This is a genomic window from Pseudomonas karstica (genome assembly GCF_009707515.1).
GTDB classification, from domain to species: Bacteria; Pseudomonadota; Gammaproteobacteria; order Pseudomonadales; family Pseudomonadaceae; genus Aquipseudomonas; species Aquipseudomonas karstica.
Window position 1 is genome coordinate 115,344 of record NZ_WLYI01000005.1, and the last position, 57,110, is coordinate 172,453.

General features: G+C 59.8%; 49 protein-coding genes, 1 pseudogene and 1 riboswitch (2 of these 51 cut by a window edge). Of the genes and pseudogenes, 35 read left to right on the forward strand and 15 right to left on the reverse strand.

Annotation, left to right across the window (positions count from 1 at the left end; translation table 11 throughout):
* Positions 1–36, reverse strand: partial view of a pyruvate dehydrogenase (acetyl-transferring), homodimeric type gene (gene aceE, locus GIR22_RS05580; protein WP_154742360.1) — the start only. It extends 2,610 nt beyond the left edge of the window; only the first 36 of its 2,646 coding nucleotides appear in the window; the start codon lies at positions 34–36; its stop codon lies beyond the left edge, outside the window.
* A 382-nt stretch (positions 37–418) separates the two neighbouring features.
* Here aceE and glnE point away from each other — a divergent pair, with 382 nt between their 5' ends.
* From glnE to GIR22_RS05620, 8 genes are read left to right on the forward strand one after another with little or no spacing between them, the layout of a single operon-like run.
* Positions 419–3,358: a bifunctional [glutamate--ammonia ligase]-adenylyl-L-tyrosine phosphorylase/[glutamate--ammonia-ligase] adenylyltransferase gene (glnE, locus tag GIR22_RS05585; protein ID WP_154742361.1), complete on the forward strand. Its 2,940-nt coding sequence runs from the start codon at positions 419–421 to the stop codon at positions 3,356–3,358.
* A 54-nt stretch (positions 3,359–3,412) separates the two neighbouring features.
* Positions 3,413–4,447: a lipopolysaccharide heptosyltransferase II gene (gene waaF / locus GIR22_RS05590; RefSeq protein WP_154742362.1), complete on the forward strand. Its 1,035-nt coding sequence runs from the start codon at positions 3,413–3,415 to the stop codon at positions 4,445–4,447.
* A gap of 1 nt (position 4,448) precedes the next feature.
* Positions 4,449–5,510 (forward strand): lipopolysaccharide heptosyltransferase I, encoded by a 1,062-nt coding sequence (waaC, locus tag GIR22_RS05595; RefSeq protein WP_154742363.1) that lies wholly within the window; start codon positions 4,449–4,451, stop codon positions 5,508–5,510.
* On the forward strand, positions 5,510–6,631 hold the full coding sequence (locus GIR22_RS05600; RefSeq protein WP_154742364.1) for a glycosyltransferase family 4 protein: 1,122 nt from the start codon (positions 5,510–5,512) through the stop codon (positions 6,629–6,631). Before waaC ends, GIR22_RS05600 begins: the two co-directional genes overlap by 1 nt.
* Positions 6,631–7,437, forward strand: a complete 807-nt coding sequence (rfaP, locus tag GIR22_RS05605) for a lipopolysaccharide core heptose(I) kinase RfaP (protein WP_154742365.1) — start codon at positions 6,631–6,633, stop codon at positions 7,435–7,437. Before GIR22_RS05600 ends, rfaP begins: the two co-directional genes overlap by 1 nt.
* Positions 7,437–8,171 (forward strand): lipopolysaccharide kinase InaA family protein, encoded by a 735-nt coding sequence (locus tag GIR22_RS05610; protein WP_154742366.1) that lies wholly within the window; start codon positions 7,437–7,439, stop codon positions 8,169–8,171. Before rfaP ends, GIR22_RS05610 begins: the two co-directional genes overlap by 1 nt.
* Positions 8,168–8,920, forward strand: a complete 753-nt coding sequence (locus GIR22_RS05615; RefSeq protein ID WP_154742367.1) for a lipopolysaccharide kinase InaA family protein — start codon at positions 8,168–8,170, stop codon at positions 8,918–8,920. The genes GIR22_RS05610 and GIR22_RS05615 overlap by 4 nt, the downstream gene beginning before the upstream one ends.
* Positions 8,920–10,371, forward strand: coding sequence for a lipopolysaccharide kinase InaA family protein (locus tag GIR22_RS05620; protein ID WP_154742368.1), 1,452 nt, complete (start codon positions 8,920–8,922; stop codon positions 10,369–10,371). Before GIR22_RS05615 ends, GIR22_RS05620 begins: the two co-directional genes overlap by 1 nt.
* Before the next feature lie 143 nt (positions 10,372–10,514).
* Here the strand turns inward: GIR22_RS05620 and GIR22_RS05625 are convergent, their stop codons facing one another.
* On the reverse strand, positions 10,515–10,733 hold the full coding sequence (locus GIR22_RS05625) for a hypothetical protein (RefSeq protein WP_154742369.1): 219 nt from the start codon (positions 10,731–10,733) through the stop codon (positions 10,515–10,517).
* Between the two features lie 452 nt (positions 10,734–11,185).
* On the opposite strand from GIR22_RS05625, the gene GIR22_RS05630 reads away from it, so the two are divergent.
* From GIR22_RS05630 to GIR22_RS05660, 7 genes are all read left to right on the forward strand, one after another.
* Complete coding sequence (locus GIR22_RS05630) at positions 11,186–12,943, forward strand: carbamoyltransferase C-terminal domain-containing protein (protein ID WP_178122106.1); 1,758 nt, start codon at positions 11,186–11,188, stop codon at positions 12,941–12,943.
* The gene (locus tag GIR22_RS05635) at positions 12,927–14,057 is read left to right on the forward strand and encodes a glycosyltransferase (RefSeq protein WP_154742370.1); all 1,131 of its coding nucleotides are present in this window, start codon (positions 12,927–12,929) and stop codon (positions 14,055–14,057) included. The genes GIR22_RS05630 and GIR22_RS05635 overlap by 17 nt, the downstream gene beginning before the upstream one ends.
* The gene (locus GIR22_RS05640) at positions 14,057–14,953 is read left to right on the forward strand and encodes an antimicrobial resistance protein Mig-14 (protein WP_154742371.1); all 897 of its coding nucleotides are present in this window, start codon (positions 14,057–14,059) and stop codon (positions 14,951–14,953) included. Before GIR22_RS05635 ends, GIR22_RS05640 begins: the two co-directional genes overlap by 1 nt.
* On the forward strand, positions 14,950–16,365 hold the full coding sequence (locus GIR22_RS05645) for a PIG-L deacetylase family protein (protein WP_154742372.1): 1,416 nt from the start codon (positions 14,950–14,952) through the stop codon (positions 16,363–16,365). Before GIR22_RS05640 ends, GIR22_RS05645 begins: the two co-directional genes overlap by 4 nt.
* 81 nt (positions 16,366–16,446) lie before the next feature.
* Entirely contained in the window at positions 16,447–17,403 is a 957-nt protein-coding gene (locus GIR22_RS05650; protein ID WP_154742373.1) for a glycosyltransferase family protein, read from the forward strand.
* Positions 17,404–17,456: 53 nt separating this feature from the next.
* A complete protein-coding gene (locus GIR22_RS05655) occupies positions 17,457–18,230 on the forward strand; it encodes a glycosyltransferase family protein (protein ID WP_178122107.1) in 774 nt (257 codons plus the stop codon).
* A gap of 39 nt (positions 18,231–18,269) precedes the next feature.
* On the forward strand, positions 18,270–19,367 hold the full coding sequence (locus GIR22_RS05660; RefSeq protein ID WP_154742374.1) for a glycosyltransferase family 4 protein: 1,098 nt from the start codon (positions 18,270–18,272) through the stop codon (positions 19,365–19,367).
* Here the strand turns inward: GIR22_RS05660 and GIR22_RS05665 are convergent.
* A complete protein-coding gene (locus GIR22_RS05665) occupies positions 19,353–19,958 on the reverse strand; it encodes a BUD32 family EKC/KEOPS complex subunit (protein WP_154742375.1) in 606 nt (201 codons plus the stop codon). The genes GIR22_RS05660 and GIR22_RS05665 overlap by 15 nt on opposite strands.
* 110 nt (positions 19,959–20,068) lie before the next feature.
* On the opposite strand from GIR22_RS05665, the gene GIR22_RS05670 reads away from it, so the two are divergent.
* From GIR22_RS05670 to GIR22_RS05685, 4 genes are all read left to right on the forward strand, one after another.
* Positions 20,069–21,241 carry an O-antigen ligase family protein gene (locus GIR22_RS05670; RefSeq protein ID WP_154742376.1) on the forward strand — a complete coding sequence of 391 codons (1,173 nt, stop codon included), beginning with the start codon at positions 20,069–20,071 and terminating at the stop codon, positions 21,239–21,241.
* A 15-nt stretch (positions 21,242–21,256) separates the two neighbouring features.
* Positions 21,257–23,065, forward strand: coding sequence for a lipid A export permease/ATP-binding protein MsbA (gene msbA, locus GIR22_RS05675; RefSeq protein WP_154742377.1), 1,809 nt, complete (start codon positions 21,257–21,259; stop codon positions 23,063–23,065).
* Between the two features lie 136 nt (positions 23,066–23,201).
* Positions 23,202–24,626, forward strand: coding sequence for a bifunctional D-glycero-beta-D-manno-heptose-7-phosphate kinase/D-glycero-beta-D-manno-heptose 1-phosphate adenylyltransferase HldE (hldE, locus tag GIR22_RS05680; protein ID WP_154742378.1), 1,425 nt, complete (start codon positions 23,202–23,204; stop codon positions 24,624–24,626).
* Between the two features lie 11 nt (positions 24,627–24,637).
* Positions 24,638–25,570, forward strand: a complete 933-nt coding sequence (locus GIR22_RS05685) for an NAD-dependent epimerase/dehydratase family protein (RefSeq protein ID WP_154742379.1) — start codon at positions 24,638–24,640, stop codon at positions 25,568–25,570.
* A gap of 8 nt (positions 25,571–25,578) precedes the next feature.
* Here the strand turns inward: GIR22_RS05685 and GIR22_RS05690 are convergent, their stop codons facing one another.
* The 4 genes from GIR22_RS05690 to GIR22_RS05705 all read right to left on the reverse strand — a co-directional run bounded on the left by GIR22_RS05690 (position 25,579) and on the right by GIR22_RS05705 (position 29,040).
* Positions 25,579–26,544, reverse strand: coding sequence for a metal ABC transporter ATPase (locus GIR22_RS05690; protein WP_154742380.1), 966 nt, complete (start codon positions 26,542–26,544; stop codon positions 25,579–25,581).
* Between the two features lie 41 nt (positions 26,545–26,585).
* Entirely contained in the window at positions 26,586–27,398 is an 813-nt protein-coding gene (locus GIR22_RS05695; protein ID WP_154742381.1) for an aldo/keto reductase, read from the reverse strand.
* The gene (locus tag GIR22_RS05700) at positions 27,395–28,570 is read right to left on the reverse strand and encodes an NAD(P)/FAD-dependent oxidoreductase (protein ID WP_154742382.1); all 1,176 of its coding nucleotides are present in this window, start codon (positions 28,568–28,570) and stop codon (positions 27,395–27,397) included. Before GIR22_RS05700 ends, GIR22_RS05695 begins: the two co-directional genes overlap by 4 nt.
* A 134-nt stretch (positions 28,571–28,704) precedes the next feature.
* Entirely contained in the window at positions 28,705–29,040 is a 336-nt protein-coding gene (locus tag GIR22_RS05705; protein WP_154742383.1) for a DMT family transporter, read from the reverse strand.
* A 214-nt stretch (positions 29,041–29,254) separates the two neighbouring features.
* On the opposite strand from GIR22_RS05705, the gene GIR22_RS05710 reads away from it, so the two are divergent.
* Together GIR22_RS05710 and waaA are read left to right on the forward strand one after the other, a co-directional pair.
* Entirely contained in the window at positions 29,255–30,145 is an 891-nt protein-coding gene (locus GIR22_RS05710) for a LysR family transcriptional regulator (RefSeq protein WP_154742384.1), read from the forward strand.
* 23 nt (positions 30,146–30,168) lie between these two features.
* On the forward strand, positions 30,169–31,443 hold the full coding sequence (gene waaA / locus GIR22_RS05715; protein WP_154742385.1) for a lipid IV(A) 3-deoxy-D-manno-octulosonic acid transferase: 1,275 nt from the start codon (positions 30,169–30,171) through the stop codon (positions 31,441–31,443).
* A 35-nt stretch (positions 31,444–31,478) separates the two neighbouring features.
* Here waaA and GIR22_RS05720 read toward each other — a convergent pair whose 3' ends face one another.
* The gene (locus tag GIR22_RS05720; RefSeq protein WP_154742386.1) at positions 31,479–32,918 is read right to left on the reverse strand and encodes a TolC family outer membrane protein; all 1,440 of its coding nucleotides are present in this window, start codon (positions 32,916–32,918) and stop codon (positions 31,479–31,481) included.
* A 197-nt stretch (positions 32,919–33,115) separates the two neighbouring features.
* Positions 33,116–33,221: riboswitch (TPP riboswitch) on the forward strand.
* 148 nt (positions 33,222–33,369) lie between these two features.
* On the opposite strand from GIR22_RS05720, the gene thiC reads away from it, so the two are divergent.
* Positions 33,370–35,274, forward strand: coding sequence for a phosphomethylpyrimidine synthase ThiC (gene thiC / locus GIR22_RS05725; RefSeq protein WP_154742387.1), 1,905 nt, complete (start codon positions 33,370–33,372; stop codon positions 35,272–35,274).
* 98 nt (positions 35,275–35,372) lie between these two features.
* Positions 35,373–36,650 (forward strand): putative hydroxymethylpyrimidine transporter CytX, encoded by a 1,278-nt coding sequence (gene cytX / locus GIR22_RS05730; protein ID WP_154742388.1) that lies wholly within the window; start codon positions 35,373–35,375, stop codon positions 36,648–36,650.
* Here the strand turns inward: cytX and GIR22_RS05735 are convergent.
* The gene (locus GIR22_RS05735) at positions 36,619–37,365 is read right to left on the reverse strand and encodes an RsiV family protein (protein ID WP_154742389.1); all 747 of its coding nucleotides are present in this window, start codon (positions 37,363–37,365) and stop codon (positions 36,619–36,621) included. The two genes, cytX and GIR22_RS05735, sit on opposite strands and share 32 nt — an antisense overlap.
* Before the next feature lie 223 nt (positions 37,366–37,588).
* Between GIR22_RS05735 and GIR22_RS05740 the strand changes: the two genes are divergently transcribed.
* From GIR22_RS05740 to GIR22_RS05780, 9 genes are all read left to right on the forward strand, one after another.
* Positions 37,589–38,206, forward strand: a complete 618-nt coding sequence (locus GIR22_RS05740; protein ID WP_154742390.1) for an NUDIX domain-containing protein — start codon at positions 37,589–37,591, stop codon at positions 38,204–38,206.
* The gene (locus GIR22_RS05745; protein ID WP_154742391.1) at positions 38,197–38,646 is read left to right on the forward strand and encodes a DUF1249 domain-containing protein; all 450 of its coding nucleotides are present in this window, start codon (positions 38,197–38,199) and stop codon (positions 38,644–38,646) included. Before GIR22_RS05740 ends, GIR22_RS05745 begins: the two co-directional genes overlap by 10 nt.
* 100 nt (positions 38,647–38,746) lie before the next feature.
* On the forward strand, positions 38,747–39,562 hold the full coding sequence (gene cpdA / locus GIR22_RS05750; RefSeq protein ID WP_154742392.1) for a 3',5'-cyclic-AMP phosphodiesterase: 816 nt from the start codon (positions 38,747–38,749) through the stop codon (positions 39,560–39,562).
* Between the two features lie 557 nt (positions 39,563–40,119).
* Positions 40,120–40,728, forward strand: a complete 609-nt coding sequence (locus tag GIR22_RS05755) for a YqiA/YcfP family alpha/beta fold hydrolase (protein ID WP_154742393.1) — start codon at positions 40,120–40,122, stop codon at positions 40,726–40,728.
* Between the two features lie 44 nt (positions 40,729–40,772).
* Positions 40,773–42,677: a DNA topoisomerase IV subunit B gene (gene parE, locus GIR22_RS05760; protein ID WP_154742394.1), complete on the forward strand. Its 1,905-nt coding sequence runs from the start codon at positions 40,773–40,775 to the stop codon at positions 42,675–42,677.
* Positions 42,677–43,681, forward strand: coding sequence for an esterase-like activity of phytase family protein (locus tag GIR22_RS05765; RefSeq protein ID WP_154742395.1), 1,005 nt, complete (start codon positions 42,677–42,679; stop codon positions 43,679–43,681). Before parE ends, GIR22_RS05765 begins: the two co-directional genes overlap by 1 nt.
* Positions 43,678–44,196, forward strand: coding sequence for a retropepsin-like aspartic protease family protein (locus GIR22_RS05770; protein ID WP_154742396.1), 519 nt, complete (start codon positions 43,678–43,680; stop codon positions 44,194–44,196). The genes GIR22_RS05765 and GIR22_RS05770 overlap by 4 nt, the downstream gene beginning before the upstream one ends.
* Before the next feature lie 10 nt (positions 44,197–44,206).
* Positions 44,207–46,471, forward strand: a complete 2,265-nt coding sequence (gene parC / locus GIR22_RS05775) for a DNA topoisomerase IV subunit A (RefSeq protein WP_154742397.1) — start codon at positions 44,207–44,209, stop codon at positions 46,469–46,471.
* A 178-nt stretch (positions 46,472–46,649) separates the two neighbouring features.
* Positions 46,650–47,354, forward strand: a complete 705-nt coding sequence (locus GIR22_RS05780) for a PqiC family protein (protein WP_154742398.1) — start codon at positions 46,650–46,652, stop codon at positions 47,352–47,354.
* A 106-nt stretch (positions 47,355–47,460) separates the two neighbouring features.
* Here GIR22_RS05780 and GIR22_RS05785 read toward each other — a convergent pair whose 3' ends face one another.
* The gene (locus tag GIR22_RS05785; protein WP_178122108.1) at positions 47,461–48,993 is read right to left on the reverse strand and encodes an AhpA/YtjB family protein; all 1,533 of its coding nucleotides are present in this window, start codon (positions 48,991–48,993) and stop codon (positions 47,461–47,463) included.
* Positions 48,994–49,127: 134 nt separating this feature from the next.
* Between GIR22_RS05785 and serB the strand changes: the two genes are divergently transcribed.
* Entirely contained in the window at positions 49,128–50,342 is a 1,215-nt protein-coding gene (gene serB, locus GIR22_RS05790) for a phosphoserine phosphatase SerB (protein ID WP_154742399.1), read from the forward strand.
* 68 nt (positions 50,343–50,410) lie between these two features.
* On the opposite strand, the gene asd is transcribed toward serB, so the two are convergent.
* Genes asd through GIR22_RS05805 form a run of 3 tightly spaced genes read right to left on the reverse strand, consistent with a single transcriptional unit; the run spans position 50,411 to position 53,696 of the window.
* Complete coding sequence (gene asd, locus GIR22_RS05795; RefSeq protein WP_154742400.1) at positions 50,411–51,271, reverse strand: archaetidylserine decarboxylase; 861 nt, start codon at positions 51,269–51,271, stop codon at positions 50,411–50,413.
* A 16-nt stretch (positions 51,272–51,287) separates the two neighbouring features.
* Positions 51,288–52,103, reverse strand: coding sequence for a rhodanese-like domain-containing protein (locus GIR22_RS05800; RefSeq protein ID WP_154742401.1), 816 nt, complete (start codon positions 52,101–52,103; stop codon positions 51,288–51,290).
* Positions 52,104–52,160: 57 nt separating this feature from the next.
* Entirely contained in the window at positions 52,161–53,696 is a 1,536-nt protein-coding gene (locus GIR22_RS05805) for an HDOD domain-containing protein (RefSeq protein WP_154742402.1), read from the reverse strand.
* A 166-nt stretch (positions 53,697–53,862) separates the two neighbouring features.
* Here GIR22_RS05805 and motA point away from each other — a divergent pair, with 166 nt between their 5' ends.
* Complete coding sequence (gene motA / locus GIR22_RS05810) at positions 53,863–54,714, forward strand: flagellar motor stator protein MotA (RefSeq protein ID WP_154742403.1); 852 nt, start codon at positions 53,863–53,865, stop codon at positions 54,712–54,714.
* 3 nt (positions 54,715–54,717) lie between these two features.
* On the forward strand, positions 54,718–55,734 hold the full coding sequence (motB, locus tag GIR22_RS05815; protein WP_154742404.1) for a flagellar motor protein MotB: 1,017 nt from the start codon (positions 54,718–54,720) through the stop codon (positions 55,732–55,734).
* Positions 55,735–55,786: 52 nt separating this feature from the next.
* Here the strand turns inward: motB and GIR22_RS05820 are convergent, their stop codons facing one another.
* Both GIR22_RS05820 and GIR22_RS05825 read right to left on the reverse strand, forming a co-directional pair.
* The gene (locus tag GIR22_RS05820) at positions 55,787–56,272 is read right to left on the reverse strand and encodes a toll/interleukin-1 receptor domain-containing protein (protein WP_154742405.1); all 486 of its coding nucleotides are present in this window, start codon (positions 56,270–56,272) and stop codon (positions 55,787–55,789) included.
* A pseudogene (locus tag GIR22_RS05825) lies at positions 56,272–57,110 on the reverse strand (caspase family protein); it runs 122 nt beyond the window's last position. Before GIR22_RS05825 ends, GIR22_RS05820 begins: the two are co-directional and overlap by 1 nt.

Here is a 57,110-nt window from a genome sequence, read left to right on the forward strand (position 1 = left end):
CCATTCCTGGGTTTCGACGGGATCGAGGTCTTGCATGGCTTGCTCCAGGGCGGAAAGGCTACCAGAATCGGTTGCCTGAGTTTGCGACTGGCCTTGTGGGCAGACGACATAAATTCTTGGATGGCCGGAGATTGTTCCGGCGTCCTGTAGTTTTACTACAAATCGTCGGCCATTTCAGCCTTTCGAATGTATATACGAGTAGTAAAACTACACAAGAGCGAGGTAGTTGCTCGGTCTGGCTGGTGAGCATAATCGTTATTGTTGATCTTTTGCGAACAAGAAAAGGTGGAGTTTTAATGTTTCCTGCCAAAAATTGTAATTTTTCAGCTATTTATAACTTTTGTTCGACAGTCCTTTACCGAGCATGGTTCTGGCGTTCACAGCAACAGGCCATTTACGCGCCGATTAAGGATAGACCATGAGCCTTCCAATACTGGCTGAACTGCCGGCCGTTCTCCTGCCATTTGCCAAGCGGGCCGAGCAGTCATTTCGTGACGCGGCGGCCAGATTGGAGGGTGATAATGGCCTTTCTGAGTGGACGCTGCAACGCTGGGCCGACTTCGCCCGGGTCTGCGCTGCCAGTGATTTCGTCATTGAACAGAGTGTTCGTGACCCTTTGATGTTGCTCGAGCTGGTGGCCTGGGGCGAACTGGATCGCAGCTTTGTGCCTGATGAGCTGTGCGGGCAGATTGCCGCCGCAGTGCAACAAGCAGAAACAGAAGATGAACTGGGCCGCGTCCTGCGCCGCCAGCGCACCCGGCTACAAGTGCGGATTATCTGGCGCGACCTGACCCGACAAGCGGACCTGGTCCAGACCTGTCGCGACCTGTCGGACATGGCCGATGCCTGCATCGACCAGGCCTATCAATGGCTGTACCAGCGCCATTGCGTGCAATTCGGCACGCCGACCGGGCGCCGCAGTGGCGAACCGCAGCAGATGGTCATCCTCGGCATGGGCAAGCTGGGCGCGGTGGAGTTGAACCTGTCCTCGGACATCGACCTGATCTTCGCCTACCCTGAAGGCGGCGAAACCGTGGGCGTCAAGCGTTCCCTGGATAACCAGGAGTTCTTCATTCGCCTGGGACAGCGGCTGATCAAGGCCCTGGATCCGATGACCGTCGACGGTTTTGTGTTCCGTGTCGACATGCGCCTGCGGCCTTATGGCTCGGCCGGTGCACTGGTACTCAGTTTTAATGCGCTGGAGCAGTACTATCAGGATCAGGGGCGCGACTGGGAACGCTACGCCATGATCAAGGCGCGAGTGGTGGCTGGCGATCAGTTGGCCGGCGCGCAATTGCTCGACATGCTCAGGCCGTTCGTCTACCGGCGTTACCTGGACTTTTCTGCCATCGAAGCGTTGCGCACGATGAAGCAACTGATTCAGCAGGAGGTGCGGCGCAAGGGCATGGCCGAGAACATCAAGCTGGGTTCTGGTGGCATTCGCGAGGTGGAGTTTATTGCCCAGGCATTCCAACTGATTCACGGCGGTCGCGATTTGAGCCTGCAGCAACGTTCGCTGCTAAAGGTGCTTGGCACGCTGGAAGGACAGGGCTATCTGCCGGCGGCGGTGATCGCCGAGCTACGCAGCGGCTACGAATTTTTGCGTTATACCGAACACGCGATCCAGGCGATTGCCGACCGCCAGACGCAAATGCTTCCACACAGCGCTGAAGATCAGGCACGGATTGCCTTCATGATGGGTTTTCCGGACTGGACGGCGTTCCATGAACGCCTGATGTACTGGCGTGGCCGGGTGGACTGGCACTTTCGCCAGGTGATTGCCGATCCTGATGAAGACGAGGGCGAAGAAAGCGAACTGGTGGTCGGCGGCGAGTGGTTGCCATTGTGGGAAGAGTCCCAGGATGAAGAAGCCGCTTGTCGACAACTGCAGGAAGGCGGCTTTATCGATGCCCCCAAAGCCTTGAAAACCCTGGCCGGCCTGCGTGGCAGTCCGCAATTACGGGCCATGCAGCGTCTGGGGCGTGAGCGGCTGGATGCGTTTATCCCGCGCTTGCTGGCCCAGGCGGTCGAGCATGCCAACCCCGATCTGGTGTTGGAGCGCGTATTGCCACTGGTGGAGGCTGTGGCGCGGCGCTCTGCCTACCTGGTGCTACTGACGGAGAACCCCGACGCCCTGCGCCGGTTGTTGACCCTGTGCGCCGCGAGCCCGTGGATAGCCGAGCAGATCACGCGTTTCCCGCTGTTGCTGGATGAATTGCTCAACGAAGGCCGCCTGTTCAAGCCGCCCCTGGCGCCGGAGCTGGCGGCCGAGTTGCGCGAGCGCCTGACGCGGATTCCCGAAGATGACCTTGAGCAGCAGATGGAGGCGCTGCGTCACTTCAAGCTGGCGCACCGACTGCGTGTCGCGGCCTCGGAAATTGCCGGCAGCCTGGCGCTGATGAAGGTCAGCGACTACCTGACCTGGCTCGCCGAGGCGATCCTCGAGCAAGTGCTGGCCCTGGCCTGGCGCCAGACCGTCGCGCGCCACGGTACGCCACAACGGGTCGACGGCACCCTGTGCAATCCAGGGTTCATCATTGTCGGTTATGGGAAAGTCGGCGGAATCGAGTTGGGTCATGGTTCTGACCTGGACCTGGTGTTTATCCATGACGGCGATCCGCAAGCCGAAACCGATGGCGCCAAACCTATCGACGGGGCGCAGTTTTTTACGCGCCTGGGCCAGCGGATCATTCACCTGCTGACCACCCAGACCAACTCCGGGCAGCTGTATGAAGTAGATATGCGCCTGCGGCCCTCGGGCGCATCCGGTTTGTTGGTGAGCTCCCTGGGGGCGTTTGCCCGTTATCAGGAAAACGAGGCCTGGACGTGGGAACATCAAGCTCTGGTGCGGGCGCGAGTACTGGTGGGCAGCCAAGAGGTGGGGCGCGCGTTCGAGCAAGTGCGGGCCAGCGTGCTGGGCCGCGAACAGGACCTGGCCAAGCTGCGCCAGGAGGTCAGCGAGATGCGCGCCAAGATGCGCGACAACCTGGGAACCAAGTCCACCACGGCCGGTACCGCGGCCAATGCCTTCGAAGCCACGGCCTCCTTCGATCTCAAGCAGGACGCCGGAGGTATCGTCGATATTGAATTTATGGTGCAATACGCGGCTTTGGCGTGGTCTGTGCACCATCCATCGTTGCTGCGCTACACCGATAATATCCGCATCCTGGAAGGCCTGGAGCAGGTCGGGCTGATGCCCACCGCCGATGCCCACCTGTTGCGCGAGGTGTATAAGGCCTACCGTTCCGCGGCTCACCGCCAGGCCTTGCAGAACGAGGCCGGGACGGTTGCCGGGGACCAGTTCGCTGACGAACGGCGCCAGGTGCAGCGAATCTGGCATGAACTGGGGTTAAGCTGAAACACTATTAAGGCGGGGAGGCATGAGCCTCCCCGTATCGTTTGTGGAAACTACATGAATATTCTGATCGTTGGGCCCAGTTGGGTCGGTGACATGGTGATGGCACAGACACTGTTCCAGTGCCTGAAACAGCGTCATCCCGACTGCCAAATCGACGTGCTCGCCCCCGAGTGGAGCCGGCCGATCCTCGAGCGCATGCCCCAAGTGCGCAAGGCACTGAGTTTTCCGCTCGGCCATGGGGCGCTGGAGCTGGCGACTCGTCGACGTATCGGCAAGTCCCTGGCCGGTCAGTACGATCAGGCGATCTTGTTGCCCAACTCGATGAAGTCGGCGCTGGTACCGTTTTTTGCCGGTATTGCCAAGCGTACCGGCTGGCGCGGCGAGTTCCGCTACGGTTTGCTCAACGACGTGCGCAAGCTGGACAAGGCTCGCTACCCGCTGATGATTGAGCGTTTCATGGCCTTGGCTTATGCGCCGGGTGCCGAATTGCCTACGCCTTATCCGCGCCCGAGCCTGCAAATCGACCCCGCCAGCCGTGACACGGCCCTGGCCAAGTTCGGCCTGGTCCTTGACCGACCGGTGTTGGCGCTGTGCCCGGGTGCCGAGTTTGGCGAGTCCAAGCGCTGGCCGTCGGAACATTACGCGGCGGTCGCGGAGATGAAGATCCGTGAAGGCTGGCAAGTCTGGTTGTTCGGCTCGAAAAACGATCACTCAGTGGGTGAAGACATTCGTCAGCGCCTGATCCCGGGGCTGCGCGAAGAAGCGGTCAACCTCAGCGGCGACACCTCCCTGGCCGAGGCCATTGACCTGCTGTCCTGTGCCGATTCGGTGGTATCCAACGACTCCGGCCTGATGCATGTGGCTGCTGCGCTGAATCGCCCGCTGGTGGCGGTGTATGGTTCGACCTCTCCAGGTTTTACTCCGCCATTGGCCGACAAAGTCGAAGTGGTGCGCCTGGGCCTGGATTGCAGCCCGTGCTTTGATCGCACTTGCCGTTTTGGCCATTACAACTGTTTGCGCCAATTGTTGCCCGCACCTGTGGCCGATGCCTTGCAGCGGTTGCAGGGCTCTGTGGTCGAGGTTCGTTAAGTTGCGGGTACTGGTAATCAAGACCTCATCCCTGGGCGACGTGATTCATGCCTTACCGGCCTTGACCGACGCGGCGCGGGCGATCCCCGGGATTCGCTTTGACTGGGTAGTGGAAGAAGGTTTTGCCGAAATTCCCACTTGGCACCCGGCGGTAGATAAAGTGATCCCGGTGGCCATCCGTCGCTGGCGCAAGAACCTCTGGCAGACCTTCAAGAGTGGCGAGTGGCGGCGCTTCAAACAGCGTATCCAGTCAACCAAGTACGATCTGGTGATCGATGCCCAAGGCCTGCTGAAAAGTGCTTGGCTGACCCGTTACGTTCGCGCTCCGGTGGCTGGTTTCGACAAGCAGTCGGCTCGCGAACCGCTGGCGGCGCGCTTTTATTCCCGGCGCTTGGCGGTGGCCCGCGGGCAACACGCGGTGGAGCGTTTGCGCCAACTGTTTGCCGTTGCCCTCGGTTATGACTTGCCCAAAGGCCTGGGGGATTATGGCCTGAACGTCGACAAGCTGCTGGGTTTGCCACCGAAAAAACCTTTTGTGTTGCTGCTCCACGGCACTACCTGGGACACCAAGCACTGGCCGGAAACCTACTGGCGTGACCTGGCCGAGCGCATGGACCGGCTGGGTGTCGACGTGAAGTTGCCTTGGGGCAATGCCGCTGAAAAAGCTCGTGCCGAACGGCTTGCCCAAGGCCTGGAAAACGCTGAAGTGCTGCCCAAGCTGAACCTGGCGGGTGTGGCGCGGGTGCTGGCCGGGGCCAAGGCTTGCGTGGCTGTGGACACGGGGCTCGGCCACCTGGCAGCCGCCTTGGACGTGCCGACGATTTCCTTGTTCGGCCCCACCAACCCCGGCCTGACGGGCGCCTATGGCAAGGCCCAGATTCACCTGGCCAGCGACTTTCCCTGCGCGCCGTGCCTGCAAAAGAAATGCACCTATCAACCGAGCGCTGACGACCTGCGCCGGTTTGATATCAAGCGCGAGTGGCCCCTGTGCTTCACTCGCCTGAACCCTGAGCGTGTCGCGAGCCGATTGAGCACGTTGTTACTGGCTGAGGAGCTGCGCTGATGCAATTGGCTTTTGTTCTCTACAAGTATTTCCCCTTTGGTGGCCTGCAGCGCGATTTCATGCGCATTGCCCTGGAATGCCAGCAGCGTGGCCATCAGATCCGGGTCTACACCCTGATCTGGGAAGGCGAGGTGCCGCCGGGGTTTGAAGTGCTGGTGGCGCCGGTGAAGGCGTTCTTCAATCATCGGCGCAATGAGAAGCTGACAGCGTGGATGGAAGCCGACCTGGCCAAGCGTCCGGTGGATCGCTTGATCGGTTTCAACAAGATGCCGGGCCTGGATGTGTACTATGCGGCGGACGGTTGCTTCGAAGACAAGGCGCAAAACCTGCGCCATTCGCTGTACCGCAGCTTTGGCCGCTACCGGCACTTTGCCGAATACGAGCGTGCGGTATTCGCCAGGAATGCCAAGACTGAAGTGTTGATGATTTCCGAAGTCCAGCAGCCGTTGTTTATCAAGCATTACGACACGCCGCTGGAGCGCTTCCACTTGTTGCCACCAGGTATCGCCCAGGACCGCCGGGCACCGCCCAACGCGGCACAGATTCGTGCCGGGTTTCGTGAGGAATTCAACCTCGGCGAGGACGACCTGCTGCTGGTGCAAATCGGTTCAGGCTTCAAGACCAAGGGCGTGGACCGCAGCATCAAGGCACTGGCGGCATTGCCATCGGAACTGAAAAAACGCACTCGACTGTTTGTAATTGGCCAGGATGACCCCAAGGTATTCCAATTGCAGAGTGCTACCCTGGGGCTCGGCGATAACGTGCAGTTCCTCAAGGGGCGCAGCGATATCCCGCGTTTCTTGCTGGGTGCCGACTTGCTGATTCACCCGGCCTACAACGAAAATACCGGGACTGTGCTGCTCGAAGCCTTGGTGGCCGGGCTGCCGGTGCTGGTTACAGCGGTGTGTGGTTACGCCCATTACATTGCCGAGGCCGACAGCGGCCTGGTGCTGGACGAACCTTTTGAGCAGGTCCAGCTCAATCAATACCTGGCACGGACGCTCAACGACACGCAACAGCGCGCGGCCTGGAGCCGTAATGGTCTGGCCTTCGCCGAGACGGCCGACCTCTATAGCATGCCGCAGCACGCTGCGGATGTGATTCTGGCGGAGCAGCACTGATGAAGTTGATTCTTGCCGAGCCGTTCAAGACTCTTTGGGCTGGACGCGATGCGTTCGCCGAAGTCGAGTTGTTGGACGGTGAGGTTTACCGTGAGCTGGAAGCCCGTCGCACCTTGCGCACCGAGGTGGGCGGCCACGGTTTCTTTGTGAAAATCCACCGTGGCATCGGTTGGGGCGAAATCTTCAAGAACCTGCTGACTGCCAAGCTGCCGGTATTGGGCGCGGGCCAGGAGTGGCAGGCCATTCAACGCCTGCAAGAAGTCGGTGTGCCGACCATGACCGCCGTTGCCTATGGCGAGCGTGGCAGCAATCCGGCCGACCAGCATTCCTTCATCGTTACCCAGGAACTGGCGCCGACGGTCAGCCTGGAAGACTTCAGCATCGATTGGCTCAAGCAGCCGCCAGAGCCACGCCTCAAGCGCGCGCTGATTGCCGAAGTGGCCCGCATGACCGGCATGATGCACCGCGCCGGGGTCAATCATCGCGACTGCTACATTTGTCATTTCCTGCTGCATACCGATAAGCCGGTGACAGCCGATGATTTCAAGCTGTCGGTGATCGACCTGCATCGCGCCCAGACCCGGCCAGCCATCAGCCAGCGCTGGCGTAACAAGGACTTGGCGGCGTTGTATTTTTCGGCGCTGGACATCGGGCTGACTCGCCGCGACAAATTGCGCTTCCTCAAGGGCTATTTCCAGCAGCCGTTGCGTCAGATCCTGGCGCAGGAAAGTGCCTTGATTGCATGGCTGCAGGGTAAGGCGCAAAAGTTGTATGAACGCAAGCAGCGCTACGGGGATGCGCTCTGATGGCAGGTTGGAATCTGGAGCCTGCCTATGCCGCGCTGGCGGACGATTTTGGTAGTCTCGAAGCCGTGTTTGCCCTGCAAGGCGAGCAGGTGACACAAGACCCACTGTCCGAAGTCATTCGTGTCGAGCGTGGTGGGGTCAATTATTACGTCAAGCGTTACGTCGGTGCCGGCAAAGGCTTGCGCCGTTACCTGGGCAGGCCCCGGGTCAAGTCCGAGTGGCAGAACCTCAAGCGCTTCGCCAAGTGGGGTATTCCTACAGCCGAAGTGGTTGCCTGGGGCCTGGAGCGCAAGGGCATGGCCTACGACCGCGGAGCGATGATTACCCGTGAGTTGCCCTGCACTGAAGATTTGAGTGCCTTGGCCGAACGCAATGATCCGTGCCTGTCCGATCCGGCCTGGGTCGACAAGATCAGCCGCCAGCTCGCCGAATACACCCGGACAATGCACGACCAGCGCTTCACCCATAACGACTTGAAGTGGCGCAACTTACTGGTCGACCGGCAGCGTGTCCTGTATCTGATCGACTGCCCCAACGGTGCTTTCTGGCGCGGGTTCTGGCTCAAGTATCGCATCACCAAGGACTTGGCCTGCCTGGACAAGGTCGCCAAATATCACTTGTCTGCTACCCAGCGCCTGCGGTTTTATTTGCAATATCGTCAGCGCCCGCGCTTGAGCGCATCGGATAAACAGCGAATTCGTCACGTGGTGAAGTTTTTTGAGGGGCGCGAATGAGTGACTTCCTGGCGGCCGAAGACCGCGCTCTGTTGGAACGCAACGGCCTCGCTACCTTTGACACTTTGTGGGCCAAGCAACTGGAGGCGGTGGACGAGCCGAACACCAGTGGTGATGGCTGGAGCAGCGTGTTTCGTTTGCAGATTGAAGGCCATGGCTACTACCTCAAGCGCCAGAGCAACTACCTGACGCGCACGTTGCATCGCCCGTTTGGCGAACCAACGTTTTCTCGCGAATTTCGCAATATCAGCCGTTATCGGCAACTGGCGATCCCGGCGTTGCAGGCGGCGTTTTTTGGTGAGCGCAAAGTGGGTGGTGAGCACCGCGCGATCCTGCTGACCCGCGCTCTGGACGGTTGGAGTGACCTGGATTCGCTGCTGGAGCAATGGTCGCTCCTGAGCGACGCCGAGCACCGGCAGATCCTGCGTGCCTGCGGTCAACTGGCACGTCAGGTGCACAGCGTAGGCCAGGTCCATGGCTGTTTTTATCCCAAGCATATTTTTCTCAAGGCTTCGGGCAATGGGTTTGTGGCGCAGTTGATCGACCTGGAAAAAACCCGTCCGCTGATATTCGGTTGGCGGGACCGGGTCAGGGACCTGGAGCCGTTGCTGCGTCGCGCCCCGCAATGGTCCGGCGAGCAGGTTCGGCAATTTTTGGCGGCGTATATCGACCAGCCTGAAGACAGTTCGTTGATCGCGGCCTGGAACCAGCGCCTGGTCGCCCGCCGCAATCACAAGGAGGCGCATTGATGCGTTTGTCCGAGCTGAAAAGTGCCGGTCGCACCCCCGGCCTGCCCTTGAATGTGGAGCTGGCCGATGCCGCCGGGCCTGCTCAACTGCAACTGCTGAGCCTATTGCGAGTATTGCCGGGGCAGCGCTATGTGGGGGCAGCGGTGTGGCGCGGGCGTCCGGTGCTGGCCAAGTTGTTGGTGGGTAGCAAGGCGGCTCGGCATTTTCAGCGTGAGTTGCAAGGCGTTCGGCTACTGGCTGAACAAGGTCTGAAGACCCCTCAGTTGCTGGCCGATGGCTTGAGCGAAGGTGAGGGCGGTTGGCTGTTGTTCGAGTTTCTGGACGCAGCGCACAGCCTGGCTGACGCCTGGCACGCCGTGGAGTCCTTGACACCGTTGGCGGATGAGCAGCAAGCAGTCCTGGCCCAGGCATTGACGGCCATTGGCCAAATGCACGCCAAAGGGTTGTGGCAGGAAGACTTGCACCTGGACAACCTGCTGCGTCAGGACGGCAAGCTGTATTTGATCGATGGTGCCGGGATTCATGCCGAACAGGCAGGTAAGCCGCTGTCACGCAACCGGGTGTTGGAAAACCTCGGGGTGTTTTTCGCTCAATTGCCGAAAAAATTCGAGCCGTACACTGAAGAGTTGCTGGTGCATTACCTGCTCAGCAACGGCGAACATGCCTTGCCGCTGGAAGCCCTGCAAAAGCAGGTGCGAAAAGTCAGCGCCTGGCGCCTGAGAGATTTCCTCGGCAAGGTGGGGCGTGAATGCACGCTGTTCAGTGTGCTGCGTGGTCCCTTCGCCTTGCGCGCGATTCGTCGCGAGGAAGAGGCGGCGATGCTGGCGGTGCTTGAGCAGGCCGATACCCTGCTGGACCAGGGGCACGTGTACAAGACTGGCGGGGCCGCCAGTGTGGCCAAGGTCGAAGTTGCCGGCCGGCCGCTAGTGATCAAGCGCTATAACATCAAAGGTTTTGCCCATTGGCTCAAGCGCTTCTGGCGACCTAGCCGCGCCTGGCATTCCTGGCGTGAGGGCAATCGCCTGGCCTTCCTCGGTATTGCAACTCCCAAGCCGCTGGCGCTGCTGGAAAAGCGTTGTTTCTGGCTGCGCAGCCAGGCCTATCTGGTCACCGAATACTTGCCTGGCCCGGACATCATCGAGCGCTTTGCGCCGTATGTTGAAAGCGGTGAAGCGCCTGAGGTCGAGTTGCTGGCACTGGATCACCTGTTCGCCGAGCTGATTGACGAGCGCATCAGTCATGGGGACTTCAAGGGGCACAACCTGTTCTGGCATGAGGACCGTTGGGCGCTGATTGATCTGGACTCGATGTGCCAACACGCCAGCCTCGGCAGCTTCGCTCCGGCGTATGCAAAAGACCGGGCGCGATTCATGCGCAACTGGCCGCAGGGCAGTGCGTTGTATCAGGTGATTGACCAGCGGTTGCCCAAGGAGATCGGCGGCGCGGTCTGAATTGGGCGGGCGAGCTTGTTGTGGCGAGGGGAGGCCCTCTCGCCACAGGGCGACACACCCGAACGATCTCTCGCTTTAATGAAGCGCGCTCAATGAATTATGTGCGGGCTTGGCCGGGAAGACATAAGCGAAACGTTACTGCTTTAAAAGTAGACCGTATGGTCGTTGAACTCGCTGTTCTGATTGAAATAGCTTTTATCGTAGGTGTGGGTGCTGGTGATTTTACCGTTGTCGTTGAACTGGCTGTTCTTCTCGAAGTTATCGTCATCGTTGCTCGGTTTATCGCTCATCGAGACTTGACCCAGACCATTTTCCATTCCAGGCGTCGACACTATGGTTTGTGGCAGTAAAGGTGGAAACATACAACACTCCTTCAGCTAAAATTAAAACCCAGTCCGCCATACTCCATATACCAGTACCGTCGGCCGGGTAACTCTGTGTGGTGTTGTTGGTCAGAAAGGTTCCCGTCCAATGGCCTCTGCCCAGCCGAATGTCCGCTTCCCAGTGCGGGTCCGTATTCCAAGGCCGGGGCATCTCGTTAGCAATGATATTGGCCCTCCAGGCGCTGCACTGCTTTGTGCCCACTGACAAAGGGGGTTGAGTCGATCACGATCTACCGTCAGAACAAGGACGGCAGTATTGAGATCTTCCATTAGCGGCCAGCATCTTCGCTTCACCTTGCGGCTAGAGGCTAGAGGCTTACCACTGCTTTTAAGCTATAATCCCGCCCTTTAGCTGTTTCTCGCCCAGGCGGGGAGCACAATATTTTCAGGCCGTAAGCGCCTGCATGCAGACTAAAAGAGGCTAGACCCCTGTGGCATTGACGATTCTTGGCCTGTCCGGCGCCCTTAGCCATGATCCTTCCGCAGCCTTGTATATCGACGGCAAGCTGATCGCGGCCGCCGAAGAAGAGCGCTTCGTACGCGACAAACATGCAAAGAACCGCATGCCCTACGAATCGGCGAAGTTCTGCCTGGAACAAGCCGGCATCAAGCCTTCCGACGTTGATGTGGTAGCGATTCCCTTCGCGCCTATCAGCTTGTTCGGTGAGGCGCGCTGGCACTACGCCAAGCGTTACTGGTATGCCCCGGACCGTGCCCTCGACGCGATCCTGATGGGTAACCGTCGCTACAAGCGCTATCGCAACAAGATCGTCTGGTGCCTGGAACAACTGGGTTTTGACCCGAAGAAAATCAAGATCGAGCCGGTTGAGCACCACCTGGCCCACGCCTCCAGCGCCTACCACTGCTCGGGCTTCCAGGAGAAGACCGCGATCCTCGGGATCGACGGCAAGGGCGAGTACGCCACCACCTTTTTCGGCTATGGCGAGAACGGCAAGATCCACAAGATCAAGGAATTCTACGATCCGGACTCTTTGGGTGGCCTGTATGGCGCGATCACCGAGTTCCTCGGTTTCGAGATGCTCGACGGTGAGTTCAAGGTCATGGGCATGGCGCCTTATGGCGATGCCAGCAAGTACGATTTCTCGCGCCTGGCCTCCTTTGAAAACGGCGAATTGGTGATCAACACTGATTACGCCAACGTCATCGGCCTGCGCCGCTACAAAGAGAAGGGCAAAGGCTTCTACTTCTCGCCAAAACTGATCGAGTGGCTGGGCCCGAAACGTGAAGGCGACATCGCCGACGAGCCCTATATCCACTACGCGGCGAGCATGCAGGCGCTGTTCGAGAAGCTGGCGTTGCAGATGATCGACCATTACCTGGGCGATATCCTCAAGGACACTGGCAAGCTGGCTTTCGCCGGTGGCTGTGCGTTGAACGTCAAGCTGAACCAGAAAATCATTGCCCGCGATGACGTCAAGGAGCTGTTCGTGCAGCCGGCGTCCGGCGATGCCGGCACCGCTGTCGGTGCGGCTGCCTACGTGTCCCATGCTCGTGGCGTACCGGTAGAGAAGATGGAACACGTCTATCTCGGCCCGTCCTACAGCAACGAGGACGTGATTGCCGCCTGCGCCAAGCACCCGAGCAAGCCTAAGTGGCGCCAGATTGAAAACACTCCGCAGCGCATCGCCAAGATCATGGTCGATGGCAACCCGGTGGCCTGGTTCCAGGGCCGCATGGAGTTTGGTCCGCGTGCGTTGGGCGGTCGTTCGATCATCGGTTGCCCGAGCGCCACCGGCGTGGCAGACCGCATCAACCACCAGATCAAGTTCCGCGAGCGCTGGAGGCCTTTCTGCCCGTCGATGCTCGACACCGTCGCGCCACAGATGATCAAGGTCGATCACCCAGCGCCGTTCATGACCTTCACCTTTGAAGTGTCGGAAGAATGGAAAACCCGTGTGCCGGAAGTGGTCCATGAAGATGGCACCTCCCGCGCCCAGGTACTCAAGCGCGAATACAACCCGCGCTACTACGACATGATGAAAGAGTTGGAAGTGCTGACCGGCAATGGTGTGTCCTTGAACACTTCACTCAATCGTCGTGGCGAGGCGATGATCTGCTCGCCGACCGATGCGCTGGATATGTTCTTCGGTTCCGACCTGCAGTACCTGATCATGGAAGACATCCTGGTGGTCAAGGACGGCGTGGACCCTTATGACTCGCTCGGCTGATCGTCACGTCCTGCAATTCTGCCACGGCTATGACGGGCCGTTCCTGGACTGTGCACGGCAGTACGCCAGTTTGTTCGCAGGCTCGGGCTACAAGGTGACCACGGTGTTTCTCACCGGGGTTGCCGACTCCGAGGTGGCAGCGGGCTGCGGATCTGACGAGGTGTTGTTCATGGAATACAGCTCGAAGGCCATTCGTGGCCTCAAGCTGGCGGCCATCAATGAGCTGCGCAAGATCGCCGCTTCGCGCAACTTCAGCTTCTGTATCGCTCACCGCTTCAAGCCGATTTACATTGCCCTGCTGGGCACCCGGCTGCCGGTGATCGGTGTGCACCATGCGTTTGGTGACTACCAGCGCCGTAGCCGTCGGCTGTTCGCGACGGTTTTTCGCAAGCGCCTGAGCCTGCTCGGCGTTTCCGATGCGGTGCGCGATGACATGCGTCGTTGTTTGCCGGCATGGCCGGCAGCGCGGATCCAAACCCTGTACAACCGCATTGATGTCGAGGCCTTGCAGGCTATCCAGGTACCGTTCGATGAGGCGCGTGATGCCTTGGGGCTGTCGCCGGATGAGTGGGTGGTCGGTCATGTCGGCCGCTTGCACCCGGACAAGGACCAGGCCACGTTGCTCAAGGGCTTTGCCCTGGCATTGCCGCGCTTGCCGGCCGAGAGCCGCCTGGCGATCCTGGGTACCGGGCGCCTGGAGCAGGATCTCAAGGAACTGGCCCGCGAGTTGGGTATCGCCGAGCGCGTGTTGTTTCTCGGCCAGGTGCCGGATGCGCGTCGTTATTTCCGGGCTTTCGACGCTTTTGCCCTGAGCTCAGATCACGAGCCTTTTGGCATGGTGCTGCTGGAGGCCATGGCCGCTGGTGTGCCATTGCTGGCGACCGCGTGTGGTGGGGCGCGGGAAGTGGTCGAGGGCGTGGGCATTCTGTTTCCCTTTGGAGATGCCGAACACCTGGCCCGGGGCCTGCTGCACCTGGCGGCCATGGACCGTGGCCAGCGTGTGCAATGTGCCGAGATGATGCAGGAGCGTTTGCATGAGCGTTTCTCGGACCGGGCCGTGTGCGACACCTTCTGGGGCTTGCCTCAAGTTACCGAACTGGCCGCGAGGACCTGATGCTCAACCGATTCCAAGGCTGGCGCGAACGGGGCTGGTCCGTCGTTGACGCGCCTACCTACAACGAGGCCTGGCAGCGTTTTGGCGGCAGTGTTGCGACTCACCCGCTGGTGGTCGAGCGCCTGGCGCAGTTGGCCAATATTGCGGTGCGTTACCTGGCCTGGGAGCAGGGCGGCGAACTCAAGGCCTCCATTGCCACCTGGGGGCGGGACCTGGCCTTGTCCAAGGATGTGCTCAAGCGCCATGGCAAGAAGGGCTTGTTTGACCTGGGCAATGCCGAGCTGATTTTGCCGGCCGCTGCAGACACCCAGGCGCCTCTGCGACACCGTGCACGTTATTTGTCGGCGCTGAACGAGGGCCGCTTTGCCGGTCTTGTGCCTCAGGCCGAGCAGTTGGCCATGGCGCGTACGCCTGAAGATCTGTCGAAGAAGTTTCGCTATAACCAACGTCGCGAATTGCGTTTGCTGGAAGAGGCGGGCGGTGTCGTGCGGGCGGTGGACGAGTTTTCCAGCCAGGAGCTGTCGGCAATCTACTGCGACTTGTTCCAGCGCCGATGGGGTTTCCCGGCCACCGGTGCCGAGCGAATGGCCGAGGTCATCGAGCTGTTGCGCGAGTTGTTGATTGGCTCGGTGATTTTCCTCAACGATGCCCCGATCGCGATTCAGTTGGTCTATCGTGTCGAGTCGGCGCACTGGATCAGCGTCGAATATGTCAATGGCGGTGTCGACCCACACACCCGTGAGTTCAGCCCAGGCAGCGTATTGAGTTTCCTCAATACGCAAAGCGCCTGGGAACAGGCGCGAGCGCTGGGCAAGCCGCTGCGCTTTTCGTTCGGTCGGGCCGACCGCGAGTACAAGGACCGTTGGTGCAACCCTGTACCGGTGTTCAAGGTATGAGCCAGCCCCCGAGCCGCAAGCAGATACTGCTCAAGCGTCATCGGCGCAACAAGCGTGTTGGCCTGCTGGTCGGTTTGCTGCTGTTGATCGGCGTGGGTGTGCTGCTGGCCTGGTGGCTGCCGTTGCTGCTGGCGGTACTGGCCTGGGTGGCTCATGAGGCCTGGTTTGCCGATCATCTGTTCTACTCCCCCAAGGACGATTACCAATACCGCTTCTCGCCCGACGCCGAACAACTCGGGGTTTGTCTTGACGGTGAGCGGCTGTTGATTGACCCATCGTCCGGCCTTGCGCCGGACGTCACGCTGGTGCTGGCCATACGAGTCAAAAGTACCTGGCTGGGACGCTTTCTCGACCCTTGTGTCGAGCTGTCGGGCGTTGAAAATCCGGACCGGCAGGTTTTTGAACGAGGTGTGAACGGGCTGCGTTATCTCAACCTCAGCGGCCTTGCCCCGGCCCTGGGTGCAGGTGAGTTGCGTGTGCGCGGACGGTTTTGCCGGTTGCAGGGCGCGCCGACACTCTGGGCGTTGAATCAGCCTGACTATAAAACGCAGCGGGTGATGGTCATCGCCCCGCATGCCGATGACGCCGAATTGGCCGCCTTCGGCTTGTACAGCCAGGCCGTCGAGACCTGGATTGTGACGCTCACCGCCGGTGAAATCGAGGCCGAACATTATCGCCACATGGGCATGAGTCGGGCCCAGGCGTCTCGAATCAAAGGGCGTCTGCGGGCCTGGGACAGTATTGCTGTGCCGCGTTGGGCTGGCGTACCGGAGGCCCACTGTGTGCAGTTGGGTTACTTTTGCTTGCAGTTGCCGGCGATGCAGGCGACGCCTGACCAGCCCATTGCTTCGCGCGAAGCCGATCTTGCGGATATCCGCCCGTTTCGCCAGTTCAACCCATTCCCCCTGCCGGCAGATCGCGATGGCCTGCCGACCTGGAACAACTTGTTGGCCGACTTGCGCGCGTTGCTGCTCAAGGCGCGTCCTGAAGTGATTGTGTTGCCGCATCCGGTCTTGGACCCCCATCCGGATCACATCTGTTCTCAGCAGGCGGTACTTGAAGCGTTGCAAGGGTTGGAATGGCAGCCGACAGTCCTGCTAGGTTACGCCAACCATCTGCATGACAACGATCGTTGGCCCATGGGTGACTCGGGTGCAGGCATTACCTTGCCGCCGTTGTTCGACGACTCACGGCTGCTCACACCTTATTGCCTGTCGCTCTCCCTGGAGCAACAGCAGGACAAAGCCATGGCGCTCGGCATGATGCATGACCTGCAGCCGCGGCCCCCGTTCAAGCGGCGTGTACGGCGATGGTTGCAGCGGTTGCTGGCAGGTCGTTCTAAGTCGCCTTACGGTGAAAACGAATTTTTCCGCAAAGCGGTGCGTCGGCACGAGTTGTTCTGGCGTTTGTGAGTGGTGGTTGGGTCGCGGTTTTTGCCGTAGTGACCGTTATTTCGGGTTTTTGTCGGATCGCTCAGTGCCGAAAGGAAAATGATGAAGGTTTTATTTCTGGTGCAGAAAGAACAGCGGGCCATTCTGGACCGACTGTACGAAGGCGTCGCCGAGCATTGCGAGTGTGATTTGCGGTGGCTGGACAGTAACGAGCAGCGTCACTTGCGGGATTACTTCCGGCGTGAAGTCGATGTTTCCCGCTATGACCGCATCGTCTTTTTCCTGCGCTTCAAGCAAGAAATTCGTCAGGTCGGTTTTATTCGCACCCTCCCGAACCTGGTAATTCTCGAGCACGATGCTTACCAGAATTACATTCCTTGCAAATACACCGGCAAGTTCAGTGCTCATTATCGTCGCCTGCCTTGGGTGCGGGTGATCAGCTCGGGCCACCAGGTGGCCGAGCGTTTGCGCGAGGAAGGTTTTGACGCCGTGTTCGTGCCCAAGGGCTACGATCAGGCGTTATTGCAGGAGCAAGGGCGCGAGCGTGACATCGAGTTAGCGTTTGTCGGCAGTACCAACAGCGTTGCCTACAGCGGCCGCAAAGCGCTGCTCGATGAGTTGGCTCGGGTTGAGCCTTTGGTGGTGACGCGAACCAAGTCGGGGGAAGAGTATTGCGCTACGCTCAACCGGATTCGGTTCTTTGTCAGTGCTGATGTCGGCATGGGCGAGTACATGATAAAAAATTTCGAGGCCATGGCCTGTGGTTGTGTCTTGTTGGCCTATGATCAGGGCGCGGCTGAAAACCAGGCGCTTGGCCTGAAAGATATGTTCAACGTTGTGCTGTACCAAGACATCGCCCAGTTGCAACGTAAACTGGCTGACTTGAGAGCCAACCCTCAACTGGCGGCCGACATTGCTCGCAACGGCCATGAGCTTGCTCTCAATCAGTTCGGCTTTGGTCGTATCGGTCAGCGAATCGTTGAAGCACTCCAGCCCCCCCTGCGACCGCGCGCGTCGTTGAGCTGGCTTGAGAACGTGCGCCTGAAGCTGGGCGTTTGATATCGATTTTTGAGCCGCTGAGGTCAGCGGCTTTTGCCAGGGATGATATTCAGGTGCGTTTCTCCACTCAAAGTGACATTACGTTGGTTGTTACCAGTTGCGCCCGCCTGGACTTGCTCAAGCGCACTCTGGAGAGTTTCGATCGGTTCAATACTGCCGATATCCGCGAGGTCTTCATTACTGAGGACTCTGGTGATGAGGCGGTGCGCGAGGCTATTCCCGCACACTGGCAAGATCACTGTACCTTTTTTATCAACCGACCCAAGCTGGGGCAGTTGGCATCCATCGACCTGGCCTACGAAGCGGTAAAAACGCCTTACATCTTCCACTGCGAAGACGACTGGGAGTTCTACCGGCCTGGATTTGTGGAGGACTCCAAGGCAATCCTCGAATTGCGTCCCGATATTCTTCAGGTCTGGCTGCGCAATTACCTTTACGACTTAAAGGTGCACAGCCCCTACATTCACCTTGGGCCGCGGGGAGTGATAGGTGGGGTGCCTTGCTACCCACTGATCTCCGACAAGCCTGAATGGCAGGCTTTCTCGCTTAACCCGGGGTTGCGTCGTGTCAAAGAGTATCGACTTTGTGCTCCGTACGACGGGCACGGCGGAGAGAAAGCGTTGTCACAACGATATGCACAATTGAATTTGACTGCGGTGACGCTCGAGGGGGACGCTGTTTTGCATACTGGCTTCGGCTTGCATGTGGAAACATCGGTCGAACGTCTTCGCAAGGCGCGGCGCAAGCGCCGCGAGCAGATCAAATTGGCGCTGGTGTTGGTGTTGGGTATTTGCATCGGTGCCTACATTCATTCAAGTCTTGCATAACGGGTTTCCCTCGAGCGTTTCAGAAGGTCATTTTTTTCAATGAGTATCCTTAACGTCATGTGGGCCGGCGGTTCTGCATTTGCTTCGGTGCATAAGGTTCATCAGCAGATACTGGGGCTGGCTGAACCTGGTGCGTCGGTCAATACCTGGCTTCTTCAAGGCAACGCTGCCGGGTGCAAGACCAAGGTGGGTCAGGTTCGCGAATGGCACCTGTCATCCGCCCGGCTCAAGGGCCGGCATCTGTGGAAGCTGCTGGCGCCCTGGATGTGCGCACGGTTTCGGCAAGCTTTGCCGGATGACGTAGAGGTGCTGTTGCTGGATGGTCTAGGGGCTGCGCGAGTGTTGTTGCCTGTGCTCAAGTCTCTGCCGGGTATACGTGCCGTGGTGGTCTTTCATGGCTCCACGCGTCTGCGCCGGGCCGATTACAAGCTGTTCAACCGGTTTCCCAGCTCCCGGTTGACTCTGGTGGCTGTTTCGCAAACCCTTGCGCGCTCCGTCGAACATGATTTGCAGGTGCCGGTGACTGTCCTGCGCAGCGCCTTCAATCCGGTGGCCTTTGGTACTGCGCTGTTATCTCGCGAGCAAGCGCGATCCTGGTTGGGCTTGCCGCTTGCCACGCCTGTGCTGGGCGCTGTCGGACGGTTGGTGAGCGGCAAGGGTTTTCTTTGCCTGCTTGATGCCTTTGCCGCAACGTTGGTGGATCAGCCGGACCTGCGCTTGGTGATCGTTGGCGAGGGGCCAGAGAGAGCGGTGCTTGAGGCGCGTATCGAACATCTGGGCCTGAGCGACAAGGTGTCGATCCCGGGCCATTTGCACGAGGCTGCCACGCTTTATCGAGCCTTCGACTGGGTAGCCATTCCTTCGTCGGATGAAGGGTTGGGGCTGATTCTGCAAGAAGCTGTAATGGCGGGTGTTCCCGTCCTCGTCAGCGAGTTGGCCGTGTTTCGAGAACAGTTGGCGGACACCGGCTGGTATGCGCCCATTGGGGATGTCGGGGCCTGGAGCCAGACGATCAACCGTGCACTCGGCGCCTCGGCTGAAAGGATTGCCGCCGCTCAATTTCGCGCCTTGGCGCCGGACCAGGCCTGGAAGGACTTCTCTGAAGCCACCCAGGCCCTGCTTTCACGTAGGCAATAGTGCCTGTTCCAGTGCCTGTATTGGAAAGCGTTCGTTCAGGTTCTCTCTGGCAATATAGCGTGCAAAGTGTTGCAGGTTGCGCTTGACCAGCGCCGGGCTCAGGGGAGCATGCAGAAACCGCATGTCAGCCACGTCAATCAGGCCCATCTCGTTATCGGGCGTCACGACGATATTGCCCAGGTGCAACGACCGGAAATAGATCCCGGCTGTGTGCAGGCGGCGAATCAATGCAACCAGCGGGGCAAGGTTGTCCTGCCAATCAAAGCCCTCCTTGCTGGAAATCTGGCGCAATGTTTCGCCCGGCAATGGCTGGTAAAGCACGGCGGTCATGCCGGGGGTGGGCAATTGATAAAAATCGAGCACGTTCAGCGTAGGGATGCCGCGTTCATGCAGCCCGGCGGCGTTGGTGATAAAACGCTGGGAATACGGGCGAAACAGCGCTGAAGAAAAAAGGCGTTTGCGGCGAAACAGTTTAAGAATATTGCCATCCGTCAGAAGGTAGACTTTAGGGCCGAAGCTGTCGGCCTCCAGTATTCTGGCGCCTTCAGTCATGATGGTGAGAGTGGCTTGGGCAAGCCTTGAACATTGCATCGTCGGGGAGCCTTGTGAAAGTCGCGGGCACTGTGGCGAGCAATGATGCCGAAAAGTTTGGGTTTTAACCATGCCGGGTTGGCAGGTTGGCCGTACCAAGGAGCGAGTGGATGCAAGCAAGTCGTTGGGCACAGGTCTGGATGGCCACGGGATTGCTGTGGTTTTTATTGGCCATTGCCTTTGCTCCCACCAATAAAATCTATCAACAAGGGCTCGTGATTTTTCTCTGGTTGCCGGCCATGATTTTTGCCTGGTCTGCCCGTGAGCGTCTCAAGGAAGTCTGGCGGGTACAGCGCTGGATGTGTGTGATGGTCTTGTTGCTTGCCGTCTGGGGCCTGATCAGCCTGCTGTGGACAAATGCCGAAGATCCTTCCCGCGAGGCCAAGCGACTGCTCTATATCGGTGTCTTCTTGTTGTTCTTCCCGGTGTTCGCCGACGCCCGGCCAGAACGGGTCGTTCGCGTCATGCAATGGGGCTGCCTGGGGCTGGCCTTGTCGTCACTGGTGGCAATGATCAAGTTCTATGGTGTTGTGGGTCATTCCTGGTCTGCCCGCCTGGAAGGGTTGGGCCAGTTGTCCCATCCGATTCTGGGCGCCTATGTCATAGGCCTGGCCGCGGTCTGGATGGTGCATTGGGTGCCCCGTGCACGTTGGATGCAGGTGGTCTGGGTCGTGGGCCTGGCGTTGCTGGGGCTGTTTGTGGTGCTGAGCCAAAGCCGAGGCGCTGCCGTCGCGTTGCTTCTGAGTTTGGTGGCGATGCCTTTTTGGTGTCGTGATCGGCGCAGCGTGGTGGTCGCAATCTCGGCGCTGCTGTTGGCGCTGCTGATTTTCTGGTTGATGGAGCCTCTGGTCCTGGCGCGCGGGGTTTCTTATCGTCCGCAGATTTTCATGGCCAGTTTGCAGATGATTACAGAGCGACCTTGGACTGGCCTGGGAGTGGGTGGGGTCTATAAGGTGTTCGCCGATAAGATCTACTTTGACCACACCCATAATTTGTTCACCCACGTGGGCATTGAGTTGGGTGTTCCTGGTGTGCTCCTGTGGTGCGGGCTGTGGTTCGGGGTGTTATGGCAAGCCTGGAAGGTGCGTGACACTCAGTATGGCAAGGGCGTGATCGGGCTCTGGGTGTTTGCGTTCCTGGCCATGCAGTTTGATGCGGCCAACCTGACAGGTACGCCTCGGGCCGAATGGTTTATCTCCTGGCTACCGGTCGGCCTGGCCAGTGTTTTGGTCTGGGCTCGGGCCAAACCGGATGCTTGTGATAAAGTTCGCCGTTCTACCTAATCAGTGAGCTCTACGATGAGTGACGTACCGCCTAAAGCCGAACAGGATTCCAGCCTGAAGATCTATTTCCGGCTGCTGGGTTACGTGAAGCCTTATGTTGGCATCTTCATGCTGAGTATCGTGGGTTTCGTGATTTTTGCCTCCACCCAGCCGATGTTGGCGGGAATTCTCAAGTATTTCGTTGACGGCTTGAGCAATCCCGATGCGGTGCTCTTCCCCAATGTTGCCTATTTGAAAGACCTGAAGTTGCTGATGGCCGTGCCGCTGCTGATCATCCTGATCGCCGCCTGGCAGGGGCTGGGGTCTTTCCTTGGCAACTATTACCTGGCCAAGGTTTCCCTGGGGCTGGTCCACGACCTACGGGTCGAGTTGTTCAACAAGCTGCTGGTCTTGCCCAATCGCTATTTCGACACCCATAACTCCGGGCATCTGATTTCTCGCATCACCTTCAACGTGACCATGGTCACCGGTGCGGCCACGGACGCAATCAAGGTGGTGATCCGTGAAGGCCTGACGGTGGTGTTCCTGTTTGCCTACCTGGTGTGGATGAACTGGAAGTTGACCTTGGTGATGCTGGCGATTTTACCGCTGATTGCCTTTATGGTCGGCAATACGAGCAAGAAGTTTCGCAAGCAGAGCAAGAAGATCCAGGTGGCAATGGGCGATGTTACCCATGTTGCGTCGGAGACCATCCAGGGCTATCGCGTGGTGCGTAGCTTCGGTGGCGAGAGCTATGAGCAGCAACGCTTTGCCAGCGCCAGCCAGAGCAATACCGACAAGCAACTGCGCATGACCAAGACCGGCGCGGTCTATACCCCCATGCTGCAGTTGGTGATCTACACCGCCATGGCGGTGCTGATGTTCCTGGTGTTGTTTTTGCGGGGTGATGCGACGGCAGGCGATCTGGTGGCCTACATCACGGCTGCGGGCTTGTTGCCCAAGCCGATTCGCCAGTTATCGGAAGTCAGTTCGACGATCCAGAAGGGTGTCGCCGGTGCTGAAAGCATCTTCGAACAGCTGGATGTCGAGCCCGAAGTAGACAGCGGCACAATAGAGAAAGAGCGCGTCAGCGGGCGTCTGGAAGTGCGCAACCTGAGCTTCACGTACCCGGGTACCGAGCGCGAGGTGCTCAAAAACATCAGCTTCACGGCCACGCCGGGCCAGATGATTGCCCTGGTCGGGCGCTCGGGTAGCGGCAAGTCGACGCTGGCCGGCTTGATCCCGCGTTTCTATCATCATGAAAGCGGGGAAATACTGCTCGACGAGGTGGAAATCGAAGATTACCGCCTGCGTAACTTGCGTCGGCACGTAGCCCAGGTGACGCAGCACGTGACACTGTTCAATGACACGGTGGCCAACAACATTGCCTATGGCGACCTGGCCGGTGCTCCCCGTGCCGACATCGAGAAAGCCGCTGAAGACGCCTACGCGATGGATTTCATCGCCGAATTGCCAGAGGGGCTGGACACCGATGTCGGGGAAAATGGCGTGCTGCTGTCCGGTGGCCAGCGCCAGCGTCTGGCGATCGCCCGGGCGTTGCTGAAGAACGCACCGTTGCTGATCCTCGATGAAGCGACATCTGCACTGGATACCGAATCCGAGCGGCACATCCAGGCGGCGCTGGACAAGGTCATGAAAGGTCGTACCACCCTGGTCATCGCTCACCGTCTGTCAACGATCGAGAAGGCGGACATGATTCTGGTGATGGACCACGGCGAAATCGTCGAGCGTGGGACTCATGTCGAGCTGTTGGCCCTGGGCGGCTACTACTCGCGCCTGCATGCCATGGGTCTGGATGCCCCCACGGCGGTCGATATCGTTTGAAGCACCCCGTAGGGCCAATCACCCTCACTATGAGGCCGGGCGTGCAATGCGCCCGGCGACGTAAAGCTCTCGAACGAACCAGCGCTCACCCTGTGGTAATATCGCGCCCCTGTTCATTTTGTATGTGGGTTGCTCCATGAAGTTGTCCATGCCGCGATTCGATCAAGCCCCTGTCTTGGTGGTCGGCGATGTCATGCTCGACCGTTACTGGCATGGTGGTACCTCACGGATTTCCCCTGAGGCACCGGTACCGGTAGTCAAGGTCGAGCAAATCGAAGATCGCCCGGGTGGCGCTGCCAACGTTGCCCTTAACATTGCCGCCCTCGGCGCCCCGGCCTCCCTGGTGGGCGTGACCGGCGACGACGAAGCCGCCGACAGCCTGGTCAACAGCCTGCGCGGTGCCGGCGTGCGTGCGCTGTTCCAGCGCATCGCCCATCAGCCGACCATCGTCAAGCTGCGGGTCATGAGCCGTCACCAACAGTTACTGCGTATCGATTTTGAAGAGCCCTTTGCCACCGACGCCTTGGCCCTCAGTGGCCAGGTTGACGAGTTACTGGAAGGTATCAAGGTGCTTGTGCTGTCCGACTACGGCAAAGGCGCGTTGAAGAATCACCAGATGCTGATCCAGGCCGCGAAGGCCCGAGGCATCCCGGTGCTGGCCGATCCCAAGGGCAAGGACTTCTCGATTTATCGGGGCGCCAGCCTGATCACGCCAAACCTCAGCGAGTTTGAAGCTATCGTGGGCGGTTGTGTGGATGAGCACGAACTGGTGACCAAGGGCGCGAAACTCATGGCCGACCTCGACCTGGGCGCCTTGCTGGTGACCCGTGGTGAGCACGGCATGACCCTGTTGCGCCCCGATCACCCGGCCATGCACCTGCCGGCGCGAGCCCGTGAAGTGTTCGACGTCACGGGTGCCGGTGATACCGTGATTTCCACCCTGGCCGCCGCCATGGCTGCCGGTGAAGAACTGCCTCACGCCGTGGCCCTGGCCAACCTGGCGGCGGGTATCGTGGTCGGTAAGCTGGGTACGGCGGCCATCAGTGCTCCGGAGCTGCGCCGTGCAATCCAGCGTTCAGAAGGTTCCGAGCGGGGCGTGCTGAGCCTGGACCAATTGCTGCTGGCGATCGACGATGCCCGTGCCCATAACGAAAGCATTGTTTTCACCAATGGCTGCTTCGACATCCTCCATGCCGGTCACGTGACTTACCTGGAGCAGGCGCGGGCCCAGGGCGACCGGTTGATCGTTGCGGTCAACGACGATGCTTCGGTCAGTCGCTTGAAAGGGCCGGGCCGGCCGATCAACAGTGTCGACCGTCGTATGGCGGTCCTGGCTGGCTTGGGTGCAGTGGACTGGGTGATCAGTTTTCCCGAAGGAACGCCGGAAAACCTGTTGGCCCAGGTCAAGCCGGACGTGCTGGTCAAGGGCGGTGATTATTCCGTGGATCAGGTGGTCGGTGCCGATATCGTCAGTGCCTATGGCGGTAAGGTCAAAGTGCTGGGGCTGGTGGAAAACAGTTCAACCACAGCGATTGTCGATAAGATCCGCAACAATGAGTAGGTTTTACCGATATGGCTGATGCGCCTCTCGTCCTGATCACCGGCGGTGCAGGATTTATTGGTTCGCACCTGGTGGATGCCTTGCTCGCCAGGGGGTATGCGGTGCGGGTCCTTGATAACCTGTCCACTGGCAAGCGCTGCAACCTGCCTTTGGAAAACCCTCGGCTGGAGTTGCTGGAAGGCAATGTTGCCGATGCCGCACTGGTTGCCCGTGCGGCCGTTGGTGCCTGTGCGGTGGTGCATCTGGCGGCGGTGGCTTCGGTCCAGGCATCGGTGGATGACCCGGTCAGCACACACCAGAGCAATTTCATCGGTAGCCTGAATGTCTGCGAAGCCATGCGCGAGGCCGGCATCAAGCGTGTGGTGTTTGCTTCCAGCGCGGCGGTGTATGGCAATAACGGTGAAAGCGCCTCCATTGACGAGCAGACGTCCAAGTCACCCTTGACGCCTTATGCCTCGGACAAGCTGGCCAGCGAGCACTATTTCGATTTCTACCGCCGCCAGCATGACCTGGAGCCGGTGGTTTTCCGTTTCTTCAATATATTCGGGCCACGCCAGGACCCTTCCTCGCCCTATTCCGGGGTGATCAGCATCTTTAGTGAGCGTGCGCAAAAGGGCCTGCCGATCACCGTGTTTGGCGACGGTGAGCAAACCCGCGACTTCATGTACGTGGAAGACCTGGTGGACGTGCTGGTGCAGGCCATCGAAACAACCGATGCGCCCTTGGGTGCGATCAATGTTGGCTGGAACCAGACCACTACCCTCAAGCAAGTACTGGAGGCGCTGGTGGAGGTGGTTGGAGACTTGCCGGCTGTCAGCTACACCGCGGCACGCTCGGGGGACATTCGTTATTCGCGGGCCAACAATCAACGCTTGCTGGCGAGCTTCAAGTTGCCTGAGCCGACACCGATGAAGGTGGGGCTGGCACGGTTGCTCAAACGCTGAGGTAGCCGTTAGCGGCTCGCCTTCTTCGGCACCATCTTGCGCAAGATCTGCCGTGCCTTGCCTGTCAATGTCTTCAGCTTTGATTCCTTCTCGGGGGCGCTCAGTCCCTGTTGCCTGAGCCAATCCTTCCATCTGATCCGCTCATCGCGCACCAGCCAACCTTCCTGCAGGGCAAAGCTCTCGGCCAGGAACAAACCCCGGGTGCTGGCCGGATACAGCTGGTCTTTCTTCAAGGTATACAGTTCGGCACACGGCTGGCCGTCCTTGAGAGGCATCAAGTACAGGTCCGGGCGCTGACGATCCAGGCGAGCCACCAACTGGTCGCCCTCCAGTCGTTCATCAACATGAAACAGGCTCAAGGACTTGGCTTCTTTCGGCACTTCCAGGCGCAGGTCGTAAATCAACTGCAATGAGGCTGTCGGTAAATGTACATAGGCCCGTGGGCGTTCGATCAGTTGCATATTGGCGCAGCGCACCGGGCGGGCGGCGCCGGACAGCGGTGTCAGGCGAAACGGCAAGGCTTCACGGTAATGCAGGGCGGCGGAGTAGGGCGCCGGTAACCAGGTGTCGTTGAAACGCCCGCCGAGCCAGCCTTCGGGGGTTTCCAGCAAGCACTCCTCGGCAATTTCCTGGGTTGCAGTGTGCAGCGGCAAGTTCAGTTCGTGGGCCGGGACATAACCGGAAATCAGCTTGAGCACCACGTCACCGCGGTCCTGCCGGCGCTGGCGCACCAGCACCCAGTAATCGCGATTCTGCCAATGGAGGGTCAAGCGTACTGAAACCCCAAGGTTGGCCAATTCCAGGGAAAACCGCTCGGCATCCGCCACGGTCACCGGTTTGCGCCGTTGCAAGGTCTGGGCGAAGTTGAGTGGCATGCCGACGCTCTGGTAACTCAGACCTTCGGGGGTAGCTTCGACGAACAGCGGCAGTGTTTTAAAGTTGCTGGGGTTTTTTCTTATGAGCGTTCGCGGCATGTCGGCTCCTTCTTGCGTCGGGGTCGGCCGCGTCGGCGGCATCAGAGTTGACGAATGACCTGGGCAGCGGTCGCCACGTTATGGGCTAGGTGCAGCGGATTAATGGTCCCGACAATAGCACTGGCAACGCCAGTTTGCGCAAACAACAACATGAAACTGGCATGGATTGGATCCACTCCAGGTTCCAGGCATACGTGACCGCTGGCCAGGGCCTTTTTCACCAGGATACCTTTGCCATGGGCGGCGGCGTAATCAATCACGGCTTTCTCGCTCCGTGAGTTCAGATTGTAGGTGACCATGGCGCAATCGCCTTGTTCCAGGGCCTTCACACCGCCTTCGACGGTTTTTCCGGAGAAGCCATAACCGCGAATCTTGCCCTCGCGCTTGAGGTCTTCCAGGGTCTGGTAGACCTCGCAGTCATTGAGGATGTGCAGGTCGTTGCCGTCGGAGTGCACCAGCACCAGGTCGATAAAATCCGTTTCCAATCGTTGCAGGCTACGTTCCACCGAAAACCGGGTATGGGTGGCGCTGAAGTCGTGATGGGACACGCCATCGACGAACTCCTCGCCCACCTTGCTGACGATCACCCAGTCCTGGCGCTGGCCTCGCAGCAGCGGCCCCAGGCGTTCTTCGCTACGGCCGTAGGCAGGGGCGGTGTCGATCAGGTTAATGCCCAGGTTGCGGGCCTGGCGCAGCAGCATCCGCGCCTCATCGTCACCGGGAATCTGGAAGCCGCTGGGGTATTTCACCCCTTGGTCACGGCCCAACTTGACGGTGCCCAGCCCCAGTGGCGAGACCAATAGGCCAGTGCTGCCCAAGGGGCGATGAAAGTCATGCAGGGTCGGCAGGCTCATGGCAGCAGTTGCTCCCAGGCGGGAAGGGCTAGGGGGGGCTTGGGCAAGTCGGGCAGTTCACTGGTCGATCCAGGCTTGATGCCATCACGTTCCAGTGCATTGATCACGCGATCGGCGAAGTCCGGTGCCAGGGCCAGTTTGGTCGGCCAGCCCACCAGCAGGCGATCCTGCTCGGCCAGGAAGGCGTTGTCGGGGCGGGAAAGGCCTGATTGCAGGGGTTCGGCGCGGTCAACTCGCAGGGTGGCCCACTGGGTCTGGCTCATGTCGATCCATGGCAGCAGTTGCGCCAGCTCCTTCTGGGCCGTGGCAATCTGTTCCGCTGGTGTGCGGGCCACGCCTTCGGCCTCGGCAATATCCCCGCCCAGGTACCAGACCCAATTGCCATCGGCCGCCGGGTGTGTGGTAACGGTAATGCGCGGCTTGGTACCCCCTCCCAGGCAGTGGGCATAGAGCGGTTTCAGGCCAGGGCCCTTGGCGATGATCATGTGCAACGGGCGGCGTTGCATGGCTGGCTGGCTCAGGCCCAGCGTCGCCAGCAGGTCGGCTGTGCCGGCACCGGCGCTGAGTACGATGCGCTGGGCGTGGATCTCGCGACCATCAACCTTCAGGCCTACCAGTGCGCCGTCGCCCAGCAGGGGTTCGATCTGTTGCCCGGCGAGCAAGCCGTCGCCGGCCAGTTGCGCCAGCCGGTCGATCAGGCTTGGCACATCCACCACCAGTTCGGCCAAACGATAGACCTTGCCCTTGAAGCGGCGGTCTTGCAGGGCGGGCGGCAGGTCGTCCCCCTTGACCTGATCCACCCGGCCACGCACGGCCTTGCTGGCGAAAAAGCTGGTGAGGTTGCCGGCCAGGGTGCCCGGAGACCACAGGTAATGGGCCTGTGACAGCAGGCGTACGCCGGACAAGTCCAGCTCGCCGCTGCCCGCTAGGGCCTCGCGCCAACGGCGGGGCATATCGGCGATGGCTTCGGAGGCGCCGGTCAGGGCACCGTGCAAGGCGTATTTCGCGCCGCCATGAATGATCCCCTGGGACTTCACGCTCTGCCCGCCACCGAGAGCGGCGTTTTCCACCAGTACCGTGGAAAACCCCTGGCCGCGCAGGCGCGCATTGAGCCAGAGGCCGGCAACTCCGGCGCCGACAATCAGAACGTCGGTGGAAATAACGGATGGCATGCGCGGCTGACCTCTGCGATTAAAAGCAGGGAGTATACCGTGCAGCGGCAAGTTTCAAGCGGCAAGCGACAAGTTAGAGGCAGTGTGCATCGCTTTTTCTTACTGCTTGTAGCTTGCTGCTTGAGGCTGTTTTATCAGTGCCCGGCGGTTTTCGAAAACAACTGAATCACCACCACGCCCAACACAATCAGTGCCATTCCCAGCATGGCCGGGATGTCGAGTTTCTGCCCGTAGATAAACAACGCAGCGATGCTGACCAGCACGATCCCCATCCCGGCCCAGACCGCATAGGCCACGCCCACCGGCACGGTGCGTACCACCAGGGTCAACATCCAGAAGGCCACGCCGTAGCCGACAATCACCAGCAGCAATGGGATTGGGGTGCTGAAGCCCTTGATCGCTTTCATGGAAACGGTAGCGATCACTTCCGAGCAAATGGCGATAGCCAAGTAATAGTAAGCAGCGTTCATGGGGTATTCCTCGGAGTGGGGTTCAACAGTAGGAGAGAGGGGGGACGCCTAGTTCTTGCTCGCGAAAACCGTCAACGATAACTCGGGTATCCAGGTTAAGCGTGTTGCCCTTGCGTTCTTCGCGAGCAAGCTCGCTCCTACAGAGGTCGGTATTCTAGAGGCTTTATAGATGGGGTAAAGTCATTACCTATCCGAAATTAAGATGGGTTGAACCATGAGTGTGCAGTGGAACCTGGAACAGATGCGCCTGTTTGTCAGCGTTGCCGAGCAGCGCTCGTTTTCGGCGGTGGCGCGGGCCCAGGGCAAGGCGCAGTCGGCGATCAGCAATGGCATAGCTTTGTTGGAAGCGGACCTGGGCGTTAGCCTGTTTGATCGCAGCAGCGGCCGCCAGCCCCGCCTGACCGAAGCTGGAAGTGTCTTGCTGGAAGAGGCGCGGGAGGTTTTGCGTCAGTGCGAACGCCTCAACGGTCGTGCCCTGTCGCTGATACGCGGCGAAGAGGCGTGCCTGCGCCTGGCTCAGGACGAGGCGATGCTCTATCAGCCGGTCCTTGACAGCCTTGAAGCCCTGGCGGGGAAGTTCCCCAGCCTGGAAGTGCAACTGTCTAGCGTCGCCCAGGGTGAGGTGGCGCGCAAACTGGTGGAGCGCCAGGCTGACCTGGGCTTGCTGTTCTATCACGACCAGATCCCCGAAGCCCTTGAGCGGCGCGTGGTGGGCAGCGTGGAAATGGTCACGGTGTGCGGTGTCGGTCACCCGCTGGCAGCGCAAAAGTACGTGCTTTGCCAGCATCTGGCGCAGTTCCGCCAGTTGTTGATGTCCACGCAAACCAGTGTCTATCCTGGTAACGAGGCCGCCAGCCCGCAGGTATGGCGTGCCGACAGCTTCTACGTGCTGGCCGAATGGCTCTCGCGGGGGCTGGGTTGGGCCTGGTTGCCCCGGCATGTGGTGCAGTACCCGACGTACCAGGGCCAGATGGTCGAACTCGACAGCGAATGGACCCCGCCGGCGTTGGTGGTGGAGTTGGTGTGGCGCCGCGATGAACCCTTGGGTCCGGCTGCACGCTTTCTTGCCGAGCGTTTTACCGAGTGCTTGCAGGCGATCGACTGAAAAAGCCGATAAACTCCGCCGCCATGAATAGAACTCTCTACAGCTGTCTGTTTTACCTCGTGCTGCCGTTGGTGGCTTTACGTCTATGGCTGCGGGCCCGCAAGGCGCCGGCTTACGCGAAACGCGTCGGTGAGCGTTTCTCCTATGGATTGCCGGCGATGCAACCCGGCGGGATCTGGGTGCACGCGGTGTCAGTCGGCGAAAGCATCGCCGCCGCGCCGATGATTCGCGGGCTGCTGGAACGTTATCCACAGCTGCCGATCACCGTGACCTGCATGACACCCACCGGTTCCGAGAGGATCCAGGCGCTGTTCGCCGGTGAACCGCGCATTCAGCACTGTTACCTGCCCTATGACTTGCCTTGTGCCGCCAAGCGGTTTCTCGACAAGGCCCAGCCGAAACTGGCGGTGATCATGGAGACCGAACTGTGGCCCAACCACATTCATCAGTGCGCCAGGCGCGGAATTCCCGTGGCGCTGGCCAATGCGCGGCTGTCAGCCCGTTCGGCCAAGGGCTACGGGCGTTTTGCCAAACTGACAGCGCCAATGTTGAAGGAAATGAGCTTGTTCGCTGTGCAGACCGCTGCCGAGGCCGAGCGTTTTCGCAACCTTGGCGCGCGGCCAGAAACCGTCGAGGTCACGGGTTCGATCAAGTTTGACCTGACCATCGACCCGCAATTGTTGGCGCGCGCGGCCGCCTTGCGTCAGCAGTGGCAAGCCAGCGAACGCCCGGTATGGATCGCGGCCAGCACCCATGCAGGCGAAGACGAAGTGGTGCTGGCGGCTCATCGGCAACTGCTCGCCAGCCATCCCGACGCGTTGCTGATCCTGGTGCCGCGTCATCCGGAACGCTTCAGCACGGTGTTTGAGTTATGCCAGCAGCAAGGGTTTGCCACGGTGCGGCGTTCCAGCGGTGAGCCGGTTACAGCACAAGCGTCGGTGTTGCTTGGCGACACCATGGGCGAATTGCTGTTTCTCTACGCCCTGGCCGACAGCGCCTTCGTCGGCGGCAGCCTGGTGCCCACTGGCGGGCATAATCTGCTGGAACCGGCGGCGTTGGCCAAACCGGTTATCACCGGTCCGCACTTGTTCAATTTCCTCGAAATCGCCGCGATGATGCGTGAAGTCGGTGCGTTGCAGGAAGTAGACGATGCCGAGGGGTTGGCGGTGGCGGTGCAGCGCTTGTTTGAACTGCCGCAGGACGCGCAGGCGATGGCGCAGGCGGGGCTCAACGTGATGCAGGCCAATCAGGGGGCGTTGCAGCGGTTGTTGGACGGGTTGGGCCGCTTGATCAAATAACCCTGTAGCCGCGATGGCGGCTACAGGGGTTGCCATCAATAATCGGGGTTAGCCTTCAACTGCGCCGCAGCCGCCTTGGCCAGATCCGGCGGCAGGAAGTCCTTGTCCGGGTTGTAGTCAGCCTTCAGGTACCGTGCCAAATCCTGCAGATCCCCTGGGTTCAGCGTCCCGGCGGCCTGCTTCAAGCGCAGGTTGTCGAGGATGTAGTCGTAGCGGCTGTTGTTGTAGTTGCGCACCGAGGTATACAGCTGGCGCTGGGCGTCGAGCACGTCGACGATGTTGCGCGTGCCCACCTGATACCCGATTTCAGTGGCTTCTACCGCGCTCTGGTTGGAGATGATCGATTGGCGGCGCGCCTGCACTTGCTCCACATCGGTGTTCACTGCGCGGTGCAGGTTACGGGTGTTTTCCACCACCTGGCGGCGCAGGCCTTCGCGTTGCTGCTCGGTCTGGTCCAGGCGGGAATAGGATTCGCGCACTTGCGAGCTGGTCAGGCCGCCGCTGTACAGCGGGATGTTCAACTGCAGGCCGACGGTCCTGCGCGAAGCGTCACCCCGATAGTCCGGGCCAAAAGGATTGGGGTTACTGGCGCCCAGGGCGTCGTTGTCCCCCTTCTGGTATTGCGCCACTGCATCCAGGGTTGGTGCGTGGCCAGCCTTGCGTTGCTTGAGGGTCTCTTCGGCGGCCGTGACAGCATAGTTGCTGGCCAGGAGGTTGAGGTTCTGGCGGCCGGCCGTTTCGACCCAGGCCTTGGCGTCGTTAGGCGTCGGCGGCAGCACCGGCAGCGTATGGACGATGCCCTGGATCGAGTTGTACTGACGGTTGGTCAGGGTAATCAACGCTTCGAAGGCGTCGTCTACCTGGCGTTGGGCGACGATGCGGTTGGCGCGTGCCGTGTCGTAGCTGGCCTGGGATTGCAGCACGTCTGTCTTGTCTGACAGGCCGACGTCGAAGCGCTCATTAGACTGGTCCAGTTGACGCTTGAACGCCGCTTCTTCGGCCTTGGTCGTGGCCAGGTTGTCCTGGGCTCGCAGCACGCTGAAGTAGCTTTCGGCACTTTGCAGGATCAGGTTCTGCTCGGTGGCCGAGAGCTGCAGTGCAGCCTGTTCATTAACGGCTTGCGCAGCCTGCAACTGGAACCAGCGGTCAGCACGAAACAACGGTTGGCTCAAGGTGGCGCGCCAGGAATGAGCGTCACGATTGATCGTGGCGGCTGGCTGATCAAACTGGTTGCGCACATTATTGGAATCGGCCCCCGCCGACAGGTTTGGCAGCAACCCGGCGCGGGCCTGGGGTACCACTTCTTTCTGCGCGCCATATTGAGCGCGGGCGGCGGCCAGGTCGGCGTTGTTGTCCACCGCTTCCTGGTAGACGCTGACCAGGTCGGTTCGGGTGGACAAGGGCGCTTCAGCTGCCCAGACCATTCCATTGGTCGCACAAGACACGGCAAGCGCCAGTGAAAGTTTGCGCAGCATGAGGCAATCCCTAGTGTGAATATTACGACAATAATTTATCGCCCAAGGCTACGGCGAGCGATTCGGAGCGTCAAGGCCTCGGAGTCGTAGCCGAGTGTAGTGGGGCTACGACGGCACAACAATCCTGTAATTGCGCCATTCATCACGCTGAATGCACCGTCATTGGCAATTTGCCTGTTCCATGGTCTAGACTGGCCGCGTTCTTGTCGGGGTGCCTTGCTATGAGGCTGAGATCGGTAAATACCGGATCCCGTTGAACCTGATCAGGTTAGCGCCTGCGTAGGGAACAAGATTTCTCGTCACCCGGCGAGTCCTCTTGTGCTTCGTCCGGGATGTTGTTCGACAATCGAACAGCCCTCGTGCGCCAAGCACAGCACTGATTCCAGTGCGTCCATCCGTCACAGGTTCGCTCCGACAAAAATCCACCGCCTGGATAGTTGGAGAGCCCGTGATGAGCACCGAATTAAAAAGCCAAAAATCAAAAAATACCGTGCACCTGAGTGAATCGGCCAAGGTCGACTCCGGCTCCGTGCAGCCGTTTACCCGCTCGCAAAAAGTCTACGTCCAGGGCTCCCGCCCGGATATCCGCGTGCCGATGCGCGAGGTCAGCCTAGACGTGACGCCCACTGACTTCGGTGGCGAAATCAACGCCCCCGTGGTGGTCTATGACACCTCCGGCCCTTATACCGACCCCAATGTGATCATCGACGTGCGCAACGGCCTGGGCGATGTGCGCTCGCCGTGGATCGAGTCCCGTGGCGACACCGAGCGCCTGCCAGGCCTGAGTTCGCACTTCGGCCAGCAGCGCCTGGGCGACGCAGAGCTGACCGCCCTGCGCTTTGCCCATGTGAAGAACCCGCGTCGCGCCAAGGCCGGCGCCAACGTCACGCAAATGCACTACGCCCGTAAAGGCATCATTACCGCCGAGATGGAATACGTCGCCATCCGCGAGAACATGAAGCTGGAGGAGGCCCGCGCCGCTGGCCTGCTTGATCAGCAACACGCCGGCCACAGCTTCGGCGCCAGTGTGCCGAAAATCATCACCCCGGAGTTTGTGCGCGAAGAAATCGCCCGTGGCCGCGCGATCATCCCGGCCAACATCAACCACACCGAACTGGAACCGATGATCATCGGCCGTAACTTCCTGGTGAAGATCAACGGCAACATCGGCAACAGCGCCCTGGGTTCGTCCATTGAAGAGGAAGTGGCGAAACTGACCTGGGGTATTCGCTGGGGGTCGGACACGGTCATGGACTTGTCCACTGGTAAACATATCCACGAAACCCGCGAGTGGATCATCCGCAACTCGCCAGTACCGATCGGTACCGTACCGATCTACCAGGCCCTGGAGAAAGTTGGCGGCGCGGCTGAAGACCTGACCTGGGAGTTGTTCCGCGACACCCTGGTCGAGCAGGCCGAGCAGGGCGTCGATTACTTCACCATTCACGCCGGCGTGTTGTTGCGCTACGTACCACTGACGGCCAAGCGCGTCACTGGCATCGTCTCCCGTGGCGGTTCGATCATGGCCAAGTGGTGCCTGGCGCACCACAAAGAGAACTTCACCTACACCCATTTCGACGAAATCTGCGAAATCATGAAGGCCTACGACGTCAGCTTCTCCCTTGGAGACGGCCTGCGTCCGGGGTCGATTGCCGACGCCAACGACGCCGCGCAATTCGGTGAGCTGGAAACCCTCGGCGAGCTGACCAAGATCGCCTGGAAACACGACGTGCAAACCATGATCGAAGGCCCGGGCCACGTGCCGATGCAGTTGATCAAGGAGAACATGGACAAACAACTGGAGTGCTGCGACGAGGCGCCGTTCTATACCCTCGGCCCGTTGACCACCGACATCGCGCCAGGCTACGACCACATCACCTCTGGCATCGGTGCGGCAATGATTGGCTGGTTTGGTTGCGCCATGCTTTGCTACGTCACGCCCAAGGAACACCTGGGCCTGCCGAACAAAGATGACGTGAAGACCGGGATCATCACCTACAAGATCGCGGCACACGCAGCCGATCTCGCGAAAGGCCATCCGGGGGCGCAGATTCGCGACAACGCGTTGAGCAAGGCGCGTTTCGAGTTCCGCTGGGAAGACCAGTTCAACCTGGGCCTGGACCCGGATACTGCGCGCTCCTACCACGATGAAACCTTGCCAAAAGACTCGGCCAAGGTCGCGCATTTCTGCTCCATGTGCGGGCCGAAATTCTGCTCGATGAAGATTACCCAGGAGGTTCGCGAGTACGCGGCCAATCAGCGCATTGAAACGGTGGACGTGGATGTCGCCAAAGGACTGGCGGAGCAGGCAGAGCGGTTCAAGCAGGAGGGTAGTCAGCTTTATAAGAAGGTTTAAGCGGCAAGCCGCAAGCCGCAAGTTGAAGGCAAAGGCGAACCCGGCTTTTTCTTGAGGCTTGCAGCTTGCGGCCCTTTTCCCCCACAAGGACAACTGCCTTGAACACCTATTCCCCCGATATTGCCGTTCCCGCCGACAGGCGCGTGTTCGGCGCCCGCGATCTATTTTCCCTGTGGTTCTCCCTCGGCATTGGCCTGATGGTCCTGCAAACCGGCGCACTATTGGCCCCAGGCCTGGGCTTGTCCGGTTCGTTGCTGGCAATTTTTCTCGGCACTCTGGTGGGCGTACTGTTGCTTGCCGCCGTGGGTGTGATCGGCAGCGACACCGGCCTGTCGTCCATGGCCGCGCTCAAACTCAGCCTTGGCACCAAAGGTGCAAGCCTGCCGGCGCTGTTGAACCTGTTGCAACTGATTGGCTGGGGCTCGTTTGAAATCATCGTCATGCGCGATGCCGCCAGCCTGCTGGGCGCGCGAGCATCCAGCGAGGGCAGCCTGTTGGCCAGCCCGTTGCTCTGGACCTTGTTCTTCGGCGGTCTCGCCACCTTGTTGGCCGTCAGCGGCCCATTGACCTTCGTGCGGCAAATCCTGCGTAAATGGGGCATCTGGCTGCTGCTGGCCGCCTGCCTGTGGCTGACCTGGAACCTGTTCGCCAAAGCCGACCTGGCCACGCTCTGGGGCCGGGCCGGCGACGGGTCGATGCCGTTTGCCGCAGGTTTTGATATCGCGATAGCCATGCCGCTGTCCTGGCTGCCATTGATTGCCGACTACTCGCGTTTCGGCAAGCGCGCCAAAAGCGTCTTCGGCGGTACGGCGCTGGGGTTCTTTATCGGTAACTTCTGGCTGATGAGCCTGGGCGTGGCCTACACGCTGGCGTTCGCGCCGAGTGGTGAGGTCAATGCATTGCTGCTGGCCCTGGCGGGTGCCGGCCTGGGGATCCCATTGCTGCTGATTCTGCTGGATGAATCAGAAAACGCTTTCGCCGATATTCACTCCGCCGCAGTGTCCAGCGCGATTCTGCTGCGTTTGAAAGTCGAGCACCTGGCATTGGCCATCGGTGTCATCTGCACCTTGATCGCCTGCCTGGCACCGCTGGCGCAGTATCAGAACTTTCTGCTGTTGATCGGCTCGGTGTTCGCGCCGCTGTTCGGCGTGGTGCTGGTGGATCATTTTATCCTGCGCCGCCGTGGCTCGGCGCGGGTGGCGAGCCTGCGCTGGCCGGCGTTACTGGCATGGCTGGGTGGCGTCAGCACCTATCACTTGCTGGCCAACCTGGCCCCGGATATTGGCGCAACCCTGCCGGCACTGGTGCTGGCAGGGCTGCTGCAATTTATCCTGGGCCGAGCCTTCAGTGGCGCTCGGGCACCAGCTCAGGCTTGATCACGCCGCTCAGGCGCGCATAGGGGATGTTCATTTCGATCAGCCCCAAGGCGTAAGGGGCAATAGTGGTGACGTTATACTTGAGCACCACCCCCGTGCTGGTCAGCGCCACATTGGGGGTTTTCTGGAAGGGCCAGTTCTTCACGAACTCAGGGGAGCGGTCCAGTCGCGAACTGATCAGCCAGCTGTTGTGGGCTACTTTCGCGGCTTTCCAGAAGGCGTCCTCCTGCCCTGGACGCAGCATGTCGGCCAGGCGCAGCTCCTTATGCAACAGGCGCGAGTAGTTGATGAAACCACGCCCCGGATTGCCGTGGGCGCCACCGGTATCCAGATAACTGGACAGTTCGATGATCACCAGTCCGTCATGCTGCTCACGTACCTTGGCCTGCAAGTACATGCTGTTGCGGTTGGGCGACTCGCGCAAAAAACTCTCGCGATAGGCATTCAGGGTGGCTGGAACGCTTGCGTCCGGCGAGGTGCGGGTCATCTGTAGCAGGCGTTGTTCCACCACCGCGTCAAGTTGTGGTTCGCTGGGGAAATGCACCGTATCGATGTTCACCAGCGGGCAATCCGGGCTGCTGCAGCCGGGCTTTATCTGCTCGGAGGCATCAAAGGTGGTTTCCAGGGGCTTGAGGTGGCTGGGTTGGAACAGGCTCTGGCAAGCGCCCAGGGTCAAGGCAATACAGGCCATGGAGGCGATTCTTAAAAGCGACATGTGCGTCCTTCGTGCTTTCTTCATAAATCGGGGGAGAGGCAAACGTTCTGGGGCTTCGACTGCCAGCATGGCAGTCAGTTCGCCACTAAGCTGATTAGAGTGAGTTTGACGCCCGCCGTCCATCCCGGCAACCGGAAAGGGGCTGCATCCCGGAGCAGGAGCGCGTTAGGATGGCGCGATCTCGAGGGGCACCTCGAACCGGCAAGCAATGAACGAGGTTGATATGACGGACACAGCGAAATCGACGCCGAGCAAGATTGAAATCGTTCAGCGCGACAATGCCTACAAGGGCTTCTACAAGCTTGACCGGCTGAAGCTGCGTCACGAGTTGTTTGAGGGTGGCATGAGCCGTGAACTCAATCGCGAAGTCTTTGTTCGTCATGATGCTGTGTGTGTACTGCCTTACGACCCACAGCGCGATGAAGTGGTGCTGATCGAGCAGTTCCGGGTCGGCGCCATGGGCCGTACCGGCAACCCATGGCTGATAGAGCTGGTCGCCGGCCTGATCGACAAGGATGAGCAGCCCGAGGAGGTTGCGCACCGCGAAGCCGAAGAGGAAGCTGGGCTGACCTTCTGCGCGTTGTGGCCGATCACCCGGTATTTTCCTTCGCCGGGCGGCAGCACCGAATTTGTCCACCTGTTCCTGGGGCGTTGCGACAGCAGCGGGGCGGGTGGAGTCCATGGACTGGAAGAGGAAGCAGAAGACATCCGTGTCACCGCCTGGGCCTTCGAAGATGCCCTGCAAGCGGTACGTGACGGAAAGATTTCCAACGCAGCCAGCATTATCGCGTTGCAATGGCTTGCGCTTAATCGCGCGGAAGTGAGGGGGTTATGGCAGTAAAGGCACGAGAGCGATATCGGGTTGACCTGATCGGGCTGCAAGCAGCTTGCGAGGCCAACTATGCACGGCTGATGCGGCTGTTGCCGGACATGCGCCACACCCCCGAGGCGCGGCGCATTGCCGTGACCCACGGGGATCAGATGCTCGGTGTACTGACCCTGGAAGTACTGTTGACCTGCCCGTACACCAGTACGTTGCGGGTACGCCAGGAACATAGCCTGCCGTGGCTGCCGGTGCCGCAACTGGAGGTTCAGGTGTATCACGACGCGCGCATGGCCGAAGTGGTCAGTGCCGAACACGCCCGGCGTTTTCGCAGCATCTACCCGTACCCCAATGTGTTCATGCACCAGCCCGATGAGAAGGCACAGCTCAATGTGTTCCTCGGTGAATGGTTAAGCCACTGCCTGGCCTTGGGCCATGAGTTTGAAGTCGTTCGGTAGATGTGAACTGCGTCCGCTTCCTTAGGTTTCCTCTTTGTGTCCTGCCCCAGCATAATTGCACCCAATGTCCATTTCTGTGATCACGCCCTGGGAGAGCGCCTTGCCGAGCGTATCCATTTTGAACCCTGACGCCGCAGCGTTGCTGGTGCAACTGTCCGACAGCCATCTGTTTGCCGATGCCGAGGGCATGCTGCTCGGCATGAACACCCGTGCCAGCCTGCAACGGGTGATCGAGTGCGTATTGGCCCAGCAGCCGCAGATTGATTTGCTGCTGGCCACGGGCGACCTGTCCCAGGACGGCACGCTGGAGTCTTATCAAGCGTTTCACGACATGACCCGGCAAATTCCAGCGCCGGCGCGCTGGATTCCGGGCAATCACGATGAGCCGCTGATCATGGCCCGGGCCACGGTGCAAAGCGCGCTGATGCAGCCGGTGGTGGATGTGGGCAACTGGCGCGTCACCTTGCTGGACTCTGCCGTACCGGGTTCGGTCCCGGGTTATTTGCAGGACCAGCAACTGCAACTGCTTGCGCAATCCTTGAGTGAAGCACCGTCCCGCCATCATCTGGTGTGCTTGCACCATCACCCGGTGTCCATCGGTTGCGCCTGGATGGAGCCCATCGGTTTGCGTAATCCCGAGGCTATGTTTGCGGTGCTGGATCGATTCCCGCAGGTGCGCGCGGTGCTCTGGGGCCACGTGCACCAGGAAATCGACCGCGAACGCAAGGGCGTGCGCTTGCTGGCGTCGCCGTCTACCTGCATCCAGTTCGCCCCTGGCAGCGAGGATTTCAAGGTGAGCGAGCAGGCGCCCGGGTATCGTTGGCTGCGGCTGCATGCTGACGGACGGCTGGAAACTGGCGTCGAAAGGATCGAAGGGTTTGCGTTCCAAGTGGATTACGGTAGCAATGGCTACTGATGGCTACTGATGGCTACTGATGGTTTTGGGGCATACCCGCTCTTCAATACCTGCGTTCGGCCTCTGGTTTTATGGGCAGCAGATCAAGATCAGAAGCCGCTCTTCTGTAGGGGCGAGGGGATGCCTACAGTGGACCGCGTTTGCCTTTGCCTTTGCCCTACACCACTCAGGCCGGCCGGTAGGCCGCCGTGTTCTTGATCTGCTTTTGATTTTGATCTTAGGCGCCCCGTTAAACCACGCTGGCCGAACGCAGGTATTACGGAGCGGGTAAACCGGCAGGACGCCGGTTTAGCCGCGACGGGGCAGGGACGCCCCGTCGCGGCGGCCCGCGTAGTAATGCCTTCGTTCGGGCACACCGAGCCTAAGCGAGGTGCCGAGTGGTGGGGCAAGAGCGTTTTGCTTACTTTTGCGCTGTTCAAAAGTGAGCCGCTGTAAGAGCGGAACCATAGGAAGCCGTTACCGCAGCAACGGATATGTACACAGAAACCCCGCTAGAGCCTAGCCCTCAAGTTCCCTGTAAACTGCCCCTCTTTGAGCCGACCCACCGAGGACCCGGAATGTCCGCTTCGATCTTGTATATCCACGGTTTCAACAGCGCCCCGGCCTCCAACAAGGCCTGCCAGTTGATCACCGTGATGGACAGCCTCGGCCTGGCTGATCAGTTGTGCGTGCCGGCCCTGCATCATCATCCACGCCAGGCGATTGCCCAGTTGGAACAGGCCATTGGCGAGCTGGGCCGGCCACTGCTGGTCGGCAGCTCACTCGGCGGCTACTATGCAACTCATCTTGCCGAGCGCCATGGCCTCAATGCCTTGCTGGTCAACCCTGCGGTCAGCCCCCATCGGATGTTCGACGGTTACCTGGGCACCCAGAAGAACCTCTATACCGATGAAGCCTGGGAACTGACCCATGATCACGTCGCGGCCCTGGCCAAGCTGGAAGTCCCGGCACCCCAGGATGCCCAGCGTTACCAGGTATGGTTGCAGACCGGGGACGAAACACTGGATTATCGCCTTGCCCAGCAGTATTACCGGGCCTGTGCCTTGCGTATCCAGGCCGGTGGCGATCATGGTTACCAGGGGTTTGCCCGGCAGTTGCCGGCGCTGTTGAGCTTTGCCGGCATTGGCCCTGATCAGTATCAATCCTTCGATTTCGCAGCACTTTGAAACCGCAGGTTACTTTTTAATCGAACGACTCACGACGAGACCCCATGGCCACTCCCAGCGCTAGCTCTTATAACGCCGACGCCATCGAAGTCCTCTCGGGCCTCGACCCGGTGCGCAAACGCCCCGGCATGTACACCGACACCAGTCGGCCGAACCATCTTGCCCAGGAAGTCATCGACAACAGCGTCGACGAAGCCTTGGCCGGGCACGCCAAGTCGGTACAAGTCATTCTCCACGCCGATCACTCCCTGGAAGTCAGCGACGATGGTCGCGGCATGCCGGTGGATATTCACCCGGAAGAGGGTGTGTCGGGCGTCGAGTTGATCCTCACTAAACTGCATGCTGGCGGCAAGTTCTCCAACAAGAACTACCAGTTCTCCGGCGGCTTGCACGGTGTCGGTATTTCGGTGGTCAATGCCTTGTCGACGCAGGTGCGGGTCAAGGTCAAGCGCGACGGCAACGAATACGAGATGACGTTCGCCGACGGCTATAAAGCCACCGAACTGGAAGTGGTTGGCACTGTTGGCAAGCGCAACACCGGCACCACCGTGTACTTCGCACCGGATCCGAAATACTTCGATTCACCCAAATTCTCCATCAGCCGCCTCAAGCATGTACTCAAGGCCAAGGCCGTGCTGTGCCCGGGGCTGCTGGTCAGCTTTGAAGACAAAGGCACCGGCGAAAAAGTCGAGTGGCACTACGAAGACGGTCTGCGCTCCTACCTGGAAGACTCTGTCAGCGAATTCGAGCGTCTGCCCAACGAGCCGTTCTGCGGCAGTTTGGCCGGTAATAAAGAAGCTGTGGACTGGGCCTTGCTGTGGTTGCCTGACGGTGGCGACAGCGTTCAGGAAAGCTACGTCAACCTGATTCCGACCGCCCAGGGAGGTACCCACGTCAACGGTTTGCGCCAGGGTTTGCTGGATGCCATGCGCGAATTCTGCGAATACCGCAGCCTGTTGCCGCGCGGCGTGAAGTTGGCGCCGGAAGACGTCTGGGAGCGGATCGCCTTCGTCCTGTCGATGAAAATGCAGGAGCCGCAATTCTCCGGCCAGACCAAGGAGCGCTTGTCGTCCCGTGAGGCGGCAGCGTTTGTCTCCGGGGTGGTCAAGGATGCGTTCAGCCTGTGGCTCAACGAGCACCCGGAGCTGGGCCTGGCCCTGGCGGAGTTGGCGATCAACAATGCCGGTCGCCGCCTGAAAGCCAGCAAGAAAGTCGAGCGCAAGCGTATCACCCAGGGCCCGGCACTGCCTGGCAAGCTGGCGGACTGCGCGGGGCAAGACCCGATGCGTTCCGAGCTGTTCCTGGTGGAAGGTGATTCCGCCGGTGGTTCCGCCAAGCAAGCGCGGGACAAGGAGTTCCAGGCGATCCTGCCGCTGCGGGGCAAGATCCTTAATACCTGGGAAGTCGATGGCAGCGAAGTACTGGCCAGCCAGGAAGTACACAACATCGCCGTGGCCATTGGGGTCGACCCGGGTGCGGCGGACATCAGCCAGTTGCGCTACGGCAAGGTCTGCATTCTCGCCGACGCCGACTCCGACGGTTTGCACATTGCCACCTTGCTTTGCGCATTGTTCGTCCAGCATTTCCGCCCGTTGGTGGATGCCGGTCACGTCTACGTCGCCATGCCGCCGCTGTACCGGATCGACCTGGGCAAGGAGATTTTCTACGCTCTGGACGAAGCCGAGCGTGACGGCATTCTTGATCGACTGGTGGCCGAGAAGAAACGCGGCAAACCGCAAGTCACCCGATTTAAAGGCCTGGGTGAAATGAACCCGCCGCAACTGCGGGAAACCACCATGGACCCGAACACTCGGCGCCTGGTGCAGTTGACCCTGGAAGACTTTGCCGCCACCTCGGAAATGATGGACATGCTGCTGGCCAAGAAGCGAGCACCGGATCGCAAGAGCTGGCTGGAATCCAAAGGCAACCTGGCCGAGGTTCTGGGTTGATGCGCAGCGGTTTCGCCCTGGCGATACTGTTGTTAAGCGGATTGGCGGCCACCCCGGTGGTTGCCGGGCCCGTTGCCGAGCTCAAGTTGATCGCTGAACACCCGGTGGACGGCATGCGCGGCGGTAATCTGTCGGGCCTGGCCATGTGTCGCGATGGGCTGTGGGCGGTATCCGATCGTGACGATGATCGAATATACCGACTCGATACATCCTCAGATGTCTGGAAAGCCGAGAAGTACGGGCTTGATGTTCCGCCAGTGCCAGACTCCGGATTGCCCTGGGGTTTGCGCTCGCGTACCAAGGCAGCATCGTTTATTCGCGGTGGCGACCTGGATTTTGAAGGCATCAGCTGCGACAGCGTGGGCAATCGCTATATTGTCAGCGAATCCCACGCAGCTGTTTTAAGGGTGCCGTTCTCCGGTGATTATGGCGATACCGAGTGGCTGAAGATTGCCCCCAGCATGGTTCGCGAGGCCCGGGCCAGTGGCATGTTGCTGCACTTCAATGCCTTGTTTGAAGGCCTGGCGGTCAACCCCGAGGGTAATCAGATCTGGCTGGCGGCCGAGCGGGAGCGGCGAGGGCTGATCTCCATCAAGCGCCCGCAAAGTGTCTGGGATTGCGATGGGGCCTGTGTGCTGCTGAGCGAAGCGGGCCAGCGCATGCAGCCGGCACAGTTCCCCGGTGCCAAAGCAGTGTCCAAAGACTTTGCCGACCTTGCGCTGTTCAATGGCAAGCTGTTTACCCTGGAGCGCAATGCGTTCCAGATCTGCCGTCGGGACACCATCACGGCTCAGGTCGAAATGTGCTGGTCCTATGCTGAGGACTCGCTGGTGCCGAATCGGCGTTATCCCCAGGCTTATGGCCTGGCCGAAGCCCTGGTGATTGACGCTGATGGCGCCTGGATGGGGATCGACAATAATTTTGGCCCCCGTGTCGATGGTGAAAAACGGCCGATGGTCTATCGTTTCGCAGCCCCGGCCGGTGGCTGGAGCGCCAAGCCATGAGTGCGCCGCCTGGCAAGCGCGCCGGACGTGTGCTGATGTTTGTAGCCTGGGGCGCCGGGTTGTTTTTGGCTACACGATTTTTTGGGCAGTGGGAGGCGCGCCAGCAAAATCCCAATGCCGTGGTTACTTCGGAGCAACACGAGGGTTACATCGAAGTAAAACTGGTTGGCAACGGCCAGGGGCATTTCGTTGCCAGCGGCCAGATCAACGGCCAGCCGGTGGCGTTCATGCTCGACACTGGCGCCACCGACGTGGCGGTGCCAGCCGGGTTGGCCGAGCGCCTGGGGCTTGAACGGGGTATGCCGGTGACCTTGAGCACGGCCAACGGTCGCAGCCAGGGTTATCGCACCCGCCTGGAGCGCCTGCAATTGGGCGATATCGTCCTGCAGGACGTCCGCGCCCTGGTGGCGCCGGGCTTGGGTGGCGAGCAAGTGCTGTTGGGCATGAGCGCATTGAAACAACTTGAATTTACCCAGCGTGGCGGCACTTTGCTGCTGCGCCAGACCAAACAATGATGAGGCCCGCATGAGTGACATCCTTGCAGACAGCTTAGATGGCGTTGAACGCCGATCGCTGGCTGACTTCACCGAAAGTGCCTACCTCAACTACTCCATGTACGTGATCATGGACCGTGCATTGCCGCATATCGGCGACGGCCTGAAACCGGTACAGCGGCGCATTATCTACGCCATGAGTGAGTTGGGCCTGGACGCCGACTCCAAGCACAAGAAGTCTGCACGCACCGTCGGTGACGTGCTCGGCAAGTTTCACCCCCACGGCGACTCGGCCTGCTATGAAGCCATGGTGCTGATGGCCCAGCCGTTCAGCTACCGTTACACCCTGGTGGACGGTCAGGGCAACTGGGGTGCGCCGGATGATCCCAAGTCCTTTGCCGCCATGCGTTACACCGAGGCGCGCTTGTCCCGTTACTCGGAAGTTCTGCTCAGCGAACTGGGCCAGGGCACGGCCAACTGGGGTCCGAACTTTGACGGTACCCTTGAAGAACCGCTGGTGTTGCCGGCTCGTTTGCCGAATATCCTGCTCAATGGCACCACCGGCATCGCAGTCGGCATGGCCACCGATGTGCCACCGCACAACCTGCGGGAAGTCGCCACCGCGTGCGTACGTTTGCTCGATGAACCCAAGGCTACCGTCGAACAGCTGTGTGAGCATATCCAGGGCCCGGACTACCCGACCGAAGCGGAAATCATCACGCCTCGCGCCGATCTGCTGAAAATGTACGAAACCGGCAAGGGGTCGGTGCGCATGCGCGCCGTGTACCACGCCGAAGACGGTGACATCATCGTCACCGCCTTGCCGCACCAGGTCTCCGGCGCCAAGGTGCTGGAGCAGATCGCCGCGCTGATGCAGGCCAAACCGTCGAAACTGCCACAAGTGGCTGACCTGCGTGATGAGTCCGACCACGAAAACCCATGCCGCATCGTGATCATCCCGACCAACAGCCGGGTCGACCACGAAGTGCTGATGCAACACCTGTTCGCCAGCACCGACCTGGAATCCAGCTACCGGGTCAACGTCAACATCATCGGCCTGGATGGCAAGCCGCAGTTGAAGAACCTGCGTGCCTTGCTGGTTGAATGGTTGGAATTCCGGGTGCAGACCGTGCGTCGACGCCTGCAGTTCCGCCTGGACAAGGTCGAGCGCCGGCTGCACTTGTTGGACGGCTTGTTGATTGCCTACCTCAACCTGGATGAAGTGATTCATATCATCCGTACCGCCGAACACCCGAAGGCCGACCTGATCGCGCGTTTCGAGCTGAGCGAGATCCAGGCCGACTACATCCTCGACACCCGCCTGCGTCAGTTGGCGCGATTGGAAGAGATGAAACTGCGGGACGAGCAAGACGCGCTGCTCAAGGAGCAAGCCAAGCTGCAAGCCTTGCTGGGTAGCGAAGCCAAACTCAAGAAGCTGGTGCGCAGCGAACTGATCAAGGACGCCGAAACCTATGGCGACGACCGACGCTCGCCGATTGTCCAGCGGGCCGAGGCCAAGGCCCTGACGGAAACCGAGTTGCTGCCCAACGAGAAAATTACCGTCGTTCTGTCGGAAAAGGGTTGGGTTCGTTCTGCCAAGGGGCATGATATCGATGCCACGGGGCTGTCCTACAAGGCGGGCGACGGTTTCAAGACCGCTGCAGCCGGGCGCTCCAACCAGTTTGCAGTGTTTATCGACTCCACCGGTCGCAGTTATTCGGTGCCCGCCCATACCTTGCCGTCGGCGCGAGGCCAGGGCGAGCCGTTGACCGGTCGCCTGACGCCGCCACCGGGAGCGAACTTTGAATGCGTGCTGCTGCCGGATGACGATGCGCTGTATGTCATCGCCTCCGATGCCGGCTACGGGTTCGTGGTCAAGGGGGAAGACCTGCAGGCCAAGAACAAGGCGGGCAAGGCATTGTTGAGCCTGCCGAACAATGCCAAGGTTATCTTGCCGCGTCCGGTCAGTGATCGTAATGGCAACTGGCTGGCCTCGGTGACCACCGAAGGTCGATTACTGATCTTCAAGATCAGTGACTTGCCGCAGTTGGGTAAAGGCAAGGGCAACAAGATCATCGGTATTCCTGGAGAGCGGGTGGCCAGTCGCGAGGAGTTCGTGACCGACATCGCTGTTATCCCGGAAGGCTCGACCTTGGTGCTGCAGGCCGGCAAGCGCACACTGTCGCTGCGTCCGGATGATCTCGAACACTACAAGGGTGAGCGTGGTCGCCGTGGGAACAAACTGCCTCGAGGCTTCCAACGAGTGGACGCGTTATTGGTAGACACGCCCGTTTAAGGCGATTTAAAGCTCCCGATCTACGATTTAACCCGTAGATCGACGCTTTGGCGCTGGAGTCATGGCGTATATTCACGGATGATATGGCCTTTCCAGCGCCAGCGTGGCTGAGCGCGTAATAGGTTATTTTTGAGTATTACATTGTGGTTCGCCTTGTGGCAGCCACTTGGATGGGATGATGACAGCTCCACGCCTTCCTTTATTTTTGTTGCTCGCTGGCCTTTTGGGGCTGGCGGGTTGCAGTACGCACCAACCGGTATCGCTGTATCAACTGGACAGCGGAAGTCCGACTCAACCTGCACAAAGTGATGGCATGGCCATATTGCTTGGCCCGGTTGTGGTGGCTGATTACCTGCAACGCGAAACCCTGCTGCAGCGTCAGAACGACGGCAGCCTGCAAGGTTCTATCGACGGTCGTTGGGCGGGTAGCCTTTCGTCCGACATCAACCAGTTGTTGTTGCGTCAGGTGGCCGGTCATCTAGACAGCCAGCGCGTGGTGTTGGCGCCGGCGTCGGCGGGTTTTGCCCCGGACGTACAGGTGCTGCTGACGATTACCCGCCTGGACTCCGGAGCTTCGCAGCCGGCGATCCTCGATGCGCAGTGGCGTTTGATCGACCGCCGTGGCCAGGTGCGAGACAATCGCATCGTGCACTTGCAGGAAGAGCACGCGGGTACCACGGCCTCCCAGGTCCAGGCTCAAGGTGTGTTGCTGCAGCATTTGGCGGAACAATTGTCGGTGGCGCTCAAGCCATTGGCCAACCAGCCACCGATCGCTGAAGTGCCACGCAAGCCAGCATCGGCACAAGCCAAGCCTGCGCCGGAGAAGCCGAAGATGCCAATGGCTTCGCCGATTCGTACCGATCTGGAAGTGTTCAGGTTCTGATACAGCCCTACGCTTCGGCAGCGGCTGCACGGCACCTTTAAAGCCGCCCCAATGAAAAAGCCCGCAGATGATCGCTCATCTGCGGGCTTTTTGTTGGGCCTGGGGTTTAGTCCTTGGCCCGCGTTTCATGCATCCGCGCCAGTTGCCGCTCCAGCATCGATGGGTAAGGTTCCATCAACCGCTCTACGCAGCACGCGCCCTCTGGGCTGGCAATCGGCCGGATCCGTGCCCGTTGGCGAATCAGTAGGTCATCACTGATCTTGCGCTCCACCAGTAGCAGGTTGCGGCTGTGTTGAGACAGCGCCAGGGCATCCTGGGCGGTTTCGGTCAGCAGCAGGTCGATCTGGCTCATGCCGTACAGGTCGTCGCCTACCGTCAGCCCCAGTTGCAGTTGCAAGGTGATACCACTGTCGGCCACTTCGATTTGTAGCGCGTGCCCCAGCGCCCGCAGCAATTCGCCGCAGCAGATGGCATTGGTCAGATAATCTTCGCCGCTGTCTTCACTGTGGAACAACATCAACGTGCTGCCGTCGTTCAGGGTGTGCAATTCGCTTTGATACAGCGATGCGGCCTGGTCGAGGCAATCACGATAACGCTCCAGCAGTTCGGTCAGGCGTGCGCGAGGCAGGCGGCGCAGTTGGTCCTGGGCACCAAGCTGCACTGCCAGTACAGCGCTGTGTTGTGGCTCGGTGTTCTGTACAGGAACCGGCTTTAACAGGGGCGTGGTTGGCGGCGAGTTGTCACGCAGATCGGCGAATGGATCGTCCTCGTCCAGATCGTCCTCTTCAGCCTTGATCGCCAGGCGTGTTGCGGGCTTGAGGCCGGCCACGGGTGCGGGTTCGTCGAAGCCTGGATCACGTAGGTTGTGCGCTTCAAAGTCGGGTTCGTCGTCTTCGTACTCGGTATCGTCGTAGTCAGGCTCGGGTTCAGGCTCGGGAGCTATCGGTTCCGGAGCAAAGCTTGTGTGCAACTGACGGGCAAGGTCGCCGATTTCATCCTGGCGGTCAGTGGCCGGGGTGTGTTCGTCGATATCCCGCAGCCAGATGCGCAATTGCATCAATGGCGTGGAGATGTGCCGCCCCAGGCGTAGGCTCAAGGCCAGGGACAACGCCAACAGGATCGCACTCAAGATGCCCATGCTTTGCAGGCTGATGGTCATCGGTTGCTGAAACTGCTGCATGTCCAGGCTGATACGCAGTTGCCCGGCCTTCACGTCCTGAAAGGTGATATTGCTCGAATACAGGCCTTCGGCCTCCCTCAACAGGCCATTTTTCGGGCGTTGCCCGGCTTCGGCCATGATCCGGTTGTCCGCGCTGTAAATGGCGGCGTGAGCCACCAGCGGGTTCTTGGTCAGGTTATTGAGCAGCACGTTCAGGCTGAGGATGTCGTTGGACACCAACAGCTCCGTCGCCGAGGTGGCGGTCTGGGTGGTCAAGCTGGCGCCCAGGGCATCCGCTTGCTCGTGCATGGCCTGCTTGAACTGCAATCCCATCACGCAGGCGTAGATCACCAAGGCCAGAGCGACCAGGATCACGTTATGGCTGGCGATGCGTAATGCGATCGGTACACGGCGATGACGCAGTGCCCGGAAGATCAGCAGGAAGAAGTTATCGGTTTTTACTGGCGTGGGCCGGTTCACTTAAGCTCGGCTCTTTAGTCCGTGAAGTTGACGCGCAGTATAGCGACAGGCCTAAGACCGGCAAAGCGCTCGCTGCGCCCGATGGTCACTGAAAGTGGGTAGAATGCGGTTTTTTTCTACCTCGGGGGTGCGCTTTGCGCGAAATTGTCCTGATTAACATCACCGGCGAAGATCGTCCGGGTCTTACCGCAGCCATTACCGGCGTCCTGGCTCAGGGTGGAGTGAGCATTCTCGACATCGGCCAGGCGGTGATCCACGACACCTTGTCGTTTGGCATCCTCGTGGAGATTCCAAGCACCGAGCAAGCCTCGTCCGTGCTCAAGGACATCCTGTTTACGGCTTATAAGTTGGATCAGCAGGTGCGTTTCACCCCGGTGTCTGAAAAGGACTACCAGCACTGGGTCGCTGGCCAAGGCAAAAAACGCCACATCGTAACTCTGTTGACCCGCAAGGTAACCGCAGAGCAATTGCAACGTGTCAGTTCGATTACTGCGCAATATGGACTGAATATCGACCATATCGACCGTCTGTCGGGGCGCATGCCGTTGGACACGCCGGCCGATCAAGGCAAGGGTTGCATCGAGTTTTCGGTGCGCGGTGACCCGGCCGATCCCCAAGCCCTGCGTGCCGAGTTCCTCAGCGTCGCCCAGGAACTGAATGTCGATATCGCTTTTCAGGAAGACTCGCTGTTTCGTCGCAATCGTCGCCTGGCCGTATTCGACATGGACTCGACACTGATCGAAGCCGAAGTCATCGACGAATTAGCCAAGGCCGCTGGCGTCGGCGAGCAAGTCTCGGCCATCACCGAGCGGGCTATGGCGGGTGAGTTGGACTTTCGCGCCAGTTTTAAAGAGCGCCTTGCGCTGCTCAAGGGCCTGGACGTCAGCGTACTGGACTCCATCGGTGAGTCGCTGCGTCTGACTGAAGGCGCAGAAACCCTGTTCGCCGAACTCAAGCGCCTGGGCTATAAAACCGCGATCCTCTCGGGTGGATTCACCTTCTTCGCCAAGCAATTGCAGGCCAAGTTGGGCATCGATTATGTATTCGCCAACGAGTTGGAAGTGGTGGATGGCAAGGTGACTGGCGTGGCGGTGGAGCCGATTGTCGACGCACAGCGTAAGGCTGATTTGCTCAAAGAGTTGGCGCACAAGGAAGGGTTGCGACTGGAGCAGACCATCGCGGTGGGCGACGGTGCAAACGATTTGCCGATGTTGGCAATTGCCGGGTTGGGCGTTGCGTTCCGTGCCAAGCCATTGGTCAAGCAATCGGCCAAGCAGGCGATTTCGACCTTGGGGCTGGATGGGGTGCTATACCTGCTGGGCTTGCGCGACCGCGACGGTCAGTTGTAACCCCGCAAGATACGGTAGGAGCGAGCAAGAACTAGGCGTCCCCCTCGCTCCTACAGTTATCGGTTCGATCAAGCCTTCGGCAAGCCGATGCCCTGACCCATCTGTACCGGCGTCCCCGCCACGAACTCCTCGGCCCACTTCACCTGGCCCGGGCCAAACAGTACGATCGCCGTCGAGCCCAGTTTGAAGCGCCCCAGCTCTGCACCTTTTTCCAGGTGGATCGGCCCGCGGGCAGCTTCGTCGTAACGCACGGTTTTGAGCTCGCGCTTGGGCGGCGTGACCAAGCCAGCCCAGACGGTTTCAATCGACGCCACAATCATTGCGCCGACCAGCACCACGGCCATCGGGCCACGTTCGGTGTCGAATATGCAGGCAACCCGCTCGTTGCGTGCAAACAGCTCCGGCACATTCTCTGCCGTGGTCTGGTTCACCGAGAAGATTCGCCCAGGGATGTAGACCATTTCCCGCAGAGTGCCGGCCAGTGGCATGTGGACGCGGTGATAGTCTTTCGGCGACAGGTAAACAGTGGCGAAGTCGCCGCCCATGAACGGAGCAGCAACAGCGGCGTCGCCGCCAAGCAATTCCAGCACGCTGAAGCTGTGGCCTTTGGCCTGGAATACGCGGCCATGCTCGATCGGGCCGAGTTGGCTGAAGGCGCCATCGGCCGGGCTCAGTACGGCGTCGGGGGTTGGGTCCAACGGCCGTGCGCCGTCTTTCAGGGCGCGGGTAAAGAAGGCATTGAAGTGCTCGTAAGCCGTCACGTCTTCCACCAGGGCCTGGGACATGTCCACCTGATAACGCTTGGCGAACCAGCTGGTGAAGGCATTCTTGAACCAGCGCACGCGGCATTCGGCAATGCAGCCTGCCAGCCGCGACAGCAGGTGGTGGGGCAGCAGGTATTGGCTGAGGATGAACAAACGTTTTTTCATTAATTGTCCTTAAACCTTAAGTCTCGACAGGGGTGTCGGGGTGATTGCCCCATTCGCCCCAGGAACCGGCATAACCTTTGACTCGCGGATAACCGAGCGCCTTGGCCACCAGGTAGGTGAAGCCAGAACGGTGGTGAGTCTGGCAGTGGGTGATGATTTCTTTGTCTTTGGTCAGCCCCAGGTCTTCGAGGATCTGCGGCATGTCACGGCGGATACGCAGGTTGCGTGTCTTGTCCATGCCGGCGGTCCACTCAAAGTTCACGGCGCCGGGAATGTGCCCGCCCTTGGCCGCGAGGACTTTCTCTCCGGAATATTCCAGTGGCCCACGGGCGTCCCAGATACCCAGGTCGGCAGCACCCAGGCGGCTTTGCAGGTACTCGCGGGTGGCGGTGGGCTCTTCATGCAGGGTCAGGTTGACCGGACCGCCGGCCAGGGCTGGGACGTCGGTTGAGACGGGGTGTTTCTCATCCAGCCACGCCAGCAGGCCGCCGTCGAGGTAGTGATATTTTGGGTGGCCGATCACGTCGAGCATCCAGATAAAGCGTCCGGCCCAGCCACCACCTTCGTCGTCGTACACCACGTAGGTAGCGTCCGGGGAATGGCCCAGTTCGCCGAACAGCTTTTCCAGGTCTGCCTTGGCTGGCAGCAGGCCCGGTGCGGGCGGCTGGCCCAGTTGTGTGCGCTTGGGGTCGACGAAATGCGCGCCGGGGATATGCCCTTCGGCATAACGGGCGGCGCTGGTGAGGTCCACCAGAATCAGCTGTTCAGCGGTGAGGCGACCAAGCAGGTCGCTGGATTCGATCACCAGCGGCAAGCCAGAGAAGTCAGGCATGTGAGGTCTCCTGGGCACAAATGTTCGCGGTAAAGGAGGGCGATTGTAGCGCAAGCATCAGGCGCTGCGGTTGGTAAAGCTGTGCAAGGCCTTCTCGATGCACTGGGCGGTTTTGCCGAAGGCTTGTACGGTGGTTTCCGAGAACGGCCCACCGCCCTGGTCGGCCACCATCAGCATCACTACTCGGCCATTGCTGCTCAGGGAGCGCAACAATAGATGCTCGCCGATGAACAGGTGGCGAAGCTGGGCCGGCAGCAATACCGAAAACTGGGCATGGTTGTCTGGCGTCAGGCGCACTTGGGCGGACTTTTCCAGCAGGCGTTGCAGCAGCGTGCTTTGTGCAACATCCAGGCTCAGGTGGGCGGCCTCCTTGGGCAAACCGTCGACCTGGTGCGCTCGCAAGGTGCTCAAGGTTCGATCAGTCATCAGCAACATCACCCGGTGCATGCCGCTGGCTACCAGCGCCTCTTTGGCGCAAGTGGTCAGGTGCATGGCATTGGCAAAGCGACTCGGTTGCACCAACAATTCGGTACACCGCTTGCGCCATGTCGCCAAGGCTTCGGCGGTCGGAGGCGGTGCCGGGAGCGGGTCACGATCAGTTCGTTGCACATTCCATGGCCAGATCAATGACAGTGCCGGGTGCCAAAGATCGCCCGTCAGGTCCTTGCGGGCACTGGTGACCGCTTGCTGGTGAACCTGTTGCTGCACCTCACCCAAGGGTTCTTGCAGGTACAGTGCGGCCAGGTATTGCCAGCGCTGGGTGTGCGGGCAGGCCCAGGATTCCTGGGCCGACATGGCCAGGCCGTTGGCCAGCAGTACCGTGTTGGCCGGCTGGTTCAACCAACGACGCAGTGTCGGGTCGGCATCCAGCAGTTGCTGTTGGCGCAGCGGCTCGTCTTCCCGGGCAATATGCAGCGCTTTGACCAGCAGACGCTGTTCGTTCAGCAGCAGGGTGTAGCCCTGGGAAACCCAGATCGGCAGGTGCCAGGCCTCGGTCAGGCCCAGGCACAGTTCCAGCAGGCGCACGCCAAACAATGCCTGCTCGACCTTGTGTGCCGACTGGCCTTTATGAATTACCCGCAGTTCCCACTCCTCCAGCAACGTCGGATAGGCAATCGCCATCGGCCACAGGGGCGAGAGAAACAGCAGGCTGCCCCAGTGGATGTCTTGCCACAGCCGTGCCAGGCGGCTGGCGAACAGGCCACTGGCTTGTTGCGAAGCGTGCTGGCTGATCATTTGCAGTTGGCGCAGGGCCACGGGGATTTCATCGAGGGGTACAGACGGCAGGCGGGCCAGCAGCTCCTCGGTGCGTTTCAAACCGAGGCGGTTGATCGCTATTTCAAGATTATCCGCCGGTTCCGCGAGGCTGCCATGGCTGTGATGGTTGGCCTCACGCATCACACTGAGCACCAGTGCCGGGCTGTTTTGCATCAGCTCTGCAATATCCCGCAACGATCGGCGGCTGTCGCCGATGGCTTTGCACACCTGCTCGTGGTTCGCCCGGGGAACGGGCAGCACAACATCGTTCAACCGCTTTATCCAGCCGGTTATCGTGTTGGGTTTGGGAGTAGGGACTGTTGTTTCATTAGCCATGATTAGCGCGCGATCATCATTTGCGGTCAACACGCCCGGAGCGGGCCTAACTGGTTTTTCGCTTTGGCGGGCTACAGTCTGGCGCAGATTTGCCGATAAGTAGAAGAAGAGTTTTTAGATCTTGCAAATATGTCCATGAACCCGACGGTACAAGTACTCATCCCCTATGGCTAAAATTATCGGCATCATCGTCGTCATCGCGAGCGTGCTCGGCGGATACGTCCTGTCCCACGGTAAAATTGCAGCGCTGATCCAGCCCTTCGAAGTGCTGATTATTGGTGGCGCGGCATTTGGTGCATTCCTGCAAGCCAACCCTGGCTACATGACCATGCACGTGATCAAGAAGTCGCTGGGCATGTTCAGCTCGCGCTTCACCCACACCTTCTACCTGGAAGTACTGGGGCTGATTTACGAGATTCTCAACAAGAGTCGCCGCGAGGGCATGATGGCCATTGAAGGCGACATCGAGGACGCTGCGGCGAGCCCGATTTTCGCCAAGTACCCGGGCGTGCTCAAAGACGAGCGCATGACCGCCTACATCTGCGACTACCTGCGCATCATGTCTTCCGGCAACATGGCACCCCATGAGCTGGAAGGCTTGTTCGATATGGAGTTGTTCAGCCTCAAGGAAGAGCTCGAGCACCCCTCCCATGCCGTGACTGGCATCGCCGACGGTATGCCTGGTTTCGGTATTGTCGCGGCGGTCCTCGGGATCGTGGTGACCATGGCTTCTCTTGGCGAGGGCGATCAGAAAGCCATCGGTATGCACGTTGGTGCGGCACTGGTGGGGACCTTCTTCGGTATTCTCGCCGCCTATGGTTTCTTCGGTCCCCTGGCGACGTCCCTGGCCCATGATGCCAAGGAAGAACTGAACGTCTACGAGGCGATCAAGGCGTCCCTGGTGGCGTCGGCTTCCGGTATGCCGCCGTCCCTGGCGGTGGAGTTTGGTCGCAAGGTGCTGTATCCGAAGCATCGACCAAGCTTTGTCGAGCTCGAACAAGCAGTTCGCGGTCGCTAAGCCATGGAAAACAATCAGCCGATCATTATCAAGCGCGTCAAGCGCTTCCCTGCGAGGCATCACGGCGGCGCCTGGAAAATCGCCTTTGCCGACTTCGCGACGGCGATGATGGCGTTCTTTTTGGTGCTGTGGCTGATGTCCACTGCCACCCCGGAACAAAAGATCGCTATCGCCGGTTACTTCAAGGATCCCATTGGTTTTTCCGAGAGCGGCACACCTTTCGTGATCGACCTGGGAGGCTCGCCGAAATTGGCACCCGAGCGCACTATCAACCCGGAAGCCAAGACCGAGTCGCCCCAGGAAAATATTCCCATTGAGCGTGAGACCGTCGAAAGCATGGTTGAGCAGGAACGATTGGAGTTGCTCCTGCAGGAGTTGCAGAAGAAGGTTGACGAGAACCCGCAGTTGGAGAAATTCAAGGACCAGATCCTGTTCCAGATCACCCCGGATGGCTTGCGCATCCAGATCATGGACGCCGCCAACCGGCCGATGTTCGACTCCGGCAGTGCGCGCTTGAAGCCGTACTTCGAGGATATTTTGCTGGCCATGGCTGACACTATCAAGGCGGTGCCGAACAAGATCAGCGTCAGTGGGCATACGGATGCCAAGCCGTATTCGGGCCTGGGTGATTTTGGCAACTGGGAGCTGTCCGCCAACCGCGCCAATGCCGCGCGTCGTGCTTTGGTCGCTGGCAGCTATCCGGATGAGCAAGTGGCGCGCGTGGTGGGTTTTGCTTCCTCGCAGCTGTTTGACCTCAAAGACCCGCTCAATCCGGTCAACCGCCGCATCGATATCGTAGTGCTGACCAAAAAGGCCCAGCGTGCGATTGAAGGTGAGCAGGGCGCAGCCCAGCCGGCGCTACCCACTCAAGGTGACGGTGCGCCAGGCGAAGTGCCGGCGGATCCGAATGCGCTGCCACCGGAGCAGGAGCCTTTGCCGGCCCATGAACTGCGGCAACGGCTCAACCTGTTCGATGACGGCGGGGCGAAAGACCCGACTCAGCCAGTCACTGGCTCATAAGCCAGGTACAGCAAGGCCGCGATGATCGCGGCCTTGCTGTACCTGGCGTGTGTTAGTAGCCGCGACGGACTCGGGCTTTGAGTTGGTTGTGAAAGAACTCGGCGTTTTGCTGGTAGACGCTGCGCATGGATTCATTGACGGAACCCGGGGCCATTGACCGCTTGGTAGTCGCTTCGTCGCAGTAGGCTTCAATGAAAAAGCTTATGTCGGTGTCGCTGGTCAGTTTTGGCCATTTGTCCAGATACAGGGGCAGCTCGCTGGTGCCAGTCTTGAAAGAGCAAATCCGTCGATTGCTGATCGTGGCCTCTCCAATTTCAAACGGCACCCACCAGGATCGTGCGGTGTGTTCGGAAACGACTGCCAGCAGATGAGTGCATTCGGTGATGCGGCGCGTGATGACGCCGGTAATGTCATCGGTGGTTTGTGATTCGGCGTCCAATACATCGATGTAGGTCTTGATGTTTGCCCGCGTCAGGCGAGCATTGATAGCCATGGCTTGTACGCGGTCGGTATGGCGATAGCTGATAAATACCGGCATCAGAAGTGTCCTTTGATGGCAAGTTCGCGGTAGTAGGCGCCCAGCGCTGTAAGGCGGCAGCCGGTCGAATTGATTGCGGCGTAATACATGTGCTCAGCGTCGACAGGTTCGATCAGGCTGTGGCGATTGCACTTCTGTAGCTGGGAAAAAATCTCTCCGTTGTCAGAGTCAAACTCGCTCGCTGTGGGCTCGTAACTGGGGTTGAGAGGGAATACGTAACTGGCGTCTGGGAACCATTCCTTGAATTTTCGTAACGTCTCCTCCGCTATCAGGGGGGCGACTTCACGCAATGGGACAAACTGCGAAACATTGGTTTTGAACACAGGGCGCTGTTCCCAAGCGCCGAGTGCGTTATCCACGAACGAATACACGCTGCCCGGAGTGATCTTGCCCAGGACGTTTGCTGCTCCGCCGTGCAGCGCCTGCAATAACAGGTCGGTGAAGACGCCGTGACCACTGGTTTCCAGCGCTGACTGCTGTTGCTTGCAGGCGGTGAGAATGGTCACGCCCTCGCCAAGCACGCTAGTGCCTGCACGCAAATCACGCATGGCTCCGGCGGCACCAGCCTGGCAGCAGTCAAGAATGATGATTTTGTTTTTGACCTGTGTGGCCTTGGCTGCCCAATTCAAAATATCGCTGATACGAATCCCTTCGCCGCCGGGTTCAAAGTCCTGGGGGATCAATAGGCCTTCATCGATGTTTGTGTCGAATTGGCCATGCCCGGCGAAGTAAAGAAGTGCAACATCGCAGTCACCGGAAAATAAATTTTGAATATGCTGTTTCAGGGTGGCGAGTGTTAGGTTTTCTTCTGCGGAGGTCAGGACTTTGTTGCTGAAGT

What these genes read in the sequence shown, in the direction of transcription:
- waaF (WP_154742362.1), top strand. Translation starts at nt 3,413, where the DNA reads ATGAATATTCTGATCGTTGGGCCCAGTTGGGTCGGTGACATGGTGATG.
- GIR22_RS05800 (WP_154742401.1), bottom strand. Translation starts at nt 52,103, where the DNA reads ATGCCTGACTTCTCTGGCTTGCCGCTGGTGATCGAATCCAGCGACCTG.
- hldE (WP_154742378.1), top strand. Translation starts at nt 23,202, where the DNA reads ATGAAGTTGTCCATGCCGCGATTCGATCAAGCCCCTGTCTTGGTGGTC.
- GIR22_RS05660 (WP_154742374.1), top strand. Translation starts at nt 18,270, where the DNA reads ATGAGTATCCTTAACGTCATGTGGGCCGGCGGTTCTGCATTTGCTTCG.
- GIR22_RS05710 (WP_154742384.1), top strand. Translation starts at nt 29,255, where the DNA reads ATGAGTGTGCAGTGGAACCTGGAACAGATGCGCCTGTTTGTCAGCGTT.
- asd (WP_154742400.1), bottom strand. Translation starts at nt 51,271, where the DNA reads ATGAAAAAACGTTTGTTCATCCTCAGCCAATACCTGCTGCCCCACCAC.
- motB (WP_154742404.1), top strand. Translation starts at nt 54,718, where the DNA reads ATGGAAAACAATCAGCCGATCATTATCAAGCGCGTCAAGCGCTTCCCT.
- msbA (WP_154742377.1), top strand. Translation starts at nt 21,257, where the DNA reads ATGAGTGACGTACCGCCTAAAGCCGAACAGGATTCCAGCCTGAAGATC.
- motA (WP_154742403.1), top strand. Translation starts at nt 53,863, where the DNA reads ATGGCTAAAATTATCGGCATCATCGTCGTCATCGCGAGCGTGCTCGGC.
- GIR22_RS05625 (WP_154742369.1), bottom strand. Translation starts at nt 10,733, where the DNA reads ATGTTTCCACCTTTACTGCCACAAACCATAGTGTCGACGCCTGGAATG.
- GIR22_RS05755 (WP_154742393.1), top strand. Translation starts at nt 40,120, where the DNA reads ATGTCCGCTTCGATCTTGTATATCCACGGTTTCAACAGCGCCCCGGCC.
- GIR22_RS05610 (WP_154742366.1), top strand. Translation starts at nt 7,437, where the DNA reads ATGGCAGGTTGGAATCTGGAGCCTGCCTATGCCGCGCTGGCGGACGAT.
- GIR22_RS05770 (WP_154742396.1), top strand. Translation starts at nt 43,678, where the DNA reads ATGAGTGCGCCGCCTGGCAAGCGCGCCGGACGTGTGCTGATGTTTGTA.
- GIR22_RS05670 (WP_154742376.1), top strand. Translation starts at nt 20,069, where the DNA reads ATGCAAGCAAGTCGTTGGGCACAGGTCTGGATGGCCACGGGATTGCTG.
- GIR22_RS05615 (WP_154742367.1), top strand. Translation starts at nt 8,168, where the DNA reads ATGAGTGACTTCCTGGCGGCCGAAGACCGCGCTCTGTTGGAACGCAAC.
- GIR22_RS05600 (WP_154742364.1), top strand. Translation starts at nt 5,510, where the DNA reads ATGCAATTGGCTTTTGTTCTCTACAAGTATTTCCCCTTTGGTGGCCTG.
- waaA (WP_154742385.1), top strand. Translation starts at nt 30,169, where the DNA reads ATGAATAGAACTCTCTACAGCTGTCTGTTTTACCTCGTGCTGCCGTTG.
- GIR22_RS05705 (WP_154742383.1), bottom strand. Translation starts at nt 29,040, where the DNA reads ATGAACGCTGCTTACTATTACTTGGCTATCGCCATTTGCTCGGAAGTG.
- GIR22_RS05650 (WP_154742373.1), top strand. Translation starts at nt 16,447, where the DNA reads ATGAAGGTTTTATTTCTGGTGCAGAAAGAACAGCGGGCCATTCTGGAC.
- GIR22_RS05805 (WP_154742402.1), bottom strand. Translation starts at nt 53,696, where the DNA reads ATGGCTAATGAAACAACAGTCCCTACTCCCAAACCCAACACGATAACC.
- GIR22_RS05700 (WP_154742382.1), bottom strand. Translation starts at nt 28,570, where the DNA reads ATGCCATCCGTTATTTCCACCGACGTTCTGATTGTCGGCGCCGGAGTT.
- GIR22_RS05690 (WP_154742380.1), bottom strand. Translation starts at nt 26,544, where the DNA reads ATGCCGCGAACGCTCATAAGAAAAAACCCCAGCAACTTTAAAACACTG.
- GIR22_RS05635 (WP_154742370.1), top strand. Translation starts at nt 12,927, where the DNA reads ATGACTCGCTCGGCTGATCGTCACGTCCTGCAATTCTGCCACGGCTAT.
- GIR22_RS05820 (WP_154742405.1), bottom strand. Translation starts at nt 56,272, where the DNA reads ATGCCGGTATTTATCAGCTATCGCCATACCGACCGCGTACAAGCCATG.
- GIR22_RS05735 (WP_154742389.1), bottom strand. Translation starts at nt 37,365, where the DNA reads ATGTCGCTTTTAAGAATCGCCTCCATGGCCTGTATTGCCTTGACCCTG.
- GIR22_RS05620 (WP_154742368.1), top strand. Translation starts at nt 8,920, where the DNA reads ATGCGTTTGTCCGAGCTGAAAAGTGCCGGTCGCACCCCCGGCCTGCCC.
- GIR22_RS05720 (WP_154742386.1), bottom strand. Translation starts at nt 32,918, where the DNA reads ATGCTGCGCAAACTTTCACTGGCGCTTGCCGTGTCTTGTGCGACCAAT.
- GIR22_RS05780 (WP_154742398.1), top strand. Translation starts at nt 46,650, where the DNA reads ATGACAGCTCCACGCCTTCCTTTATTTTTGTTGCTCGCTGGCCTTTTG.
- glnE (WP_154742361.1), top strand. Translation starts at nt 419, where the DNA reads ATGAGCCTTCCAATACTGGCTGAACTGCCGGCCGTTCTCCTGCCATTT.
- GIR22_RS05695 (WP_154742381.1), bottom strand. Translation starts at nt 27,398, where the DNA reads ATGAGCCTGCCGACCCTGCATGACTTTCATCGCCCCTTGGGCAGCACT.
- GIR22_RS05665 (WP_154742375.1), bottom strand. Translation starts at nt 19,958, where the DNA reads ATGCAATGTTCAAGGCTTGCCCAAGCCACTCTCACCATCATGACTGAA.
- GIR22_RS05640 (WP_154742371.1), top strand. Translation starts at nt 14,057, where the DNA reads ATGCTCAACCGATTCCAAGGCTGGCGCGAACGGGGCTGGTCCGTCGTT.
- parE (WP_154742394.1), top strand. Translation starts at nt 40,773, where the DNA reads ATGGCCACTCCCAGCGCTAGCTCTTATAACGCCGACGCCATCGAAGTC.
- GIR22_RS05765 (WP_154742395.1), top strand. Translation starts at nt 42,677, where the DNA reads ATGCGCAGCGGTTTCGCCCTGGCGATACTGTTGTTAAGCGGATTGGCG.
- parC (WP_154742397.1), top strand. Translation starts at nt 44,207, where the DNA reads ATGAGTGACATCCTTGCAGACAGCTTAGATGGCGTTGAACGCCGATCG.
- GIR22_RS05745 (WP_154742391.1), top strand. Translation starts at nt 38,197, where the DNA reads ATGGCAGTAAAGGCACGAGAGCGATATCGGGTTGACCTGATCGGGCTG.
- thiC (WP_154742387.1), top strand. Translation starts at nt 33,370, where the DNA reads ATGAGCACCGAATTAAAAAGCCAAAAATCAAAAAATACCGTGCACCTG.
- GIR22_RS05685 (WP_154742379.1), top strand. Translation starts at nt 24,638, where the DNA reads ATGGCTGATGCGCCTCTCGTCCTGATCACCGGCGGTGCAGGATTTATT.
- GIR22_RS05740 (WP_154742390.1), top strand. Translation starts at nt 37,589, where the DNA reads ATGACGGACACAGCGAAATCGACGCCGAGCAAGATTGAAATCGTTCAG.
- GIR22_RS05645 (WP_154742372.1), top strand. Translation starts at nt 14,950, where the DNA reads ATGAGCCAGCCCCCGAGCCGCAAGCAGATACTGCTCAAGCGTCATCGG.
- rfaP (WP_154742365.1), top strand. Translation starts at nt 6,631, where the DNA reads ATGAAGTTGATTCTTGCCGAGCCGTTCAAGACTCTTTGGGCTGGACGC.